At 61.4% G+C, this 57,462-nt stretch carries 56 protein-coding genes and 1 pseudogene (1 of these 57 only partly in view); 27 read left to right on the top strand and 30 right to left on the bottom strand.

All coding sequences use genetic code 11. The annotated features are described in order from the left end of the window. From FO013_RS19315 to FO013_RS19280, 9 genes are all read left to right on the top strand, one after another. On the top strand, positions 1-1,040 hold the 3' portion of the coding sequence (locus FO013_RS19315) for a DUF5047 domain-containing protein (protein ID WP_143924190.1). It extends 115 nt beyond the left edge of the window; only the last 1,040 of its 1,155 coding nucleotides appear in the window; its start codon lies beyond the left edge, outside the window; its stop codon occupies positions 1,038-1,040. Continuing rightward, entirely contained in the window at positions 1,033-1,911 is an 879-nt protein-coding gene (locus FO013_RS19310) for a hypothetical protein (protein WP_143924189.1), read from the top strand. The genes FO013_RS19315 and FO013_RS19310 overlap by 8 nt, the downstream gene beginning before the upstream one ends. Before the next feature lie 11 nt (positions 1,912-1,922). Further along, positions 1,923-2,537 carry a hypothetical protein gene (locus FO013_RS19305; RefSeq protein WP_143924188.1) on the top strand — a complete coding sequence of 205 codons (615 nt, stop codon included), beginning with the start codon at positions 1,923-1,925 and terminating at the stop codon, positions 2,535-2,537. 11 nt (positions 2,538-2,548) lie between these two features. Further along, positions 2,549-4,090 carry a phage baseplate protein gene (locus FO013_RS19300; RefSeq protein WP_143924187.1) on the top strand — a complete coding sequence of 514 codons (1,542 nt, stop codon included), beginning with the start codon at positions 2,549-2,551 and terminating at the stop codon, positions 4,088-4,090. Between the two features lie 26 nt (positions 4,091-4,116). Continuing rightward, positions 4,117-4,404: a BAR domain-containing protein gene (locus FO013_RS19295; RefSeq protein WP_143924186.1), complete on the top strand. Its 288-nt coding sequence runs from the start codon at positions 4,117-4,119 to the stop codon at positions 4,402-4,404. Further along, positions 4,401-5,090 (top strand): collagen-like protein, encoded by a 690-nt coding sequence (locus FO013_RS19290; RefSeq protein ID WP_143924185.1) that lies wholly within the window; start codon positions 4,401-4,403, stop codon positions 5,088-5,090. Before FO013_RS19295 ends, FO013_RS19290 begins: the two co-directional genes overlap by 4 nt. Before the next feature lie 96 nt (positions 5,091-5,186). Beyond that, positions 5,187-6,209 (top strand): peptidoglycan recognition protein family protein, encoded by a 1,023-nt coding sequence (locus FO013_RS19285; protein ID WP_143924184.1) that lies wholly within the window; start codon positions 5,187-5,189, stop codon positions 6,207-6,209. Between the two features lie 3 nt (positions 6,210-6,212). Further along, positions 6,213-6,569 carry a hypothetical protein gene (locus FO013_RS22490; protein ID WP_186293214.1) on the top strand — a complete coding sequence of 119 codons (357 nt, stop codon included), beginning with the start codon at positions 6,213-6,215 and terminating at the stop codon, positions 6,567-6,569. A 170-nt stretch (positions 6,570-6,739) separates the two neighbouring features. After that, a complete protein-coding gene (locus FO013_RS19280; protein WP_222103683.1) occupies positions 6,740-8,620 on the top strand; it encodes a glycosyltransferase in 1,881 nt (626 codons plus the stop codon). Positions 8,621-9,187: 567 nt separating this feature from the next. Here FO013_RS19280 and FO013_RS19275 read toward each other — a convergent pair. Beyond that, entirely contained in the window at positions 9,188-9,505 is a 318-nt protein-coding gene (locus tag FO013_RS19275; RefSeq protein ID WP_186293213.1) for a helix-turn-helix domain-containing protein, read from the bottom strand. 902 nt (positions 9,506-10,407) lie between these two features. Here FO013_RS19275 and FO013_RS22485 point away from each other — a divergent pair. Beyond that, positions 10,408-10,554: a hypothetical protein gene (locus tag FO013_RS22485; RefSeq protein ID WP_186293212.1), complete on the top strand. Its 147-nt coding sequence runs from the start codon at positions 10,408-10,410 to the stop codon at positions 10,552-10,554. A gap of 507 nt (positions 10,555-11,061) precedes the next feature. After that, positions 11,062-11,739 (top strand): hypothetical protein, encoded by a 678-nt coding sequence (locus FO013_RS19270; RefSeq protein WP_143924181.1) that lies wholly within the window; start codon positions 11,062-11,064, stop codon positions 11,737-11,739. A 550-nt stretch (positions 11,740-12,289) separates the two neighbouring features. Here FO013_RS19270 and FO013_RS19265 read toward each other — a convergent pair. From FO013_RS19265 to FO013_RS19250, 4 genes are all read right to left on the bottom strand, one after another. Then, positions 12,290-13,021 (bottom strand): hypothetical protein, encoded by a 732-nt coding sequence (locus FO013_RS19265; RefSeq protein WP_143924180.1) that lies wholly within the window; start codon positions 13,019-13,021, stop codon positions 12,290-12,292. 295 nt (positions 13,022-13,316) lie between these two features. Beyond that, a complete protein-coding gene (locus tag FO013_RS19260; protein ID WP_143924179.1) occupies positions 13,317-13,640 on the bottom strand; it encodes a site-specific integrase in 324 nt (107 codons plus the stop codon). Between the two features lie 162 nt (positions 13,641-13,802). Further along, positions 13,803-14,081 (bottom strand): site-specific integrase, encoded by a 279-nt coding sequence (locus tag FO013_RS19255; RefSeq protein WP_143924178.1) that lies wholly within the window; start codon positions 14,079-14,081, stop codon positions 13,803-13,805. Positions 14,082-14,519: 438 nt separating this feature from the next. After that, positions 14,520-14,837, bottom strand: a complete 318-nt coding sequence (locus FO013_RS19250; protein ID WP_143924177.1) for a hypothetical protein — start codon at positions 14,835-14,837, stop codon at positions 14,520-14,522. A gap of 206 nt (positions 14,838-15,043) precedes the next feature. Here FO013_RS19250 and FO013_RS23345 point away from each other — a divergent pair. After that, positions 15,044-15,124: pseudogene (locus FO013_RS23345) on the top strand (hypothetical protein); the annotation flags it as partial. 16 nt (positions 15,125-15,140) lie between these two features. Then, complete coding sequence (locus FO013_RS23010) at positions 15,141-15,290, top strand: hypothetical protein (protein ID WP_260848280.1); 150 nt, start codon at positions 15,141-15,143, stop codon at positions 15,288-15,290. A gap of 1,521 nt (positions 15,291-16,811) precedes the next feature. Here the strand turns inward: FO013_RS23010 and FO013_RS19240 are convergent. The 4 genes from FO013_RS19240 to FO013_RS19230 all read right to left on the bottom strand — a co-directional run bounded on the left by FO013_RS19240 (position 16,812) and on the right by FO013_RS19230 (position 18,458). Continuing rightward, positions 16,812-17,051, bottom strand: a complete 240-nt coding sequence (locus FO013_RS19240; RefSeq protein WP_143924175.1) for a hypothetical protein — start codon at positions 17,049-17,051, stop codon at positions 16,812-16,814. A gap of 346 nt (positions 17,052-17,397) precedes the next feature. Beyond that, positions 17,398-17,529 carry a hypothetical protein gene (locus FO013_RS23005; RefSeq protein WP_260848279.1) on the bottom strand — a complete coding sequence of 44 codons (132 nt, stop codon included), beginning with the start codon at positions 17,527-17,529 and terminating at the stop codon, positions 17,398-17,400. 94 nt (positions 17,530-17,623) lie between these two features. Next, entirely contained in the window at positions 17,624-17,845 is a 222-nt protein-coding gene (locus tag FO013_RS19235; protein WP_143924174.1) for a hypothetical protein, read from the bottom strand. Between the two features lie 124 nt (positions 17,846-17,969). Further along, positions 17,970-18,458, bottom strand: a complete 489-nt coding sequence (locus tag FO013_RS19230) for an FBP domain-containing protein (RefSeq protein ID WP_143924173.1) — start codon at positions 18,456-18,458, stop codon at positions 17,970-17,972. A gap of 2,073 nt (positions 18,459-20,531) precedes the next feature. Here FO013_RS19230 and FO013_RS19225 point away from each other — a divergent pair. Next, positions 20,532-22,928 carry an FdhF/YdeP family oxidoreductase gene (locus FO013_RS19225; RefSeq protein ID WP_143924172.1) on the top strand — a complete coding sequence of 799 codons (2,397 nt, stop codon included), beginning with the start codon at positions 20,532-20,534 and terminating at the stop codon, positions 22,926-22,928. Here the strand turns inward: FO013_RS19225 and FO013_RS19220 are convergent. From FO013_RS19220 to sdhC, 7 genes are all read right to left on the bottom strand, one after another. Then, the gene (locus FO013_RS19220; protein WP_143924171.1) at positions 22,921-24,036 is read right to left on the bottom strand and encodes an FUSC family protein; all 1,116 of its coding nucleotides are present in this window, start codon (positions 24,034-24,036) and stop codon (positions 22,921-22,923) included. The two genes, FO013_RS19225 and FO013_RS19220, sit on opposite strands and share 8 nt — an antisense overlap. Before the next feature lie 215 nt (positions 24,037-24,251). Beyond that, positions 24,252-24,416 (bottom strand): hypothetical protein, encoded by a 165-nt coding sequence (locus tag FO013_RS22480; protein WP_186293211.1) that lies wholly within the window; start codon positions 24,414-24,416, stop codon positions 24,252-24,254. 364 nt (positions 24,417-24,780) lie between these two features. Then, positions 24,781-26,034 carry a D-alanyl-D-alanine carboxypeptidase family protein gene (locus tag FO013_RS19215; protein ID WP_143924170.1) on the bottom strand — a complete coding sequence of 418 codons (1,254 nt, stop codon included), beginning with the start codon at positions 26,032-26,034 and terminating at the stop codon, positions 24,781-24,783. A gap of 310 nt (positions 26,035-26,344) precedes the next feature. Continuing rightward, the gene (locus FO013_RS19205; RefSeq protein WP_096157341.1) at positions 26,345-27,142 is read right to left on the bottom strand and encodes a succinate dehydrogenase iron-sulfur subunit; all 798 of its coding nucleotides are present in this window, start codon (positions 27,140-27,142) and stop codon (positions 26,345-26,347) included. Further along, a complete protein-coding gene (gene sdhA / locus FO013_RS19200) occupies positions 27,142-28,902 on the bottom strand; it encodes a succinate dehydrogenase flavoprotein subunit (RefSeq protein WP_143924169.1) in 1,761 nt (586 codons plus the stop codon). The genes FO013_RS19205 and sdhA overlap by 1 nt, the downstream gene beginning before the upstream one ends. Positions 28,903-28,912: 10 nt before the next feature. Beyond that, a complete protein-coding gene (locus FO013_RS19195) occupies positions 28,913-29,365 on the bottom strand; it encodes a succinate dehydrogenase hydrophobic membrane anchor subunit (RefSeq protein ID WP_143924168.1) in 453 nt (150 codons plus the stop codon). Between the two features lies 1 nt (position 29,366). Next, positions 29,367-29,744: a succinate dehydrogenase, cytochrome b556 subunit gene (sdhC, locus tag FO013_RS19190; RefSeq protein ID WP_101572978.1), complete on the bottom strand. Its 378-nt coding sequence runs from the start codon at positions 29,742-29,744 to the stop codon at positions 29,367-29,369. Positions 29,745-30,060: 316 nt separating this feature from the next. Here sdhC and FO013_RS19185 point away from each other — a divergent pair, with 316 nt between their 5' ends. The 5 genes from FO013_RS19185 to FO013_RS19165 all read left to right on the top strand — a co-directional run bounded on the left by FO013_RS19185 (position 30,061) and on the right by FO013_RS19165 (position 35,386). Next, the gene (locus FO013_RS19185) at positions 30,061-31,176 is read left to right on the top strand and encodes a mannose-1-phosphate guanylyltransferase (protein WP_143924167.1); all 1,116 of its coding nucleotides are present in this window, start codon (positions 30,061-30,063) and stop codon (positions 31,174-31,176) included. Between the two features lie 161 nt (positions 31,177-31,337). After that, complete coding sequence (locus tag FO013_RS19180) at positions 31,338-32,507, top strand: amidohydrolase (protein WP_143924166.1); 1,170 nt, start codon at positions 31,338-31,340, stop codon at positions 32,505-32,507. A 42-nt stretch (positions 32,508-32,549) separates the two neighbouring features. Next, on the top strand, positions 32,550-33,698 hold the full coding sequence (locus FO013_RS19175; RefSeq protein WP_260848278.1) for a BMP family ABC transporter substrate-binding protein: 1,149 nt from the start codon (positions 32,550-32,552) through the stop codon (positions 33,696-33,698). A gap of 90 nt (positions 33,699-33,788) precedes the next feature. Next, complete coding sequence (locus FO013_RS19170; protein ID WP_143924165.1) at positions 33,789-34,895, top strand: adenosine deaminase; 1,107 nt, start codon at positions 33,789-33,791, stop codon at positions 34,893-34,895. Further along, a complete protein-coding gene (locus tag FO013_RS19165; RefSeq protein WP_260848277.1) occupies positions 34,892-35,386 on the top strand; it encodes a hypothetical protein in 495 nt (164 codons plus the stop codon). Before FO013_RS19170 ends, FO013_RS19165 begins: the two co-directional genes overlap by 4 nt. Here FO013_RS19165 and FO013_RS19160 read toward each other — a convergent pair. The 5 genes from FO013_RS19160 to FO013_RS19140 form a co-directional block, all read right to left on the bottom strand. Then, positions 35,362-35,664, bottom strand: coding sequence for a hypothetical protein (locus tag FO013_RS19160; RefSeq protein WP_143924164.1), 303 nt, complete (start codon positions 35,662-35,664; stop codon positions 35,362-35,364). The genes FO013_RS19165 and FO013_RS19160 overlap by 25 nt on opposite strands. 36 nt (positions 35,665-35,700) lie before the next feature. Then, complete coding sequence (locus FO013_RS19155) at positions 35,701-36,930, bottom strand: FAD-dependent monooxygenase (protein WP_143924163.1); 1,230 nt, start codon at positions 36,928-36,930, stop codon at positions 35,701-35,703. A gap of 39 nt (positions 36,931-36,969) precedes the next feature. After that, positions 36,970-37,683, bottom strand: coding sequence for a hypothetical protein (locus FO013_RS19150; protein WP_143924162.1), 714 nt, complete (start codon positions 37,681-37,683; stop codon positions 36,970-36,972). Between the two features lie 208 nt (positions 37,684-37,891). Beyond that, complete coding sequence (locus tag FO013_RS19145; protein WP_143924161.1) at positions 37,892-38,578, bottom strand: GNAT family N-acetyltransferase; 687 nt, start codon at positions 38,576-38,578, stop codon at positions 37,892-37,894. Between the two features lie 78 nt (positions 38,579-38,656). Continuing rightward, on the bottom strand, positions 38,657-39,151 hold the full coding sequence (locus FO013_RS19140; protein ID WP_143924160.1) for a MarR family winged helix-turn-helix transcriptional regulator: 495 nt from the start codon (positions 39,149-39,151) through the stop codon (positions 38,657-38,659). A 195-nt stretch (positions 39,152-39,346) separates the two neighbouring features. Between FO013_RS19140 and sucC the strand changes: the two genes are divergently transcribed. Next, positions 39,347-40,516 carry an ADP-forming succinate--CoA ligase subunit beta gene (gene sucC, locus FO013_RS19135; protein ID WP_143924159.1) on the top strand — a complete coding sequence of 390 codons (1,170 nt, stop codon included), beginning with the start codon at positions 39,347-39,349 and terminating at the stop codon, positions 40,514-40,516. A gap of 18 nt (positions 40,517-40,534) precedes the next feature. Then, positions 40,535-41,431, top strand: coding sequence for a succinate--CoA ligase subunit alpha (gene sucD, locus FO013_RS19130; protein WP_143924158.1), 897 nt, complete (start codon positions 40,535-40,537; stop codon positions 41,429-41,431). Positions 41,432-41,482: 51 nt separating this feature from the next. Here sucD and FO013_RS19125 read toward each other — a convergent pair whose 3' ends face one another. Next, positions 41,483-42,766 (bottom strand): APC family permease, encoded by a 1,284-nt coding sequence (locus FO013_RS19125; protein WP_186293210.1) that lies wholly within the window; start codon positions 42,764-42,766, stop codon positions 41,483-41,485. 101 nt (positions 42,767-42,867) lie between these two features. Between FO013_RS19125 and FO013_RS19120 the strand changes: the two genes are divergently transcribed. Both FO013_RS19120 and FO013_RS19115 read left to right on the top strand, forming a co-directional pair. Beyond that, positions 42,868-43,839, top strand: a complete 972-nt coding sequence (locus tag FO013_RS19120) for a GlxA family transcriptional regulator (RefSeq protein WP_143924156.1) — start codon at positions 42,868-42,870, stop codon at positions 43,837-43,839. A gap of 134 nt (positions 43,840-43,973) precedes the next feature. Continuing rightward, positions 43,974-45,119 carry a threonine aldolase family protein gene (locus FO013_RS19115; RefSeq protein WP_143924155.1) on the top strand — a complete coding sequence of 382 codons (1,146 nt, stop codon included), beginning with the start codon at positions 43,974-43,976 and terminating at the stop codon, positions 45,117-45,119. Between the two features lie 61 nt (positions 45,120-45,180). On the opposite strand, the gene FO013_RS19110 is transcribed toward FO013_RS19115, so the two are convergent. After that, on the bottom strand, positions 45,181-45,585 hold the full coding sequence (locus FO013_RS19110; RefSeq protein WP_143924154.1) for a universal stress protein: 405 nt from the start codon (positions 45,583-45,585) through the stop codon (positions 45,181-45,183). A 194-nt stretch (positions 45,586-45,779) separates the two neighbouring features. Between FO013_RS19110 and FO013_RS19105 the strand changes: the two genes are divergently transcribed. After that, positions 45,780-47,045, top strand: a complete 1,266-nt coding sequence (locus tag FO013_RS19105) for a class I SAM-dependent methyltransferase (RefSeq protein ID WP_143924153.1) — start codon at positions 45,780-45,782, stop codon at positions 47,043-47,045. A gap of 18 nt (positions 47,046-47,063) precedes the next feature. Here FO013_RS19105 and FO013_RS19100 read toward each other — a convergent pair whose 3' ends face one another. Beyond that, complete coding sequence (locus FO013_RS19100) at positions 47,064-47,750, bottom strand: response regulator transcription factor (protein ID WP_143924152.1); 687 nt, start codon at positions 47,748-47,750, stop codon at positions 47,064-47,066. After that, on the bottom strand, positions 47,747-48,910 hold the full coding sequence (locus FO013_RS19095) for a sensor histidine kinase (protein ID WP_143924151.1): 1,164 nt from the start codon (positions 48,908-48,910) through the stop codon (positions 47,747-47,749). Before FO013_RS19095 ends, FO013_RS19100 begins: the two co-directional genes overlap by 4 nt. A 152-nt stretch (positions 48,911-49,062) precedes the next feature. On the opposite strand from FO013_RS19095, the gene FO013_RS19090 reads away from it, so the two are divergent. Both FO013_RS19090 and FO013_RS19085 read left to right on the top strand, forming a co-directional pair. Continuing rightward, positions 49,063-49,482: a hypothetical protein gene (locus tag FO013_RS19090; protein WP_143924150.1), complete on the top strand. Its 420-nt coding sequence runs from the start codon at positions 49,063-49,065 to the stop codon at positions 49,480-49,482. Beyond that, positions 49,479-49,712 (top strand): hypothetical protein, encoded by a 234-nt coding sequence (locus FO013_RS19085; protein WP_143924149.1) that lies wholly within the window; start codon positions 49,479-49,481, stop codon positions 49,710-49,712. Before FO013_RS19090 ends, FO013_RS19085 begins: the two co-directional genes overlap by 4 nt. 2 nt (positions 49,713-49,714) lie before the next feature. Here the strand turns inward: FO013_RS19085 and FO013_RS19080 are convergent, their stop codons facing one another. From FO013_RS19080 to FO013_RS19070, 3 genes are all read right to left on the bottom strand, one after another. Further along, positions 49,715-52,240 carry an excinuclease ABC subunit UvrA gene (locus FO013_RS19080; protein WP_143924148.1) on the bottom strand — a complete coding sequence of 842 codons (2,526 nt, stop codon included), beginning with the start codon at positions 52,238-52,240 and terminating at the stop codon, positions 49,715-49,717. 63 nt (positions 52,241-52,303) lie between these two features. Next, entirely contained in the window at positions 52,304-53,269 is a 966-nt protein-coding gene (locus FO013_RS19075) for an HAAS signaling domain-containing protein (RefSeq protein ID WP_143924147.1), read from the bottom strand. Continuing rightward, entirely contained in the window at positions 53,266-53,613 is a 348-nt protein-coding gene (locus FO013_RS19070) for a PadR family transcriptional regulator (RefSeq protein WP_096145910.1), read from the bottom strand. Before FO013_RS19070 ends, FO013_RS19075 begins: the two co-directional genes overlap by 4 nt. A gap of 212 nt (positions 53,614-53,825) precedes the next feature. On the opposite strand from FO013_RS19070, the gene FO013_RS19065 reads away from it, so the two are divergent. Next, on the top strand, positions 53,826-54,269 hold the full coding sequence (locus FO013_RS19065) for an acyl-CoA thioesterase (RefSeq protein WP_395950019.1): 444 nt from the start codon (positions 53,826-53,828) through the stop codon (positions 54,267-54,269). On the opposite strand, the gene FO013_RS19060 is transcribed toward FO013_RS19065, so the two are convergent. Next, complete coding sequence (locus tag FO013_RS19060; protein ID WP_135447681.1) at positions 54,266-55,642, bottom strand: APC family permease; 1,377 nt, start codon at positions 55,640-55,642, stop codon at positions 54,266-54,268. The genes FO013_RS19065 and FO013_RS19060 overlap by 4 nt on opposite strands. A gap of 14 nt (positions 55,643-55,656) precedes the next feature. Next, positions 55,657-57,330: an amidohydrolase gene (locus FO013_RS19055; protein ID WP_260848276.1), complete on the bottom strand. Its 1,674-nt coding sequence runs from the start codon at positions 57,328-57,330 to the stop codon at positions 55,657-55,659. Positions 57,331-57,462: the final 132 nt, after the last annotated feature.

The raw sequence follows: 57,462 nt of genomic DNA, 5'->3' as shown, positions 1-57,462 counted from the left end.
GGTCGATCACTGCAGCGTCCACCTCACAAGTCCGGTGGACTGCTCGGGGACTCATTGTCTCCGGTGCCGAGATTGGACGCCGCGCACTATCCCCTTACGGTGCGAGGATTCGTGTGTTCATGCGCATGCACTACAACCGCAACACCCACGAGAATGTGCCTCTCGGTGTGTACCGTGTCGAGGAAGTCTCGCAGGCTGGCCTTCGTCCCGGGCGCGCACAGCTCGACGGGCTCAGTCTTGAGTCGCAGGTGATGGACGAGCGGTTCCATCAACCGCGCACCATCGAGGTCGGCACCGGCGAGTACTGGGCCACCACCCTGATCAAGGAAGTGCTGCCTGAGATGGGGATGTCCTGGCGACTCGGCGACAGTGCCATTCCGCAGCTCGTCGAGGAACGCGACCGGTGGGGACTCGTTGACGGCAGGTCCCGTGACCCGTCCATCGCCAAATCACTCGGCGGAAGAGTGTTCTGCGACTCCCGCGGATCATTCGTCGCCGCACCAGTACCCACACTCGAAGATACCCCAGTCTGGACGCTCACCGCCGGTCCAGGTGGTGCACTCGTCGACCCACAGCAGACACTCTCCCGCGACGGTGTCTACAACCAGATCGTGGCCTCCGGTGCCTCCGAGAACGGACAACCCCCAGTCGGCCCATCTGTCGCCTCCGATGACGACCCAGTCTCGCCCACCTACTATCAGGGGCCGTTTGGGGCTGTGCCGTTGTTCTACACGTCGAAGCTCATCACCACCCTGCAACAGTGCCAAACCACTGCACTTGGGCTCCTGGCGCCGCGCCTGGGGCTGAAACAGAAAGTGTCCGTGTCGTCGCTGGTGAACTATGCGATCGAACCTGACGACGTGATCACTGTGACCATGCCCGACGAGACCCTTGAGAACCACATCGTTGACTCAGTGTCATTCTCACTCACCGGAGGATCCATGACCCTGCAAACCCGATCCACCACGTCGCCGGCTGGCGGGCGGATCACCCTCGAAGGATCCAACGACGACTATGGAGAGGGCACATTCGATGAGTGACGCAGAACTCGACTTGGCGGCTCTCGTCCGCGCCGAGGTCGAACGCCAAGCAAATCCTTATCAAATAATGACGGTGGACTCCACTCGCGAAGACGGGAAAGTCAACCTCCGGTGGGGAGAAGCGATCATCAACGATGTCGCGGCGAACCAGGCGTACAACCCTCGCGCCGAAGGCGACGTCGTCCTCGTCCTCAACCATGCTGCTGGCTGGCGGGTCATGGACAAGATCGGTGGCCCCGTCGAGATTGAGATTCCTGTACCCGTTGACCTGACATTCGGCACACCCGCACCGGCTGGATACACGCAAGCCGCCGCAGTGTGGGTCAAAGACGGTGCGCTCTACGTTCAGACAGGTGAAGGACCGGCACCGGGGCCAGAGGATCCCCCGAAGGCGTCGAAACCGAAACCAGTCGCTCTCAGCACGTCGTCTCAGGCTGGATACCGAAGCGGCCGCAAAGACGGCTCCCGAGTGGCACAGGGTGCCTGGCCTTCCTACCCACACCCTTACACGTCGATCTGGACCTACGGTACGAGCATTGAGGCCGCATGTCAGGGCAAGACCGTGGACAAGATGCAGATCCGGGTGGCACGCACCTCGAATTATCACGGTGTCTCCGGCCGGGTCCGACCCAAGCTGGCACTTCATGACGAAACGTCCCCTCCGGCGAAGACCCCGAAACTCACGAACAGGTGGGACGGTCCAGGTCTTGGCATGGGTGATTCGAAGTGGATCACCATCCCCTCCGATCAGGCGTCCCGCCTCGCATCCGGTGCTTCTCGTGGAGTTGGTATCGGAGCCGGCGCTGGGAAGTCGGACTATCTGATCGCAACCGCCGGCTGCGGCCAAATCCGGATCACCTTCAAGAACTAAGGAGCCTCCTCATGCCCAACTCACCTCTCGCGAAAGTGCCCTACCCATCGGGGTCTGATGCACCGGCCGCGGCCGCAGACATGATGGCCCTCGTCATGGGCATGGATGCCAAGCTCGTCCTTCCCGCCATGGATGAGGCCGATCGTGACGCGAAGTATGCCGATGCACCGGTGTCGACAATGGTCGTGTCGGGGCCGTCGAAGAAGATCTGGGTCAAGACGGGAACGTTGCCCACCGATTGGTGGACTGTATACGAACGACAGGAATATCGGACCGGGTTCACGTTCCTCTCTGGGTGGGAACAAGATACTGTCATCGCGATCCGCAACACCTACACCACCGAGGTGAGAATCAAAGCCCTCTACACGGGCGACATGATCACCGCGAAACCTGACTCGTCCGCTGACGCCGGCAACATCACCCCCGACATTGACGTGTGCGTGGTGCCGGCGCAGATTGCCGCAACGGTCGGTGAGTTCCTGGTAGTCGGAACGTACAAGACGAACGTCACGTCCGGAGCTGCTTCCATTCGCAACGACGGCACAGTCCGCGTCTACGACGCCACGACCAGTGGGCGCATCCGCACCGGAGACTACTTCTGGTTTTCCGCTACCTGGAACAACTGATAGGGGCAATCATGGCATTGAACGTTTTCGGTGGAAGCCCCGGCGACGTCACCGCCGACTCGAGTGGTGGCGTCATTGGCGGTGTCACTCTCAAGGTATATACGTCGGCTCTCGGCGGCCAGCAGGTCACCGAGCTCTACGACATTGCCGGCGCACCTCTCGCCGGTGTCGTGGTGTCGGGAATGTCGGGCGACGACACGGGGCGGATCGCGTTCCAGGCATCAGATCAATACCAGATCCTGTTTCTCGATGCGGGTTATGGGATGCGGTGGGCTGTTCCGGCCCGTGAAGCATTCTCAGCGGCATCGACGGCTCTGTCGAAGTCAACGGCAGCGTTGACTGCAGCGCAGGAAGCGCAGAGCATCGCGGCCGAATCTGGTGTGAAAGCTGATCTCGCGAAGGCCGAAGTGGATGCAAAGCTTGGGTTCGACATCACGAAGCTCTCACCCCAGTTCGTCACCACGCTGCGGATCCCATCGAACAGAGTTCTGCAATCGGCCGCCCGCGACCCGTTGACGGGGAACTACTACGCAGCCCAGGCGGGCCCGGCGAACGGTTCGTCCACTGACCTCCACATCACCCGGTGCGCACCGGATGGGAGAATGCTCGACCAGTGCATCTTCTCCGGTGGTGGCCACGGATCCACTGTCGCGATTGAGAACGACGGGCCACAAGTGTGGCTGTGGTTCCGATGGACCTACGACACCACAAGTGGCGGGTACACCAACCGCATGGTGCGAGCTCAATACCAGGCGGGGAAGACTGTTCTGCGCGATGATGCACTCGTCTCGGAAGTCCCGGACTTCGCCGACAACACACTGGTCGACTTCTCCATCGATCAGGCAGCGGACAGGATTTGTGAGCGGGTGTTCGTCTCGTCCACGAGAGAACAGTTCGTGCTCCGGAAGCTCTCGGACTACAAGGCTGGACGTAACCAACCGGTGGCCTCGCTCATCACCGATGACTCCCAGACTGGCGTCAATCCATATCAGGGGCACGTGTCGATCGACGATCACCTCTACGTTGCTCGCGGCGGTGCCGGTTTCGGTTCACCTAACACGATCACCCGCTACCAATGGGACACAGACGAGAAAACGCTCATCGATGTGGACAGAGTGGCAGCGATGCCGGACGGCGCTTTCCCAGAGGCGTACAACGAAATCGAAGGGGTCTCCATGTGGCGCGGACCCGGCGGCACACCCTCGCTTCTGTTCGGCAAGGCCATTGGGTCCGCCTACTTCCGGCAGGCCCCAATCTACGCATTCACCCCACCAGCCGGCGACGACCTCGTCGGAGAAACTCTGCGCCGCATCGGGCAGAAAGAACGCGGCGTAGTGACGATCAAGCCATCAGCTGCGAACACCCCGACATCAGGCGCAATATCGTTCTCCCGAGAGTTTGATGCGGAACCGCACGTGTCTCTGACCGTGAGAACGAATATCGCCGGGACTAGCGCCACGGTTATGGACGTCACCGCCAAGGGTTGCACAGTCTGGCTCACCCGTCCCACTACAACCGACACGCTCGTGTACTGGCAGGCGGACGCATCATGACCGCCAGGATGAGGAGGTAGACACGTGTGGACATCCCATCCTTCCTCGCCACCTATGGCGGCCCCGGCGGACTCGCGGTCGCTGCAGTGTGGTGGGCGATCTCAGATCGCAAGTTCAGCGCCGAACGCCGTGCCGAACTGCGTGAAGACATTGAACGTGAACAGGCCGATAATACACGGCTGCGCGAAGACCTGGCCCAGGAGTCAGCGAAGCGCATCGCCGCGGAATCTGAACGCGACCAAGAGCGAGCAAAACGCATCACGATCGAAGACCAGCTTCGTCTTCTCCTCATCGAAAGAGGTGACGACCAATGAGGAACCGGCACGATAAACGAAGAGACCGAGAGTTCCCACCGCGGTGGTTCAACACCGTCATGCTGATCATCGCCGCGCTCCTCCTGGCTTGGACGGTCTGGTCGATCAACTCATCCAAGCAGGAAGCGAAAGACGCCGCGTTGAACGCGAACGCGCTCGCCGATCAGGTATCCCAGGCTTGTGCTCAGGGTGAGGTGAAGGTCAACGGCCGCAACATTTGCACGAAGGCCGACCAGGTGAAAAAGAACGTGAAGGAGTCGGCCCAGGCCGGCCCCATTGGGCCTTCCGGACCGACCGGGCCAAAGGGCGAACCAGGACCGAGTTCGACCGTCCCCGGACCTGCAGGCAAGCCTGGGGATGACGGTGAGAACTCAGACGTTCCCGGTCCCGCAGGCCAGCCGGGTGAAGACTCCGAGATCCCAGGCCCACCCGGAGATCCAGGTTCACCAGGGGAAGACGGTAAATCCGTTCCCGGACCGGCAGGAGCCAAAGGAGAGAAGGGGGCCCAGGGGAATCCGTTGTTGGTCCACCAGGGCCACCCGGCCCGAAGGGTGAACCGGGCAGTAAAGGTGAGCCCGGGTCTACAGGAGAGAAGGGCAGCACCGGTCGTGGCATTTCAGATGTCACCTGCACTGCCGATGGGGATTGGCTATTCGAGTTCACAGACGGAACGAATGTCACGGTGACCGGCCCCTGTCGAGCTCAACAGCCGGCACCTACAACAGCACCAACCACGGCCCCGTAACCCGGGGCTTTTCTTATGCCCTCGGAAAGGGGTACTCATGGCCATGATGCCAGGAGCCACGAATCGGCTCCTCTCCAACCAGGCTCGCCAGGGCCGCATGAAGTCCTACCAAGGCGTGTGCCTCCACACTATGGTCGGCAGCCTCGCCGGCACTGACGGCATGTTCCAGAAGGACGGCACCGTCGGCACCGAGTCTCACTTCGGTGTCGGCGAACACGGTGAGATCTACCAGTGGGTCGATACCGCTTATACCGCTGACGCGAATTACCTCGGATCCGCTCACGTCATCAGCATTGAGACTGCCGACTACGGTGGTTCGTTCGGTCGCTGGAATACCAGTGGCGACAACGTCCCGTACTGGAACGCGGCACAGATCGTGTCGATCGTGAAAATCATCGCCTGGGCGTGCAAGACCCACGACATTCCTATTCGCATGATGTCCAACTCCCGCGACGTAGGCATCGGCTATCACGCGATGGGTGTGCCCGGGAACGAACTGCCGAACAAGTACAAGGGCACCCGCTACCAGTGGTCGAAGTACGCGGGGAAAGTCTGCCCCGGAAAGAAACGCATCTCCCAGGTGCCCGAGATCGTAAAGCTCGCCCAGGGCAGCCCCACCACACCAGCCAAACCCAAGGAAGGAATCTTCGGCATGTCCAAATACTCAGGCGGCAGAATCTATCGCGCCGTGCAGCACCTCGTGAAGAACAAATGGCGATCCCTCTATGTCGGCAAGGGCGCCATGTCGATCCTCACCTGCGACGGCAGCCCCTACCTCGCACAGGTATACCTCACCGTGACCGGGCTGAAACCTGACGAAACCATCCAGGTCCGGTTCATCACCGCCTCATACAAGAGCGGCACCACAACCAAGAACAACGGATACTACGCCAAGCAGGAACAGCACGGTTCCGCCGGCGGAACCTACATTTCCCACACCCAGATCGGGAAAACCGGGAAGGGCAAGAACGGTCGATCAAACCGGCTGCGTGTCCAGGTGTGGACGGACTCGAAGACCGCGAAGATCACCAGCATCCAGACGAAGTTCATGAAAGGCTGACCAATGAGTCTCAACGAAATCATTCCCGCCGCCTGGCGCAAACCCACCTACCTCGTCTACGCCCTCATCGGTGTCGCCCTCGGTGCAATCGCGCAGGCCTTCGGTGGTGTCGACAATGTCCCCGAGTGGCACGCGATCGTCACGAACGTCTACCTCTACGTCGGTGGCGCGTTCGGACTCACTGCAGCCGCGAACACTATCGTCTCCCGCAGCGTCGATTCGGATGATGCAGATGAGGTTGAACCCGACGACGCCGAGGACACTCCTCTCGACGAGGACGGCGAATACGACGACGAGGAGCTCGCGGCCGCCGAGGTCGATCTGAGTCCGCCTGCAGACGGCTATCGCCCGAGGCACTGAGTCCGTGCACGACCAGACCCCCATCGCTACGGCGGTGGGGGTCTTTCGTCGTGTCGAATCAGCCACAATGACGCAACTATGGATACAGTGGCTAGATTGTCGCAAAAAAAATATGGGAGTAGTAACCAATGAGGCTGGCCACGCAAGCAATCACCCGCATCAAACGAGCAGTGAACCGCGCAACACCCAGCCCCGAACCCACCCGGCACCCGCGAGACTCCCGGACTGACCGTGTCCACCTCTACGGTACGCTGTGGGGTGTCCTCGATGACTTCGGAGGAATGACAAACTCGGTGCTGCGCCGCACCAACAGCTTCATCCAATACGGACACCCACTCTCGGCGACGGTCCTCACGTTCGCCCATCAACTCGACGTTGACGAGGTCCGTGCCAAGCTCGTCGGTTCCGGGATGCTTGACGAGGCGGTGTTCGTGCGTAACCTCTGGGACGACGTGCGCCCCATGAGTGACCAGCTGCTTCGCACCACGTTCCCTGGCGATGTTCCCATCGACGAGATTCCCGAACCTCACGGCCTTAGAGGAGTTGTCACGAAGAACTACGTCCGGTTCCTCAACGACGACGACAAAGTCATTCGCCAAGAACACTACCGAGACGACGGCACTCGCGTCTTCACTGACATCAACGAAGTGAAGAACCAACGACGAGTTATCCTCCACTCTACGGACGGAACACCCATCATCGAATGGGACCGAGCACGTGGCCTCTACAACCCATGGCTCCGGTACGTCATCAACAAAGAACCATCCGTCCTGATCGTCGACTCTGGGCCAATCGCAACGATCGCTCACGAGCTCACAGACCGCACCTTCAAGCTCGTGCACTTCCTTCACGTCTCTCATCTCAAACACCCAGAGGAAGGAATCTACGGACAGCTGACCTCGAACCGGATTGGTGCGTTCCGAGACCAGGAACAGTTCGACTTCGTCGCCGTCCAAACCCAGCAGCAGATCGACGACATGGCCAAGATTGGTTTGAGCCGTAAGCGCATGCGCCTCATCCCCAGCGAACTCGCACCACAAGCAATCACCGCAGCCAACAATCCCGACCGAGACGAAGCCAAGGGCCTCGTCGTCGCTCGTCTCGTCGACCTCAAACAGATCGACCACGCGATCGAAGCCGTCGCACTCGCCAAGGCAACTCGCCCCAACATCACTCTCGATATTGCCGGCACCGGCGCCGAACAAGAACCACTGCAACACCTCATCAATGAACGCGAACTCTCCGACGATGTGCATCTCCTCGGCCACATCGACAACGTCACCACACGACTCTCCGCCGCATCGTTCTCACTTCTGACAAGCAAATTCGAAGGGCTCGGCCTCGCGATCATCGAATCCATGGCCGCCGGCTGCATCCCCATCGTCTACGACATCAAATACGGCCCCGCAGAGATCATCACCAACGGCGTCAACGGATACGTTGTCCCCGCCGGAAACATCGACGCGCTCGCCACTCAGGTCGAACAGTTCCTCTCAATGCCCGAGGACGAGAAGCTGGCCATGCGTGAGGCAGCTGTAGAACGAGCCAGAAACTTCCTGCCCGAGCGCAGCTACACCAGGTGGAAGACTGCGTTCGAAGAGCCGACGAAGATCCATGAACCTGCACCATTCGCCGATGAGAATCATCTGCGCGTGCGCGACATTGCGATCACGACAACAAAGTGCTCCACGAAGCTCGGCGTTGTCTTCGCTGACAGTGAGAATGTTCAAAACAAGAACCTGCGGCTGATCGTCACCAGTCGGTCGAAGAATAACTTCTACCAAGCGATCAGCTCTGAGGATGGTTGGCAGCGTACAGACGGGCGAACCGTCTACAACTTCACGCTCTCAAACGATCTCTTCACGCAATCGCCCGGCCAGACATTCGACGTGTTCATTCGCAAGGTTGGTGCGTCGTGGGACTCGAAGGTGCGGCTGAAACTTCCTACTGCTTTCGCAAGTGTCGCAGCCCACGACCTGAAGTGGTACAAAACTGAGTACGGGAATTTCAGTGTCAAGGTCTCAACGCAGGTCAGTGAAGATTCTGAGTAAGAACCTGCTTCTCTCCGAGGTGTGTCTCCCACGTGACGCGTAGCTCGCCCGAGCGTCGTTGGGCTGGCGGGGCGAGTTCGAACTGTATGTCTTGGTTCGGTTGAAGTTCCGGAACATTGATGTCCTTAAACACGTCACCCGTGATCGCAACGTGATAAACGACAGTGGTTCCATCATTGCGGAGCGTGCACTCGTCTTGGTTCTTCTGAGTCAGGTCCATGATTCACCCTTACAGTTCGAATGGGCCACTTATTATACCGAGGGCTATTGTGTCGTTCTAAAGATCATTTCGAGACTACGTGGCACTGTCAGAGGGCGAAACGGTGTGGTCCCAAGGGTGATAATCCTTGTGTCCCGTAGTCCTACGAGAGCGTGCCCAGGTGACAATGGTGGTGATGCCAGCCACCATCGCCGTTGCGGCAGCGAGAGCAATAGCGAGCTGGAGTTGATCGCGTGGAATAGCCATGAGCCTTATCCTTCGATGCTGGTCGGCGCCGGGATTGAATTATACCGCCGTCGCCCACGTAGAGACCATCCCTCGCTCGTCCGAGCGGCGCCCTATCGCGCCTACTTGATCCCGTAGGAGTCGCCCGATCGTTGCCGATAGTCGCGGACGAACCCGGCCACGGCAGCGTATGACCGACCGAGCATCGCAGCACGCTCCGCGATCGGCAGATCCGTGCGCGTGTACGCGACCACAGCATCTTCATATGTCCATGGCTTCCACCGGTTCGGCGCCAGAGACTGACCGTGTGTGTCAACTGCTGGCCGCACGCCCCATTCCCTGAACCACTTGCCCAGCGTCGATTCGTTGACACCCACCGAGGCAGCAATGTCGGCAATGGACTCTCCCGCCTCGCGTCGCGCCGCGACCTCGTAACGCACACGTTCCTTGGTCTCTCGCGTCGTGTACCTCCGCGTCTCGTTCGGGCCAAGGCCACGCTTGTACCTCGCATAGCAGCGCTTACACAGGCCACGTGCCACCGGGGTACGGTCACACGACACGACAGCGCACACGCTCATGCTGGACTCTGCGTTGAGGGCATGGCAACAGACTAACGCACGCAGTCACAGCAGGGCCCTGGTTGCATTTCACGGTGGTGTCGGGGCCATTCGTCGTTTGCTCGTTGGCCGACGCACCAGGCGAATTGATCGTCCCAGACGGGAACCGAACTTCATACTTTCATGCGATGTGTGAACCACAACGCGCATGCGACGCTGTGACAACACCCGCGTCAATGATAGGTACCTTCCAGTACGAGCGAAACAAATGCTACTCGACTGCCGCCGCATATAAAATTGCCGTGAATGCCACCACGCGTAAATGGAATGGGAAGTGAAAAGTATGAAGACTCTATTGGGCGTGAAGTGGCCACTGTTGACGTGTCTGCTATTGCTTATCTGGCAGCTCTTGCTCACTCCACTTGTCAGCTCGTATACAGACATATGGGTATCTACGGTCATCGACTTGGTGGTGCAACTTGCTGCCGGTGTGGCTCTCGTCATGCACTATCGCCGCCGCTCTCTGACGAAGGGCCAGCTCGCCGCCGGCCTTGTCAGTGTCGCACTTATGGCAGCTGGTACGGCTCTACTCGCAACGAGTGCCCCGGCAGGATCTGTTGGTGATGCTCTGTTGGTGATGTGCGGAACTGCAATTTGGATTGCTCTCACGCTATGGGTCATCATCCGTGCGCTAATCCAGCCGAGGGCAACACTCGAAACTTCTTAGTATCACTTCTAATCGAGGACCAAGGAGCCTGCACTTCCACTTTCGAAGGTGCCGGGACATGCTCGACTGGGTAGGAAGATGGACACAAGTAATCTACGCCGCAGTCCCTGCACCCGCAGCCGTCCTCGGCGCGTACATCAAACGCGACCCCGACCGGGAGATCGACGCCACCTCTGTCCCCGACGACTACGAACCGAAGCACTGATATAAACAACGTTTAGGCCCCCACCGCAGAACGCGGTGGGGCCTTTTCGTCGTCTCCGTGCATTCGCTAAGCGCCCAAGTCCATGTGTTTGAGTGCAATCGGGCACGTGACGTGTACTTTCAACCAACTCTTCCGAGCTGTAGCGATGGCCCGATTTACGACCTCTCTGCAGTGAATGTCAGCGTCGTCAGATTCGAACGATTCGCAGTGGAAGAAATGGAACTCATTCTCGAACGGATCGAATGTGTAGTGCAGCGAAGCCACGAGTTTTCCAGCCAAATGCAGGTCAAACTTCGAGTCGTCAGTATTGTTGAGGAGCGTATACAACTCGAATCCCTCTCGGGCAGATGCAAACGAATGGTTGAAGTCACTCTAGACCGACCACTGCTCGCCTCGCAGGATCTTCACAGCACCCGAGACTAAACGACCCTCAACAAACCAACCGCCCCGGCCTCACCTCACGGTGGGGTCGGGGCTTTTGTCATGCCCTCGGACTACGATTGCCGCATGAAGCGGAACTGGAAGTTTTGGATATGTATCGGGTCGGCTATTGCGCTGATCGCACTCGTCGTGATCGTGTTCATGGCCGACGACAGCGTGAGTGTCCGGGTTGGGGCTTGGGCGCAGTTTGTTGCCACCCTGGGCACGGTCTTTGCGGCAGCGCTCGCGTTTCGAACTGCCGACGCGAACCGCTTGCAGGCAAAGGACGCGAATCAGGCGATGGCCGTGGCGACACGTCCGCAACTCTCATTGAACGTCACCCCAAAGATCGATGGTCCGCCTTTGGGCGATAAAGAATTTGATCTGAGATTGACCATCATCAACCAATCACAGTTTGACGTGAAGGATGGGCGAGTCGAATGGGAACTGAAGAATGGCGTGAAGGGGGAACATAAGTTCGGCCCGATATTCGCCGCTGCGAACCCCGAAAGCGGATTGGTCAGTGAGCACGTGTCATATGCAGGCGACCGTAAATCGCACGAGTATGTCGGTCTGGGTTCACAGGAGAACTTCACTCCCGGAACAATGCGAGTCACCCTTTACTACACAAGCATTTTCAGCAACGGCGAGTGGATGGAAATCCACTACTGGAAGACGTCGGACATCAACAAGGACTCCGCCACTCCACATTGGAGAATGTCCCACACCTACGAGCCACCACTGTGGATTCCGGCGAGCGCATGACCGAGGACTACGGCACCGCGACCTGGCGGTACTGGCAGGAGATCCGCAACGCAGCCAGCGCCCGCGGCTCGTACCAGGATCGTCCGCCAGTGCCAATCTGAAACGCGTATCTTTGCGAGCAGTGTTAGAGCTGTAGGTCGGGGTCTGTCGAGTAGTCTGAAGCCCATACTCTTCGGCGGACGGGACCGTCGTCGCTTTCACGGATCCCGCCGTTTACATATTTTCCACCGTAGTACCCGTTGCTGTACTCGAAGTCACCGCCATCGGTGAGGTGCATAGTGAGGCCCCGAAGTGGGCCGCCCTCGAATTTGAATGGGTGCTGGACTACGTCTCGCATCACTTCTCGCTTTCCCTGTCTGGCAAAACTCAGATCCGCTAGTTACTCCGTAGTATAGGTCTAGTTTTGACAGGGACAAAGCTGTCGCAGGGCGCCTTGGCTCGATTTCTACACCTGGACGGTCATCAATGAGTGCTCAAGGCATAGACGGTCGGGCGGCGTGGGGTGGGAAGGGAAACCGAACTGCTCGTCCAGTAGGCGTACCTTGGAGCTCTAATTGCCGTCTCGAGTGCGCAATTTAAGCCAGCGGTAGATGGCCTGTCGGGACAGGCCTGCCGCCCGCGCCACCATGGCGACGTGGCCTGTCGCTATTGCCGCCTCGGTTGCGAGCTCTCGCAGTTCTTCGGTGTTGGACCGTATTCGCGTGTTGACGATTTGCAGCCGTCTCAATATGAGCCGGTTAGTCTCTTGATCATGTTCCTGCGGCGTGTAGTCACGTAGCCATTTATCGAGCGTTGGAGCGGTGACCCCGGAGTTGCTATAGACGTGAGGTTTCTTCATGCCTGCTACCACTGCTCTGCACGCCATCTCCTGACGGTCTCCGTTGTCGCGTGCGATCTCGTCCCGCAAATACTCGAGGCGTGACATGTATTCGTCGGGTGCGAGTGCTTCAGTGTCGACTGGTTCATTCTCAGTCGATGAGCGGACTTCCGCACGTGGTTGATCTTGAACTATCTCGGCTTGCTCTTCACTTCGGCGTCGAAATTCGAGGGCGCCGCCGAGACCGACGATGATATTGGGATCGTAGCCGTGCGAATCGGCTGCTGCCCGGAGTCGAAAGTACATTCGATCGTAGAACTGGGGAGTGCAGGTGAAGCGGACAGCGGGGCTGCCGTCAAAAAAGGTGTCGAGCCACTCTTCAATGTGGCGAGGAATCGATGAGAGGCGTGGGACTTCTGAGCTGCCGGGGTGCTCCGAATCCGCGGGCTCCCTCGACGATTTCATGAGAATACACTACATGCGTTTTGCGAGAGCTCGGAGGGGACAAAGCAATGTTGCTAAGTTGTTATCGGTTCAAGTGTGGTGGTCGGGAAAGTGATGCCCATTTTCCGCCCAGATTTTGCCCATACCCAACCAGGGTAGACCACAGCAAGGCCAGGTAGAAATGTCCTAGAATTCAAGGATCGCACGGTTGACCTGGGAGGAAGAATGAACCACGACTTCTTCTCCGGCTCCGGTTCCTCCTACGTCATCGGCAAGGCCGAGAACACGGAAGACGACGACTGGGACTTCTGAAACACTAGGTCAGCGGCCCATCCCGGCAGAAATGCTTGGGTGGGCCGCTTTCCTGTATCCACCCACCTGTCGCCGCAGAATTGTCGTTTAAGCACATTTTGAGCCCACTCCGATTCCGTGCCGCATCAATCCGAGCCGCCACATCATCCACATCGGTACTGAATAGGTCGGCGTATACGTCGAGAGTGACCGTCGCCTGATTGTAGCCCGACATGTTCTGCACGACCTTCACCGAAGTGCCTTCTGGCACCGCGAACGAGGCGGCGGACTGCCGGAGGTCGTCGAATCGAAACACTGCCGACAAGCTGGCCTGTCTCTTCACGCTCATGAACCACGACTCCTCGGTCTTGGGTGACTACATTGAGGGGATCAGCGTACCGTCAAGATCTGCCGCAACAACGAGTTCGCGGAACCGCTCGTGCATGAAAGCCGGATATCCGACGCTGCTCTCCTGGCTGTTCTTCGAGACCTCTGCACGAATGCGGACCCTTCACTCCTCGAGGTCGACGTCGTCCGGGCGTAGGGTGGCAATCTCGCTCCACCGCCGGCCCCTGTATGCGGCAATGTGGATGACGTAACCGTACCTCCCGGCGTGCCCGATCAGGTGATGACGGTCTGCAGCGGCCGCAACTTGCTCACCCTGTTCGTAGGTGAGGTACACGTTCTTCCTGTGCCTGATCGAAGGGAGCGTTTTGATGCCCCGGGCTGGATTCCGAGCAATGAGTTTGTCATCGAGGGCGAGCTCGAGGATCGCCTGCAACGTGAGCACGCTTCACACCCGACACGGACAGTGCTCTGAATTCGGGAAGGACGTGGACTGCGCAACGTCTATCGACCTGCAGTAGGTCGGCGTCGAGCCAGATGGCGTTGTTGCCGTTCGTGGCGGCTATTCGTGCGTCGTTGAACTTGGTGCGATGCTGACATGACGGGCGTGGTTCTAGTGCGCCACCAATAACGCGACCAAATGTTCGCGAGACATGCCTGACGCCTCAACCGAGATAACTCGGTCCAGCTGAGACCTGCTGTGCGGAGCTACTTCTGGCGATATAGAGGCAGAACTCATTCACGCCAATCAAGAAGATCCCTGACGCAAGCAGAACCGCTCCAGGTACCGTCGTCCCGGTGAACAGAAAAAGGGCCCCTGCGATTACGAGCGGATAACTCAGGCCCGTGAGCAGGACTGAACGACGAGCAGGTTCACTCACTCTTACTGATCACCAACCTGAACTGTGTACTTGATGTTCTTGTAGGTCACCACTCCTGTGACTTGCTGCTTCACGTGGACGATCGCTCCTTTGAATGAGATCCCGCTATCGACATTATTGTTGCAGGCCTTCTTGCCTGGCTTCTTCTTCGAGTGCTTCACTGTCACAGTCTTCTTGGTAGCACCGCCGCTGATCGAACTGCCGCTACCAATCGTGCCGGAAATCTTCGCACCAGTCGCCGTGAACTTGTCCGTCAGACTGACAAAACTGGCCTTTGCCGGCAACGAAAGGCAGAGCTGCGACTCTCCGTCGAACTGCACCTTCGTAGGCAACTTCGACTCGAGGTGAATTGCAGTGCTCTCCGTTCGCCACGGCACAGTTCAAGTCGAACCTGAGCGAGCGAAGACCTGCCAACGCGAGCGTGCTTGGCGGACGCAACCTCGCCAAACGTTGGCACCGCAATTGAACCTCATCAACCGCGTCTCAGGGTTGGGAGAGGTCCCGTGGGTGAGGACAAGCTCCGAGCATGAGTGAGAAGAGTATGAAGACGTATCTGACCATCGCACAGGTTGCGGAGGTGACGCAGACCTCGACAACCACTGTCCGCCGGTGGATCGCGCAAGGTGAACTCAGAGCCTACCGATTCGGAGCGCAATATTCGGATCGATCCTGCCGACCTCGACAAGATGCGCAAGCAGGTCAACCCCGCTGGGAATGACTACTTGGCTTACAAAGCTGGCGTGAAGGAACCAGGTGGCGACGATGAGCACTGAACTCGGCACAGCAACGCTGGCCATGACGACATGGTGGGACGAGACGACATGGCTCCCATTCGTGGAGGCCGACAATTGCAACATCACCGGGCCGGGCCACCAGGACAAGGATGTGTTCGCGCAGGCCGTCACTGCATGGGAGCGCACGTGCGATGCGTCGAAACTTGTTTGGCCGGAATGGTCGGCGTGGAAAGCCGACGATATTGCTCACCCGTGGGTGGTCAGCCGAGACAACTGGGAGACCTGGCATGTCGCCCCGTCGGGTGCACCAGGAGCTGTCCCAGCGATCTGTAATCGGGGCAACGATGAGTATCGAACTCTAACCGCCGAGTTATGCCGCCTCGGACAGTCGCGACCATCCGAGGCAGATACTCCGCACTCCACGTCCGCTCACCGTTTCAGGTTTTCCTAAAGGGACGAAACGGAAGCCCCAGAAGGGAACCGTTCAGGAAGTGAGGAGTGTCATCACCATACGCGCCCAACACGTAAACAGCGAGGGCAGAAGCCAAGTTGGCGACGGAGAAGCAGCGAACTGGCCCAACATGAGCACAGATTATTGTGGGCCAGTAACCGGGTGCTCGATCGGGAACTGACGCGAATGGTCATTGTTGGACCTAGCTCGAGGCGTCTCCCACGACACCGTTGCAATCGAATACGACGGGTCGGGAGGACTCAGAGTGATGATCTGCCAAGGAACCACTGTCCCGAGGCCCTGCCAATCTCGTTCGTCCTCAGGCATGCCATCGGAAGACCACACAACGACCGCTGTTTCAGCAGGGTCATACCCAACGTGTTCCATGCGCAGTGTCCCGGGTTCGCTAATCAACTTCCGGAAATTCACTGCCCGCCACTCATCGAGCCGGCGTTCTCTCTTGCGGCACTGAACCTCAGCGATTGTGCTCACGATCGTGGCGAACAGTGCGAGGAGCGCGATGAAGGTGGTGGCTGGCAATGAAATCTGAGGTGTCCATAAGCTCATCCAAGAAAGAAATCGATAGCACTTAGGAGAACGCGTGTTGGTGATACTCCGTTGGTGATGTGCGGAACTGCAATTTGGGTTGTGCTCACGCTTTGGGTCATCATCCGTGCGCTAGTCCAGCCGAGGGCAATACTCGAAGCATCGCAGTATCACTTCTAATCGAGGATCAAGGAGCCTGCACTTCCATTTTCGGAGGTGCAGGCTCTGTCGTTGAGGCGAAAATGCGATATGGCCCTGTGAGTGGTCTCATGAGGCTGTCTCACGAGCAGGTGATGTTTGACTTAGCACAAAGGCCGCTCACTTGGGCCTTACCGTACCGTAGGGCCAACGTGAGACAGAGGCCGGACGAGCTATTGAACTCGGAGCAGCGTACAAGTGGGGTGTCTTGAACGAAGTTCCCATATCAGGTGGAAAAGCTCGTCGCCCGGAGGGAAACTCGCGCTGCGAAACCGAGTACTGTCGGCGAACGCGGTGTAGATTGCCGGTATCGACAAGGACCCAGCCTTACTCTCGCAGCGGGGGTCTGGGTAGTTGGGCGTTGCTTAGTGAAGTGCCTGCGTGAGCACTTGCTTTTCCCCTAGGTGCGTCTCCCATGTGACTCGCAACTCGCCCGAACGCCGTTGGGCAGCCGGGGCCAATTCAAACTGGATGTCTTGATTCGGTTGAAGTTCCGGAACGTTGATGTCCTTGAACACCTCACCCGTCACCGCGACGTGATAGACGGCCGTGGTTTCATCGTTGCGTAGTGTGCACTCGCCTTTGCTGTTCTGAGTCAGGTCCATGATTCACCTTTACAGTTCGAATGGGCCCTTATTATACCGAGGGAATTTGTGCCGCTCGCAAGACTATTTCGAGACTACGCGGCGCTGTCAGATTGCGAGACGGTGTGGTCCCAAGGGTGATATTTCTGGTCGCCCTCTGTCCTGCGAGATCGTGCCAAGGTGACAATAGAGGTGATTCCTGCTGCTACCGTCGCAGCGGTTGCAAGGGCAATGGTCAGTCTGATGAGATCACGTGGAATAGCCATGAGACTTAGCCTTCAATGCTGGTCGGTGTCGGGATCGGATTATATCGCCGATGTCCATGTGCAGACCATCACTTGCTCGTCCGAGTGGTGCCCTTTCGCGCCTACTTGATTCCGTAGGAGTCGTTCGATCGTTGCCGGTTGTCGCGGACGTACCCGGCCACGGCAGTGTATGAGCGGCCGAGCATTGCAGCACGTTCCGCGACCGGCAGGTCCGTGCGGGTGTATGCGACCACAGCATCTTCACATGTCCATGGCTTCCACCGGCTCGTCGCCAACGAGCGGCCGCGTGTACCAACAGCCGGTCGCATACCCCATTCTCTGAACCACTTAACCAACGTCGACTCCCACAGGGGCAGCAATGTCGGCGATGGACTCACCCGCCTCACGATGCGCAGTCACCGCGTAGCGCACACGATCCTTGGTCTCTCGCATCGTGTACTGCCGTGTCTCGCTCCCGCCAAGGCCGGGTTTATACCTCGCATAGCAGCGCATCCATAGGCCACGCGCAACCGCATCCCGGTCGCACCACACTGCTGCACAAGTACTCATGCTGGGCTCGTCGGTGAGTGCATGGCAACAGAATATCGGACACAACATGGCCCCACCGCGGTTACGGCGGGGCCTATGTTGTTCCGGCGCAGGCTCGGTTGGGCCTGGCTACCCTAATTGCGGATTATTTCTCGCCTAAAACTCGTTTGACGAAGTTCGTGGCACGCTCGTTGAGTTTGCTGATGCGCATCGATACGTGAGTCTCGAAGTCATTGTGACCTTCGACTGCGCGAGGAGGGTTCCTGACTATCTCGGAACATTCGAAATTGCCGTGAATAAGCGTCCCGAGCGTATTACCGTTCCGCCCCGATGACCCAGCCTTCTTCGCGGTGAACATCCGGACGCCGATGGTCTCGTGCAGGTCCTCGCACCAACTGCACATCGCTTGGGACTTCGCTATGGGTACTACCCTTAGCATCAGTCCACGTGGCACGTCGTCTACGGGGACGATGATGTACGCGCGTTGTGGAATTTTCGTATCGGCCCAACCAAAGTATTCGAGTTTCGCCCACCCGACCTCAGCGAGATTAGCTGGCGGCGTGATTTTCTCGGCTTCGCGGCGAGAGGTGTTGATGAAGGACTTCTTTATCTGAGTGGCATTGAGCTGCTGCATGACTGGCTTTCTCTGATTTCAGTTGTTGCCTGCAAGCGAATAGTCGCGGAACCGGTTCAGTTGGGCTTCGGCGGAATCTTGCGCGAACCTCTTTGCGCGCGCTGACGCGCTTCAATCGCATCAAGAAGGACCGCTGAATGGTCGAGGCCAACTGAGAATGGCTAACGTGGCAATCGCTGACGGTGACGAGGAATGGATAGACGCTAGGTCGACCATGCTCAGGCATGAGTCACCTATCACCCGTCTCGCTGTGAAAGCGTAGTACGGGTGATTCTAGAGCAGCAGGACTAGAAGCAGGCCACGAAGGCCACCATTCCCTTCTTCTGGCGATCCCAGAAGGCTCGGCGAACGTTTTCGACTTCGACTGTATCCGCGTTGACGACGCCGGTTCAACTCAGACCTGTCGCGCAAGACTGGTGTCGTGCCCTTCCATAGTGGGCAGGTCGCGTGCCACCGTGCCTGGTCCTGCACTCGGCCGGGTGAGATACTCAGGCTGGACTGAACATTGAGGGCATGGCTAGAGGGCAGCGGATACATCATAGAACTTATGACCGAATCCGAGGACTACGGCACAGCGACCTGGCGCTACTGGCAGAAGATCCGCGACGTTGTCCACGCCCCACGCCCGTGCGTCATTCCAAGACCGCCCACCCATGCGGGGGCGTGCCCGCATCGAGTGGGAGCGTGACGGGGTGGAGGGAATCGACGGGGTGGCGACTCGGCAAGGGTTCGATGGTGCGATCTTCGTTGAGTTCAAGGACCGGCGCTGCTCCACGCTGAGCGCGCTGCTCCACGCTGGGCGCGTGGCTGCACGCAGACGACGTGTGGTGGGAGGAGCGGCACGTTTGCTGTCCAGTGCTCAAACAGCGCGCTGTGTGTGGCTAGCCGTTGGTCGATTTGCGGATCCTGAGCCAGCGGTAGATGGCCTGTCGTGATATTCCTGCCGCTCGTGCGACCTTGGATACGTCTTTTATTGCTAGCGCAGCTTCGGACGCGAGTTCCCGCAGCAGAGCCTTACTCGACCGTATGTGTGTGTTCGCAACCTGGAGCCGTCTCAATATCAGGTGTCGGTCTGGCTCGTGATCGTTGCCGTCTGAGGTGTCGTCGCGAAGCCATCGGTTCAGAGTCGGAGGGGTAACGCCAGCATTGATGTAGACGCGAGATTTTTTGATTCCTGCTGCCACTGCCCGGCGCGCAAGTTCTCGACGGTGGGCACTTTCGTGTGAGATATTGTCGCGCAGCAGTTCGAGCCGTGTCATGAGCTCGTCGGGAGAAGCGCATTCTATTATTTGCGGCTCATTCCGGTTGGGTGAATTCCGGTTGGGTGAACTGGAGGCTTCGTGTACCGATTCATCCTGGGCAGGGACGGTCTGCGCTTCTCGTCCTGATGCTCGAAGTCGAAATTCGAGAGTACCGCCGCGACCGACGATGAGGTCAGGATCGTAGCCGTGCTCGGATGCTGCTTCTCGGAGTCGAAAGTACATGTGCTCGTAGAACTGTGGAGTGCAGGTGAAGCGGACAGTGGGGCTGCCGTCAAAGAAGGCGTCGAGCCACTCTTCAATGTGGCGAGGAATCGATGAGAGGCGTGAGACTTGTGAGCTGTCGGGGCGCTCCGAATCCGCGGGCGGCCTCGACGATTTCATGAGAATACACTACATGCGTTTTGCGAACATTCTGAGGGACTAAAGCACTGTTGTGAAGTTGTTATCGGTCCATGTGTGGTGGCCCCGGAGACATGAGCACAAAACGAGCACACGTGACCTCAGAACACCCACAATCAGCCCCCTTCAGGCCCCGGCCAACATCTCCAGGTATTCAGCGAACGGGGCTCTCACCAGCGCGGTCGATAGAACCACGACTTCTTCTCCGGATCTGGATCCTCCTACGTCGTCGGCAAGGCCGAGAACACGGAAGACGGCGACTGGGACTTCTGAGTGTCCACCTCTTCGCAGGCCCGTACCGCCTTAGTTGGCGAACCGGCCCGGCAACTCCCAGATCCAGGAGTGTGCAGTCCACGGACAACAGGATAGGGTGTGATATATCAATTCCATCTCAAGATCAGAGGCGATCTTCATGACACGTGTGCGTGGGCGAAAAGTCGAATTCGACGATATCGACGAATCCGATCTGGTGGTGACCGAACCCAAGACTGCGGCGGCGGGTCTGAAGGCCGTCGAGGTCTCGTTCGAACGGGGTCTCAAGCAGGGTGGAGCCAGCCGGACCGTGCGGTCGATGCTCCGAGTCAACCAGCCCGACGGCGTCGACTGCCCCGGCTGCGCCTGGCCGGAATCGATCACTGGTGATCGGAAGAAGATCGAATTCTGCGAAAACGGCGCGAAGGCACTTGCCGAGGAGAACACGACACGTGTGGCGACGCCCGGATGGTGGGCACAGCACCCGATCTCCGTTCTCGAGAAGAAGACCGAGTATTGGCTGGGGCAGTCGGGTCGAATCACCCACCCGATGATCATCAGGGAGGGGGAGACACACTACTCGCCCCTCGAATGGTCCGAAGCCTTCGAGATCATCGGTGAACACATTCGGGCCACCGAGCCTGACCGGTCCGTCTTCTACACCTCGGGTCGCACACCCAATGAGACGGCGTTCCTCTACCAGCTCCTGGCCAGGAGCATCGGGACGAACAACCTTCCCGACTGCTCGAATATGTGCCACGAGTCCTCCGGCTCGGCGCTGAGTCCCACAATCGGGATCGGCAAGGGCACCGTGTCCCTCGAAGATCTCAACAAGGCTGAGCTCATCTTCGTCGTGGGACAGAACCCTGGAACGAATCACCCCCGCATGCTCGGATCCCTGGCTGAATGCCGACGCAACGGCGGCAAAGTCGTCGCGGTGAACCCGCTGCCGGAGGCCGGGCTCCTGAACTTCAAAGATCCGCAGACCCCGAAAGGACTGCTGGCAGACGGGGAGCGAACCAGTGATGAGTTCCTCCAGATCCGGGTCGGCGGAGACCAGGCCCTGTTCCAGGCCCTGGGGCATCTGCTGCTCAAGATGGAGGCTGAGGCTCCAGGCACTGTCGTCGATCGTGATTTCGTCGACTCATCAACTGAGGGCTTCGCTTCCTACGCGCAGGCACGAGAGGAACTCGATTGGGACGAGACCGAACTCGCCACTGGACTCAAGCGCGCGGAGATTGAACATGTCGCCGGAATGCTGGCGACCTCGAAGGCCACGATCTTCTGCTGGGCATTGGGCATCACACAGCAGCCGCACTCCGTTGACACGATCAAGGAGATCGTGAATCTGCTGCTCCTGCAGGGAAACTTCGGCAAGCCGGGAGCAGGAGCGTGCCCGGTACGGGGACACTCCAATGTTCAAGGTGACCGTACGTTCGGGGTCTGGGAGAAGCCGAAAGAGGAGTTCCTGCACCTGTTGGACACCGAGTTCGGGATCGATGCGCCCCGTGAACATGGCTACGACTCCACCGAGGCGATGCGGGCCATGGCACGCGGCGATGTCGATGTCTTTATGGCGCTGGGTGGAAACCTGGCGATGGCGAATTCAGACACAGCATTGATGGAGTCCGGTCTCAAGCAGACCGGACTCACGGTACACATCTCGACGAAACCCAACCGCTCACATGTCGTCCACGGCAAGACTTCGATCATCCTGCCCACACTGGGACGCACTGACCGCGATGATAAGCACCCCGGGGGAGCTCAGTTCCTGTCTGTCGAGAACTCCATGTCCGTGGTCAGCAAGACACAGGGACGTTTAGAGCCGGTCTCCGACCACCTGCTGGCGGAGCCTGTCCTCCTTGCCAGAATCGCCGAGGCGGTCTTCGGTCCCGACCATGTGGTGGACTGGAAGGCGATGGCGCAGGACTACGATGTCATCCGCGACCATGCCTCCAGAGTCATCCCCGGAACCGAGAATTTCAACACTCGTGTCCGCGACAAATACGGCTTCGTCCTGCCCAATCCTCCACGGGACGAGCGCTCGTTCGCGACAGAAGAAGGTCGGGCACAGTTCACCACGCGCCAGCTCGAATACCTGATTCCGCCTGAAGGCCACCTCATTCTGCAGACTATGCGCTCGCACGATCAATACAACACCACGTTCTACGGGCTCGACGATCGGTACCGGGGCATCTCCGGCGGCCGGCGCGTAATACTCATCAACCCCGCTGATCTCGCACCTGCGGGCGTTGAGGACAGACAGCTCGTCGATGTCGTCTCCGTCTTCAACGGTGAGGAGCGTCGGGCCGAGAAATTCCGAATGGTCTCTTACCCGACTGCTCGGGGCTGCGTGGCAGCGTACTTTCCCGAAGCCAATGCACTCGTCCATCGTGACCTGGTGGCACGAGAGTCGAACACACCAGGCTTCAAGGCGGTCATGGTCCGCTTCGAGCCACGTGCTGACGACAGAGACGAGGTGGTCGAGGCCACCATGGCCGAGGCCAGCACGGTGCAGAACAGTGCCGAGGCGCCCGCAGCCTCCAGCGTCAGCTAGATTCGCGCGCCGATCGTGCCGAGGCGACGTCATCGACGATGGCGGCGATATGCTGCATGCTTGCGATCAGCGAACCGTAGAGAGCCCAGGAACGCTCGGGGAGGCCGTCATCGTTGGCCATTTTCACCGACAACTGTTCGAGCCGCTTGAAGACCGGTTCGACCTCCGCATCGGGGTCGGCAATCGCCCGTCCTGCGTCCCGGACGATGGAGGTCCACTGTTCGCGGAAGTGAGTGTCCCATTCACCCCTTGCATATGAGCCCTCACGTAGGGTCCGGGTCAGGTGACGCAGATGCGAGATGCCTTCTTCCACCCGCTGCAGGATGTTCTCGTAGTTAGTCTCCTCTGCCGATGACACCGAATCGTGGGCTTCACCGGATGGGTTGCGTCTCCGGCGAACACGATAACGCGGGTTTGCCCTCTGGCTCTCACGAGCGAATCTGACCGACTGCCATGCCGAGCTCAACTCGTGGCTCATCGATTCGGTCTCCTCGAACCAATCATCGGCATCGGCTGTGTCCCAGCCGTCATCCAGTTCATCTGCCATGTCGACCAACATGTCGCCCATGCGACGGTTGATGCTGTCGACATAGCGAGCTGCCTGTTGATCGCGCAGAGGCGGAATCACCAGGAGGTTGACGACGATGCCGACGGCGACGCCGACGCAGAGCTCCAAGATCCGCTCCCCGAGAAAGGGCTGCTGACTGTCGAAGCCGCTGCCGAGGACGAAGATTCCGGTTGTTGCAATCGCAATACCTTCATCGCGGATCCACGGCAGCCGCGCAGCAGTGAGGCCGACCAGGAGCGCGAGAGCAAAAGTCCAGATGCTCACCCCCAGGTAGTTGCCGATGACGAAGGACAAGGCAACACCGAGGGTTGAGGCGATCGTCGACTGCGCTCCGCGAGACAGCGAGCGGTGGACGGTGGCATGGACTGTCAGCAGCGCCGCCCACGGAGCCAGGAACGGCATCTGGGAGTTCAGGACGCTATCAGACAGCCACCAGGCGCCGGTGGCCGCGATCACCGTCTTGACGACCTGAAGAATGTCGGTGACGACTTCGGGACGTCTGGCCAGAAACGATAGCTGGTGTCGTGAGTTCTGCTGCAATGGTCGTCCTTTCGGACAGAATGCATGGAGTTATCACCCTACAAGGCATATATGGTAGCTGACCGGCGTGGGCGAGGGGCAATGGGCGGAGAATGAAAATGCCCGACATTCCTGCAGGTGAAACCTGCGAAATGTCGGGCAGAGCTCAGACTGTCGTGGTTCTCGCTCTGCTTAAAACCCAGCAGTGCGAAGGAAAACCCGACAGACGGCGGCGATCAGGCCGCCAGCGGCGTGATCTCACGCAGCGATGAACCGGTGAACAGCACGACGCGGCCGGTGATGTCACTGATCGTGACTTTGCCGTTGCGGGTGCTGATCTTCGGATCAATCAGTCCTGCATGCTCAATGGCACGCTGGACCCACTGTGGGAACTGAGTCATCGTTCCCTCCTTTCTTAGCTACTTCGTCGAACGGCATGCATCAACGCATGTCGTTCTCATTGTTTTCGTGGTGGCGACGGGGCGGTCGCCGAGGTGCTGGCCGAGTATCGGAGCGAATCGGATGCTGGCCCGCTGAAATGTCACCGTGGTGTGGGTTGATCCTTCACGGTGGGGGATCTGCGATTCGAAGTGAGACAGTGTCCGTGGCGAATCATTTGCAATGTCGAACCTGGATCTGAATTCTCACTCATGAGCGACGTGTCATCGTGCTCAGCGGATCAGATGGTTCAATGAAGCCGGACGACTCCGAACGCAAGACATCAGCTTAACCGCATCGGAAACGAGAAGTCAAAACAGTGGTTGATCAGCGGAAGGTCTTGCCGCGACGCAGACTCAGCAAGATGATGAGCGCGGTGATCAGAAGCGCAGCCGCAACGACCAGCATTCCGACGGGAAGCAGAGTTTCATTCGAGACGCCGAGGATCTTCGCCGAGGCCTTGGACTCAGTCGCCTCGCCACCATCGCCTGAGTCCATCTCGGTGCCGACCGAAGCGGCGTCGGCGCCGCTGGCATCACTGCCGCTCTCCGAAGCAGTCGCATCGGCACTGGGCGTCATCGACTGGCCGACAGGGACGGTCTGAAGAGACTTCGGGTCCTTCTGGGCGAAGTCCCATTCGAGCAGGTCGACCGCGGCTTGGCGGGAGTTGTTGTCGATGCCTAGCATCGTCGAAACCACACGATGCCCGTCGCGTTCGGCAACGGCGATATAGGCACCCTTGGCCTGGCGAGTGAATCCGTTCTTCAGGCCCAACCCACCGTCGATCTGGCCGACGATCTTCGTATGGTTCTGAATTTCGTAGCCCTTGAACTTCTCCTTAGTATCCGGGTTCTTGCCACCCGGGAATTTGTACGTCTCGGTGCTGATGACGTCCATCAGGTAATCGTTCTCGCACACCGCCCACGCCAGCTTCATCATGTCTGAGGCCGTCATGTGCTGTTTCGTGTCGTCGAGGCCTGAGGTGTTGGCTGCGTGAGTGTTCGTCATCCCCAGCTCTTCGGCCTTCTTGTTCATGAGTGCCACGGCCTTCTCCTGGCCGCCGGCGGCCCGACCGAGGGCGTTGGCGGCATCATTGGCACTCGACATCAGCATCGCGTGGAAGAGCAGGTCGACGGTGTATTCGTTCTTCTGCATGAGACCGACCTTCGTGCCGTCGATCTCCATGTCCTCGAACTCTGCCTCGACCTTCTGTTTGGGATCGTCGAGCACGTCGACAAGAGCTAGCGCGGTCAGCAGCTTGATCGTCGAGGCGGGTGCGTGCTTCTTGTCGATATCGTGCGCCGCCTGAACTTCACCCGTGTCGAGGTCACCCACCAGCCACGACGTGCCCACCGGCTGCGGCGGCTTCGCTTCATCGCCGAGGTCCGCCGGTGTTTCGTAGACCTTCTCCTGCTTCTCACCCGGTTGGCCCACACCGTGCGAGGTGCCGGGGGAGAGGACCAGCTGCGCCCCGATCAGCAGCAATGCGAGCATGGCGCTGATGATGAGGCGCACTCCCACGCCGAACGAATGCGAGGCAGTTGTCGTCAGCGACGCAGAGGAAGAGCGGGTAGAAAGCATGCGTACAAGTCTACGACGGTGAAGGAGCAGTCGTCCTCAGGGACTCTCGTGCGATTGAGCACAGCATTTCGACAGTCGAAGTCAGACTGAGCTGGTTCAAACCTGTCTAATCTGACTCAGGCTGGCCAAGTCACCCAGGCGCCCACACGCACACACCCCTGGGCGCCCACACCCAGGGCGCACACACCCTGGGCGCCCACACCCAGGGCGCCCACACCCAGGGCGCCCACACCACTCAACCCCCGCGGGGACGCGAAAGGCGGCCGTGCACGAAAAGTGCACGACCGCCTCGGCGATTCAGAAGTTCAGATCAGAATGCGCGCTGCAGGACTGCCTGCTTCACCTCGGCGATGGCCTTGGTGATTTCGATGCCACGAGGGCAGGCCTCGGTGCAGTTGAAGGTGGTGCGGCAACGCCACACACCTTCCTTGTCGTTGAGGATCTCCAGGCGCATGTCTCCGCCTTCGTCACGCGAATCGAAGATGAAGCGGTGCGCGTTGACGATGGCTGCCGGCCCGAAGTACTGGCCATCGGTCCAGAACACGGGGCACGACGAGGTGCACGCGGCGCAGAGAATGCACTTCGTGGTGTCGTCGAATGCCTCACGCTGCTCGGCCGACTGCAGACGCTCACGCGTCGGCTCGTGACCGGACGTGATGAGGAACGGCATGACCTCACGGTACGACTGGAAGAAGGGCTCCATGTCGACGATGAGATCCTTTTCCAGAGGCAGACCCTTGATCGCCTCGACGGTGATCGTCTTGGACGTGTCCAGATCCTTCAACAGGGTCTTGCAGGCCAAACGGTTGCGGCCGTTGATGCGCATGGCATCGGAGCCGCACACGCCGTGGGCACAGGAACGGCGGAAGGACAGCGAACCGTCCTCCTCCCACTTGATCTTGTGCAGGGCGTCCAGGACACGGTCGGTGCCGTACATGGTGACCTTGTACTCCTCCCAGTGCGCCTCTTCGTCCTGTTCGGGATCGAAGCGTGCGATCTGGAAGGTGCAGTCGAACGACGGGATCGAACCGCTGTCGCCGGCCACATGGTCGGGCAGGTCGATCTTCGAGGCCGGCTCCGGGGTTTCGGTTGAGGTATCGGTGCTCATCAGTACTTACGCTCCATCGGCTGGTAACGGGTGACGATGACGGGCTTCGTCTCCAGACGCATGCCCTTGATGCCGTCGGTCTCGGAATCAGGATCGAGGTACGTCATCGTGTGGTGCATGAATCCCTCGTCGTCACGATCCGGAAAGTCTTCTCGGAAGTGCCCACCGCGTGATTCCTTACGGTGGATGGCGGCGACGGAGATGACCTCGGCGAGTTCGAGCAGGAAGTTCAGCTCGACGGCCTCGAGGAGGTCGAGGTTGAAGCGCTTGCCGCGGTCCTGAATGCCGACGTTGTTGTAACGTTCACGCAGTTTCGCGATCTCGTCGAGCGCTTCGCGCAGAGTCTCGTCAGTGCGGAATACCTGGACGTTGGCGTCCATGAGCTCCTGCAGATCCTTGCGGATGGCGCCGATGCGCTCGGTGCCGTCGGAGGTCCGCATCTTCTCGAGGAGTGCGACCGTATCGCCCTCGGCACCTTCCGGCAGCTCAACGAAGTCAGCGGTCTTCGCATATTCCGCGGCGGCGATGCCGGCGCGCTTGCCGAAGACGTTGATGTCGAGCAGCGAGTTCGTACCCAGGCGGTTCGAACCGTGGACGGACACACAGGCAACCTCACCGGCGGCGTAGAGGCCGGGGATGACGTTGTCGTTGTCAGCGAGCACCTCGGCGCCGACATTGGTCGGAATGCCGCCCATGGCGTAGTGCGCGGTCGGGAAGACCGGCACAGGCTCCGTGTAGGGCTCCACGCCGAGGTAGGTGCGGGCGAACTCGGTGATGTCGGGCAGCTTCGCATCGATGTGCGCGGGCTCGAGGTGGGTGAGGTCGAGCAGGACGTAGTCCTTGTTCGGACCGCAGCCGCGGCCTTCGCGCACCTCATTGGCCATGGAACGGGCCACGATGTCACGAGGAGCGAGGTCCTTGATCGTCGGGGCGTAGCGTTCCATGAAGCGCTCACCATCGGAGTTGCGCAGGATCGCGCCCTCGCCGCGGGCCGCCTCGGAGAGCAGGATGCCCAGACCGGCCAGGCCGGTCGGGTGGAACTGGAAGAATTCCATGTCCTCGAGCGGGATGCCCCGGTTGTAGGCCACAGCCATGCCGTCCCCGGTCAGGGTGTGTGCGTTCGAGGTGGTCTTGAATACCTTGCCCACGCCGCCGGTTGCGAAGACGACCGACTTTGCCTGGAACAGGTGGATCTCGCCGGTGGCCAGTTCGTAGGCGACGACGCCCGCCGGACGGCGGACTCCGTCGACCTCGGTCATGGCCAGGTCGAGGACGTAGAACTCGTTGTAGAACTCGACACCGTGCTTGACGCAGTTCTGGTACAGAGTCTGGAGGATCATGTGACCGGTGCGGTCGGCCGCGTAGCAGGAGCGACGGACCGGGGACTTGCCGTGGTCACGGGTGTGACCACCGAAGCGACGCTGATCGATCTTGCCTTCGGGTGTCCTGTTGAAGGGCAGCCCCATCTTCTCGAGATCGAGGACCGCGTCGATGGCTTCCTTGGCCATGACCTCGGCGGCATCCTGGTCGACCAGGTAGTCACCGCCCTTGACGGTGTCGAAGGTGTGCCACTCCCAGTTGTCCTCTTCCACATTCGCCAGTGCGGCGCACATGCCGCCCTGGGCCGCACCGGTGTGCGAACGCGTGGGGTAGAGCTTGGTCAGGACTGCGGTCCGGGCACGCTGGCCCGATTCGATCGCTGCACGCATCCCGGCGCCACCGGCACCGACGATGATGACGTCGTATTGATGTACCTGCATGTTTCTCCTTCTATGCGGCCGAGCAGAACGACGCCAGCAATGCGGGGTCGGCTCCGGCCGGGCAGGGATCGAATGTGAAGATGACGAGCGTGCCGAGCACGATGACGATGATCGAAGCGATGTAGAGGATCATCTGCAGGGCCATGCGGGTGCCGGGCTTCTCGGCATAGTCCATGATGATGGTGCGCAGGCCGTTGGTGCCGTGCAGCATTGCCAGCCACAGCATCAGCAGATCCCAGATCTGCCAGAACGGGCTGGCCCATTTGCCGGCCACGAACCCGAAGTCGATGGCCTGGACGCCTTCTCCGGCCCACAGGTTCACGAAGAGGTGGCCGAAGATGAGGATGACGAGGACGACGCCGGAGATGCGCATGAACAGCCATGCGAACATCTCGAACTTCGAACGTGTTGATTTGTGGCGCGAGTAGCCGGTGCGCGGAGCCGGGATCGATGTTGTGCTCATGTCATCCTCCGAACGTGTGCATCAGCTGGCGGGGGATGAAGGCGATCATAATGATGAGCCATACGATGATGACTCCCCAGAACAGCTTCTTCTGATTCTTCGGTCCGCTCTTCGAGAAGTCGACGAGAATGACGCGAAGGCCGTTGAACGCATGGAATGCGATTGCGGCAACGAGTGCGATCTCGCCGATGGCCATGAACGGGGTCTTGTAGGTTCCGATCACGGCATTGTAGGCCTCGGGTGAGACGCGAACGAGTGCAGTATCGAGCACGTGGACCAACAGAAAGAAGAAGATTCCGACGCCTGTGACGCGATGCGCGACCCAGGACCACATTCCTTCATTTCCTCGGTACAGAGTGCCCGTAGACGCTTTGGCCACGGAGCATCCTCCATCTTGGATTAATCGACTGTGTACATCAAGAAACTACGCCGAACGCCGCCTGGTTGCCAGTCGAGCTTCGCCTGAGCGTGGTGGATCACATTAAGTTCCTGGCAGTTCCCTCACAGCGGTCATTCTCGGATACGACGAAATTCAATTACATCACAATCTTGTGTGCTAACTTTTCTGGCCGCCGGGCTGACCTGGTGAGTCGGGATCCTTTCCGGATTGGAGCCAGTCTGGTTACGGTTCTCCTCACCCCGACACGGCGGAGAACATCGGTCAGAGAGTGCCCGAACTTTGAGACACTGATGGTGTGAACACACACTTCCACGCCATCATCCCCGCCGGCGGATCCGGAACCCGGCTCTGGCCGCTCTCCCGCAAGGCATCGCCGAAGTTCCTCCATGACGTGTTGGGTACGGGCCGGAGCCTGATCCAGTCGACCTGGGATCGTGTCGCACCCCTCGTCGGACCCGAGAAGGTGTGGGTCGTGACGGGGGAGAGCCACCGTGATCAGGTCGCTGAGCAGCTTCCCGAGATCGCGGTGCACAAGATCCTCGCCGAGCCCTCGCCGAAGGATTCGGCAGCCGCGATCGGTCTGGCGACCATGCTCATCGCACAGGAAGACCCGGACGCGATCGTCGGCTCGTTCTCAGCAGACCATTCGATCACCAACGTCGACGAGTTCCGGCTGGTCATCGACCAGGCCTGCGCTGCCGCTGAGACCGGTGACATCGTCACCGTCGGCATCATGCCCCGCAACCCCGCCACCGCCTATGGCTACATCGAGACCGGTGACCTGCTGGGCCTCGACGGCGCACCGACTGCGCGGCGAGCCATGGCCTTCGCTGAGAAGCCGGCTGCGAGCACGGCCCGCGCCTACGTCAATTCCGGCCGCTACCGCTGGAACGCCGGCATGTTCATCGCCAAGGCCTCCGCCCTCCTCGAGGTCCTCGAAACCGAGGATCCGACCCTGTATGCAGGTCTGTCTCGGATTGCGCAAGCGTGGGGTTCCGACGCTCAGGCCGAGGTGCTTGCCGAAGTGTGGCCCGATTTGGAGAAGCGCGCCATCGATTACGTCGTCGCCGAGCCCGCTGCCGCGGCCGGCCGTGTCATCGTCATCCCCGGCGACTTCGGCTGGGACGACGTCGGCGACTTCGACTCCGTGGCACGATTGCGCCAGCCGGTGCCAGGTGAGCCAGCGGGGGTCATCTCGATCGGTCAGAACTGCGACCTCCTCGAGATCGACGCCTCAGGTGTCGTCTTCTCGGAGTCCAAGAAGCCGCGCACGGTTGCGATCGTCGGCCTCGACGATCTCGTCGTCGTCGACACCGAGGACGTCCTGCTCATCACCTCCCGGTCCCATGCCCAGGATGTGAAGAAGGCAGTCTCGGCCGCCGGTGAGCGCGGCCTCGACGACCTGCTGTAGGCAAGTGATGTATCCGGTCTCCGAGGCTGGTGTCGCAGGCGGAGTATGTCGAATTTGGTCGCAGTGCGCCCAAATGTGACGCCGAGTGCTTAGCATTGCAGTCAATGTCTCAGATATCCCAAACGCGCCCAGGCGGCGTCGCGCTCCCAGAAGGACCAGACGTGATCAGCTCGACAATTGCTGAGATCGGTGCAGAGCTCATCGATTTCCGCCGCGACATCCATGCGCACCCGGAACTGTCCTTCCAGGAGTTCGACACCACGGACAAGATCATCCGACGTCTTGAAGCGGCCGGTCTGTCACCTCGGCGGCTCGAGGGCACAGGCGTCGTCTGCGAAGTCGGCGAGGGTCCGATCGCCCTGGGGCTTCGAGCCGACATCGACGCGCTGCCCATCGATGACCTCATCGACGAGGACTTCGCCTCAACGGTGCCCGGTGTGGCACACGCCTGCGGCCACGACGTGCACCTGACCGGACTCGTCGGCGCCGGCATCGCTCTGCAGAGACTTCACGAATCCACACCCGGCGGGCTCGGCGGACGCGTCCGCCTCATCTTCCAACCCGGCGAGGAAGTCACCCCTGGCGGGGCGCTGCGCATCATCTCCCAGGGTGTCCTCGACGATGTGCCCGAGGTCTATGCCGTCCACTGCGACCCCAATGTCGACGTCGGTCGGATAGGCTCCCGCATCGGCGCCATCACCGCGGCCGGCGACACCGTCATCATCCGTCTCTCAGGCCACGGCGGGCACACCTCACGGCCCCACCTGACCGAAGACCTCGTCTACGCGCTGGGCAAACTCGCCACCGACCTGCCCTCGACGCTGGGCCGTCTCATCGATCCGCGCCACGCGATCTCCCTCGTGTGGGGCGAGATCAGCGCCGGTCACGCGGCCAACGTCGTTCCCAGTGAGGGAATTCTGCGCGGGACTTTGCGCTGTCTCGACGTCGACGGCTGGAACCAGGTCGCCGAGGTGCTTCCCGAGTTGGTCGAGAGGATCGCCGGGCCGTACGGGGTCACCGTCGACCTCGACCATCGCCGAGGTGTTCCGCCGGTGGTCAACACCGAAGACCAGGTTGCGCTCATCGAGTCCGCTGTCCGCGGAGAACTCGGTGAGAACTCCGTCCAGCTGACCCCGCAGTCGATGGGCGGGGAGGACTTCGCCTGGTACCTCACGCATTGCCCCGGGGCCCTGGTGCGCATGGGCACCCGCACCCCCGGCGGCACAACGTACGACATCCACCAGGGCGACCTGCTCATCGACGAAGACAGCGTCGAGATCGCCGCCCGCATATTCACCGCCACCGCGCTGAGGGTCCTCGAGCGGAACTGATGCCCCACCGGGGACACAGATAGAACCGATAATCTTGGAGACATGATAACAAAGGTCATGAGCACGGTGCTGGGTGCCGGCTTCAGCGCGTTGAGCCTGGTGGCCCTGAGCGCCTGTTCGATGTCGGCCCCCGAACCTGTCGAGGACGAAACACTCGGATGCATGATCTCAGCCCCAGCCGGCTTCGACGACCATTCGGCCGGGGCACTGACCCTGGCAGAGACGGAGCTGGCGCGGTCTCACGGACTGCTCTCCGCGACATCGAGCCAGCGGGTGACCAACTCAGCGGCCACCTCGGCGGCGCTGACGAGGATGAACGATAAGGACTGCGCACTGACGACGGTGCTCGGACCCGGGGGTGCCGACGAACTGGAAGACCAGGCCAGAACCCACTCGAAGAACCTCTACCTGGGTGTGGCCAGCGGTCACGATGACTTCCCGGACAATGTGCTCAGCATTGACTTCGACCTCGTGCCGCCGGCCTTCATCGCCGGATACATTGCGGCAACGGCCAGCGAGTCGGGCGAGGTCGGCACGGTCGTGTCACGAGGGTTCCCGCAGGCGAAGAAGATACTCGACGCCTTCGACGCCGGGGTCGACCTCTACAACGACGAAGCCGATGAGGACGTCGAGCATGTGAAGTCCTTCCGGGAAACGGCAGTCGATGATCGGACTGTGGCCGATACCAGCGATGCGGGGAAGGACTTCTTCGACGCAGCCCATGATTCCGACGTCGACGTCGTCGTCCCCTTCGGGTCGTCGGCTGCGATGGGAGTGGTCACCGCGGCCACCGAGAAGCAGCAGGCTCTGACCACCGACGAGCCGAAGCCGGACGACAAGGGCAGCGATCCGATTCTGCCGAAGGTCATCTGGTATGGAGCACCAGGGGCCTTCAGCGACACGATCATCGCGACCATCGAACCTAACATCCGCAGGGGGCTGCGGAGCATGTTCCCCGAATGGCCGCAGAGCAAGAATCCCGACGAGGTGGCCGAAGCCTCGAAAGAGGATCCCACCGAGATGGGTGGATTCCTTGTTGCCGACCGCCGCTACAAGGGCACGATCGACAACGGCGGTGTGAGGGTCGCCGCCGAGGACGGTTTCCTCAGCCAGACTTCCGACGCAGGGCGCAGCATCGCCGATCTGCGGGAGCGGATCAAGAGCGGGGACATCGATCCAAGGAAATCCTGAGCACCGGAGTGAGGCATCGACGGCGGTGACATCGACGGCGGGGCACGTTTCGCACATCGTTCTTCCACGCTGATCCGATAAGCTGTGCGGGTGTTGAATAATCCCGCTGGTGTCGCAGCAGACGACCCGATCCTGCAGTTGCCCAAAGTCTCCCTCCATGATCACCTCGACGGTGGCCTTCGCCCCGCCACGCTGATCGAACTGGCCGCCTCTGTCGGCCACGAACTGCCCGCAACCGAACCGGATGCGCTGGCCAAGTGGTACCACGACTCCGCGAGCTCCGGTGATCTGGTCCGCTATCTCGAGACCTTCTCTCACACGGCTGCCGTGATGCAGAGTCGTGAGGGCCTGATGCGGGTGGCCAAGGAATGGGTCCTCGATCAGGTCGCCGACGGGGTGTTCTACGCTGAGGCACGCTGGGCTCCTGAGCAGCACCTGGAAGGCGGACTCGAACTCGATGAGGTCGTCGAAGCCGTTCAGGAAGGACTCGAAGCCGGAGTCATCGAAGCATCCTCCGACGGCAAGTTCATCCGCGTCGGCCAGATCATCACAGCCATGCGCCAGGCGGACAATTCCATGGCCATTGCAGAACTGGCCATCAGACACCGCGAGAAGGGATCCGAATCCGGAGTCGTCGGCTTCGACATCGCCGGCCCGGAGAACGGCTTCCCGCCCTCGGCGCACCTGTCCGCGTTCAACGCACTCCACCAGGCTTATGTGCCCGTGACGATCCACGCCGGTGAGGCTGCCGGCAAGGACTCGATCCACGAAGCACTCACCATCTGCCATGCCCAGCGCATCGGCCACGGTGCCCGCATCGTCGAGGACATGGATATCGTCGAAGGCGAAGGTCAGCTGGGCAGCCTGGCTGCCTGGGTTCTCGATCAGCAGATCCCGCTCGAGCTGTGCCCCAGTTCGAATCTGCAGACCGACATCGGCGGCACCATCGCCTCTCACCCGATCACCGGCCTCAAGGACTTGGGCTTCGCCGTCACCATCAACCCGGACAACCGACTGATGTCAGCGACGTCGGTCACGCGTGAGATGCGTCTGCTCGTCGATGAGGCCGGCTGGACGCAGACCGACCTCGAATGGGCGACCGTCAACGCTGTCACCGCGGCGTTCCTGCCACTCGATGTGCGCGAGCGCATGCTCGACGAGATCCTCATTCCAGGGTTCGCCCGGGTGAATATTTGAGTTCACGGGACAAGCGTTCGAACACACCCGACGGCTCCTCGCCGTCGGGTGGTTCATCGGCGTCGGGACGATCAACAGGCACGGGCGGTTCGTCGGCGTCTGACGGTCACGGTGTTCCCACCCCACGAGCGATGCTGCTGGTCGTTGTGGTTCTCGGGATTCAGGTGCTGGCCCTCCTGGGGTCCGCCCTGTCATTCATCCTCACCGCATTCAGCGCAGGAGCACTTGCAGGTTCACTGCTGGGACTGGCAGTCATGTTCCTCATCTTTGCTGCCGGCGTGGCCGCTGCAGCGCGCGGATCATGGAAACTGCATCGCTGGGCCCGGCCGGCGGCGATCGCATTCGAACTGCTCGTCATCGTCTTCGCCTTCAGCGTCATCGCCGGATCCCTGTGGCTCGGCCTGGCCTGCCTGGTCACGGCGCTTGCTGTGCTTCTGGGGTATTTCCTGCCCTCGGTCGTCGACGCTTACAATCGGGCACTCGAAGGCTGAGGCCTCAGACCTCGGTGCCGCATTCCCTCGAATCGTGTCAGGACGTTCGTCAGCCGCTGAGCCAGCGGCGCGAGCTCGACACCTAGCGCCTCGAACTCATCGAGGACTTGTGCGTCCCAGCCGGCGTCGGAATGATCGTTGGTCGCGAAGGCTTCATCGGCCGTGGGCCTGATCTGCCAGTCGATGGTTGCGTTGAGCATCCGGGCGTCGAGGGCATCTGCCGCCCCCGCTGCAATGGACGGGATTCCCTGACGTGCCTCGCCCGTGATGTGACACATCGGGCGAACAAGCTCTGCCAGCCGCCAGCCACCAGCTCAGGCGCTCGGCGGGTTCCACTTCTGTACGTTGGCGGCTTGGGCCGCCGTGACCTGTGCAGGCACGGCAGAGAAGATCGCATCTCGGATTCCGGACAGGAACGGTGACTGCATCTGGAAGATGGCACCGAGAATTCGAGACTTCGCTGCAATCGACTGACTGCGCCTCTTGCGCAGCCGGTCGTAGCGCCGCAGCTGAACGTCGACTACTCCTGCTGACGTCGACGTACCCGCTGAGCTCACCGAGTCCGCTGGGGACACTGGTCCCGACGAGTCCGCGATGACCGGTGCCAGCAGCGCGGTCAGCGTCGCTGCGTCCTCGAGGGCCTGACCGCCGCCCTGACCCAGATTCGGGGTCATCGCATGGGCCGCATCACCGAGGAGGACGACGTGTCCCCGGTGGTAGGTCGCCAGGGGAGTGGCCAGGTCTGAAATCGCTGTCCGCCGGATTCGGTCACTCGGCGTCGTGGCAATGAGATCAGCGATCGGTGCATGCCAGGAGGAGAACAGGTCCCGCACAGCCGCCTTCTCATCGGCGAAACTCGCGTGCTGGGGCATGTTCGCCACCGCAAACCAGTACACGCGCCCGTCCTTGAGCGGAGCGATGCCGAAGCGCAGGCCCCGCCCCACGGTCTCGCCAGCAGCTCCATCGAGGTCGACCGGGCGTTCGGTGATTCCACGCCAACACGAATATCCCGAATAGCGAGGTCCGATTCCGGACTCGACGGACTCTCTCACCTGGCTGTTGAGACCATCGGCACCGATGACGAGATCGAAGCGTTCCCCGGCGTCCGACTGTGCTTCTTCAGACTCCACGTCCGTCCCGGGCCGGATAGTCATCGTGGCCTCAATGCTCGCCGAGGTGACCAAGGCGTTGATGCGCACGGTTCCCTCAGCGAGGGCATCGAGCAGCATCCGATGCAGGTCGGCTCGGTCGACGATCCGCAGCTCTCCGACGCTGTCGGTGGGAAGGCGTGCGATCCAGCGTCCGTCGGGGCGTCGTTGGCCCGCAGCGAAGGACTCGGCCTGCCTGTCAGTGATCGCTGTGAACTGAGGGCCGAGGCCCAGAGATTCGAGAGCCCTGAGCCCATTGGCGAAGATGGACAGGCCCGAACCACCGGCACGCATGTCGGCGGACCTTTCGAACACGGTGACCTGTGCCCCGGCCCGCTGCAGCCCCACGGCGGCTGAGAGTCCGCCGATGCCTGCTCCGACGATCGCGATCCTCATGGGGTGGGGGCCTCTCATGCGACTTGGGAGATGTCTGCCTTACTGCTGAAGATACTCCCCGCAGGCCTCGGTGAGGAAGTCACCGGCGACTCCACCCTCTTGGTTGAGGCTGCTCGCGGTCTTCTGGATGCCCCACCAGACCTGAGGAGAGGCGCCCCACTGCTGACGGAAGTCCTCACGCTTATCGGGATCATCGGCCAGATCCTGTGCGGCCAGCGAGATTCGGTCCTGAGCGTCCTCGGCGGTGCAGCGAGCCTCATCATCAGGGCCCTTCGGATCGAGCTCCGGAATGTCATCGGAGTTCTTCGCCTTCAGTGTGTACGCGGATCCGCCGATCTCCTCAACGGTGAAGGTTCCCTGGATGAGCAGGAATGGTGACTTCTCGGTGTCGACGCTCTCGGCATCGACGGTGACGCTGACACTGTCCGGGGTGTCGGCGGTGATGGTCGCCTCACCCGAATCGGGAACGTCGGGGTTGCCGGTGTGGACGTAGACCTTGAGGTAGGCCTCGGACTTGTTCGCGGCCGCCTCGGCGAGACCCTGCCACAGGGGATCAGCGTCCTTCGCACCTCCGGGAGAGGAATCGACGATGGAGACCTTCGGGGCGTCATCGGGGGTCTCGACCGGAGTGACCTCCTCCTCGCTGACGGAGGGTCGCGGTTCGGGGCGGGTCTCCTCCGAGGTGGGAACGCAGGCTGTCATCGTGGCCAGCACTGCGGCGGTGGTCAGGAGGGCAAGAGAGCGAATTCGCATGGTTCCTCGTGAGGTGGTCGTCGTGGCGGTGCCGGACCCGGGGCCCGGTCTCGACTTCCAGCCTAATCCGAGAGGTCGCGCTCGCACCGGTGGACGCGCTGGCCTGGGCCCGATTGCTGGGGACGGATTGCTAGGGACGGATTGCTGGGGCCGAATTGCTCGGCTCGCATCGGGCTCGTGTGTTGTCTGCTGTCTACTGTGCTTGTGTCTACTGTGCTCGGTTCGGCATGAGATCGCTCAGGCTGACCTTCTGTTCTCCGGCTTCGTCGAAGTTGGCCTCATCGAGCCACTGCACATAGGCCGCGCGCAGACTGGGCCATTCGGTGTCGATGATGGAGAACCATGCGGTGTCGCGGTTGAGGCCCTTGATGACGAGGTGCTGTCGGAACAGACCTTCGAAGGTGAAGCCGAAACGCGTCGCTGCCTTCTTCGACGGGGCATTGCCGTTGTCGCACTTCCATTCGAAGCGCCTGTACCCACTGGCGAAGGCAAGGTCGGCGAAGGGGAAGAACGCCTCGGTGGCTCCTCGAGTCCGCGACAGGGCCGGTCCCCACAGGATGTTGCCGATCTCGATGACGCCGTTGTTCGTATCGATGCGCATCAGCGCCTGTCGCCCCTCGGCCCGCCCGGTGCTGCGGTCGACCACGGCGAAGAACAGCGGATCGGGCGATTCGGACGCTGTGTGAATCCACTCGTCGAAGTCCTCACGTGCTGTCTGCGGCATCTGCGGCAGGTACCGGAAACGCTCATCCGATCCGTCCGCCGAGGCTGCTGCGAAGAGCGAATCCGAATGCAGCCGGGGGTCGAGGGGCTCGAGATCGACATAGCGCCCGTGGATCGTCTCCCGCCGAGGTGGCTTGACCCCGGTCCAGTTCGTGAGGTTCGCGTCGGTCATGACATCTCCTTCTCGTTCGTCATTGAACTCTTCCTGCGATCGGTCTGCGTCTGCCCGAGTTCGCCCTGTGACAGGGGCTCAGCTCTCGTCGGCGTCGAATCCGGTCGAGAGCTGTCGCAGCAGTGAGGCGAGCTTGCGACGTCCTGCCGGAGTCAGGTCGCTGAGGATCTCACGCTCCTTGACCAGCAGGTCGGCAAGGGCGGAGTCGACCGTGGCGCGGCCATCGGCCGTCAACCGCACGAGCACACCTCGGCGATCTCCGGGGTCTGGCAGTCGTTCGACCCAGCCGGCGGTGACGAGTCGATCGATGCGGTTGGTCATGGTGCCGCTGGTGACCAGTGTCTCCTGCAGCAGAGTTGAGGGGGAGAGCTGATAGGGCTCACCGGAACGGCGCAGAGCGGAGAGCACGTCGAAGGCCCACCCCTCGATGTCGTAGTCGCTGAAGCTGGACTTCCGTGCCAAATCCAGTTGGCGGGCCAGCCGTGAGACGCGGGAGAGTATCTCCATCGGAGACACGTCGAGATCCGGGCGCTCGTGGCGCCACGCCGCGACAATCCGATCAACCTCGTCCATGTTTCGATTTTACGTCCAGATCAAGATTCTTTGTGCCAAAGATACTTTTTACCGAGATATTTCTTACTCATCGGCTGATTTGGCCTGCACGTTTGGATGGACGGGGCCACTTGGGAATAAAGTGGTCATGGTTGTTGCATCCGTCAACGCACCTGCGGGGCCAAAAGACCCGGCAGTAGAAACGAAGGAATACACGTGGATCTTTTCGAGTATCAAGCACGTGACCTGTTTGAGAAGCACGGAGTGCCCGTGCTCAAGGCTCAGGTCGCGACGACACCAGAAGCAGCGAAGAAGGCAGCCGAAGAACTCGGCGGCGGAGTAGTCGTCGTCAAGTCTCAGGTCAAGATGGGCGGCCGCGGCAAGGCCGGCGGCGTCAAGGTTGCAAAGAATCCTGAAGAAGCCGAAGCTCGCGCCAAGGACATCCTGGGTCTCGACATCAAGGGCCACATCACCGAAAAGGTGATGATCGCCGAAGGTGCAGACATCGCTGAAGAGTACTACTTCTCGGTTCTCCTCGACCGGTCCAACCGCACCTACTTGGCCATGTGCTCCAAGGAAGGCGGAGTGGAGATCGAGCAGCTCGCCGAGGAACGTCCGGAAGCGCTCGCCAAGATCCCAGTCTCTGCCATCGACGGAATCGATGCTGCGAAGGCCGAAGAGATCGCCAAGGAAGCAGGCTTCGACGCGGAGACCGCCGCCAAGGTTGCCCCCGTGCTGATGTCCCTGTGGACCGTCTTCGAGAAGGAAGACGCTTCCCTCGTTGAGGTCAACCCGCTGGTCAAGACCGGTGCTGGTGACATCATCGCGCTCGACGGAAAGGTGTCTCTCGATGAGAACGCCGACTTCCGCCAGCCTGAGCACGAGGAGCTGCGCGATGACAGCGCAGAGAACCCACTCGAGCTCAAGGCCAAGAAGCTCGACCTCAACTACGTCAAGCTCGACGGCGAAGTCGGAATCATCGGAAACGGTGCCGGGCTCGTCATGTCGACCCTCGACGTCGTCGCCTACGCCGGTGAGAAGCACAGCAACGTCAAGCCTGCCAACTTCCTCGACATCGGAGGCGGTGCCTCTGCTGAGGTGATGGCCAACGGGCTCGAGGTCATCCTCGGCGATGAGCAGGTCAAGTCAGTCTTCGTCAACGTCTTCGGCGGAATCACCGCCTGTGACGCAGTGGCCGACGGCATCGTCAAGGCTCTCGAGATCCTCGGCGACCAGGCCACCAAGCCGCTCGTCGTCCGCCTCGACGGAAACAACGTCGAAGAGGGACGTGCGATCCTCAAGGAAGCCGCGAACCCACTCGTCACTCTGACCGACACCATGGACGGTGGAGCCGATAAGGCCGCCGAACTGGCTGCTGCCAAGTAAGGAAAGGTCTTTACATAAATGTCTATCTTCCTGAATTCCGATTCGAAGATCATCGTCCAGGGCATCACTGGCGGCGAAGGAACCAAGCACACTGCGCGCATGCTCGCAGCAGGATCCAACGTCGTCGGCGGTGTCAACGCCCGCAAGGCCGGCACCACCGTCAAGCACAACAACAAAGACGGCAACGAAATTGAGCTGCCCGTCTTCGGATCAGTCGCCGAGGCGATGGAAGCCACCGGTGCCGACGTCTCCGTGGCCTTCGTGCCGCCGGCATTCTCCAAGGATGCGGCCATCGAAGCCGTTGACGCCAAGATCGGTCTGCTCGTCATCATCACTGAGGGCATCCCGGTCCAGGACGCCGCCGAAGTCTGGGCACGTGCTCAGGCCGCAGGCAATGCGACCCGCATCATCGGACCCAACTGCCCGGGCATCATCTCGCCAGAGGCATCGCTGGCAGGCATCATCCCTGCCAACATCACCAAGAAGGGCAAGCTCGGACTGGTATCCAAGTCCGGCACGCTGACCTACCAGATGATGTACGAACTGCGTGACCTCGGCTTCTCCACTGCCATCGGAATCGGTGGTGACCCGGTCATCGGCACCACGCACATCGATGCGCTCGAAGCGTTCGAGAATGATCCTGAGACCGAAGCCATCGTCATGATCGGCGAGATCGGCGGAGACGCTGAAGAGCGTGCTGCTGCCTACATCAAGGACAACGTGACGAAGCCGGTCGTCGGCTACGTTGCAGGCTTCACCGCTCCCGAGGGCAAGACCATGGGCCACGCCGGTGCCATCGTCTCCGGCTCCTCAGGTACCGCTACGGCGAAGAAGGAAGCCCTGGAGGCTGCAGGCGTGAAGGTCGGCAAGACCCCGACCGAAACCGCCGACCTCATGCGCGAACTCCTCGCCTGAGTCGTCTGAAGTATAGATTCGGCTGAAGCACAGTTTCGAAGCCCGTCTCCCTCAGGGGAGGCGGGCTTCGTGCATCTCCGGCACACTCGTCCTGCGGACTCCCACACGAACAATGACCCACGCGATGAGGACGGCGGCCAGCGGGAACGCTGCTCTCCACCCGGAAGACGCAAGCGACCAGAGGAGGAAAGGGACGAGTGCCAGGTTGGCGACGGTTGACACCCTGAGACCGAAGGCTCGAACGTAGGCGAGGATGCACAAGGTGTAGATGACGATGAATACTCCGCTGGCTGCGGCCAGCATATCGATGACCAGGGTCGGCTTCTGTTGGAGCAGCACCAGCGATATCGCGAAGCCGCAGCTCATGATCGTGATGGCGCGCCGCGGATTCAGCGCGTCGCGCCCAGCGACGCTGTGGGGGAGGATCCCGTCCCTGGCGGCAGAATCGATGACCAGTCCGACACCGCGGACCCAGGCGACCGAGTTGAGAAGCATCCCCACTACTCCGGATGCGGCGAGGACCAATGCGGCGGCGTCGCCGTAGGGAGTCGTGCGCAGCGCGTCGACGACCCCGGTGACCGGATCCGCTCTGGGTGTGAGGACGAGGACCGCGACGGTCAGTGAGGTGGTGAGGAGAAGCAGGAGACCCAGGCTCGTCAATGCGATGGGCATGAATTCTCGTTTGGGGTCGGGCAGATCCCGAGCCAGAAAGGTGAGGTTCTCGAAGCCGATGAAGGCCCAGAAGGCCACCATGAAACCGACGGGGACCAGCAAGACGTCTCCTCCGTCGGGGAAGATCTCGGGGACTCGCTGAGAATGGAGAGTCGACCACACGACCACTCCGGCCAGGGAGAGGATGAGGGCCACTGTCCCTATCCTCTCCACCTGGTGACCGACGTGTTTGCCCAGCAGGTTCGTCGCCACAGCGACTGCGAGGATCGCGATGGCAGTCACGCTCTCCGGCAGTGCTGATCCCGTGATGGCTGAGAGATTCCTGGCGGCCATCACCGATCCCGCCGGCAGACCGACGAGCACGACGATTCCGAACAGCAGCGGCACCATGTCTCCTGCCGTTCGGCCCAGGCCCGACCGCACCGTGTCTCGCAGCGGATCACGACTCTCGGGTCGACTCACCACAGTGTCCCTGAACAGACACAGCATAGGGACACATGCCAAGGCCGCGACGATCCACGTGAGTATTGCAGCGGAGCCGGTTTCGCTGATCACCGCCGCCGGAACTCCGATGAGGCCAGCGCCGACGACGGACGCCAGACCGGCGGCTACGCCGGTGATGCGCGAGGAGAGACGCGAGCTGAGCTGTTGGTGCATTGTCATATCTTCACTCAATCGCGAACACGGCGGATCGACGAGTGGCTGAAATGACATTCATCAACGGTTTCGAGACATCTGCGTTGTTGAGGGCCATACTGGATGACATGTGGACTGTGGCAGTACTGATCCGAGAGGGTATCTCGCTCTTCGAATTCGGGGTGACGGCGGAGGTTTTCGGAATCGACCGCTCAGAGGCTGGCCTGCCGCTCGTCGACTATCGGGTGTGCTCGGACGGCGGCCCGGGCCGGGTCGAATCGAAGCACCGGCCGTCGGTGTGCGTCGAATCGACACATGGTCTCGAGGGGCTCGCCGATGCCGATGTCGTCATCGTATCTGCGACGCTTCCATCGACCGGAAACTCGGCGGAACATCGAGCCATCAGGGAAGCGCATGCGAATGGTGCGCTCGTGGTGTCTCTGTGCAGCGGGGCCTTCATCCTCGCAGAGACCGGTGTCCTGGACGGATTGTCTGCAAGCACTCATTGGCTGTTCGAAGATGAGCTGGCCCGCAGGTTCCCACTGGTGGACGTCGTCAGTGCCAACCTCTTCACCGACACCGGCCGGGTCGTCACCGGGGCCGGTACAGCGGCGGCCATCGACACCTGCCTGCATGTTGTGAGACGAGAGCTGGGTGCGGCCGCGGCGAGCACGATCGCCAAACGGATGGTCACGGCACCGCTGCGACACGGCGGGCAGCAGCAGTTCGTCGATTGGCCCAGCCGTGTTGATGCGGCCGGCACTGATCGAGGGGACACTGGTCTGGCCGAGACCTTGGACTGGGCGAAGGCCCGTTTGGGCACGAACCTGGATCTTGCCGCATTGGCCGAACGTTCCGCGCTCTCTACGAGACAGCTGACTCGCAGATTCATTGCGCAGGTCGGAACCACGCCGCTCAAATGGGTGACTCATCAGCGGGTTCAGCGAGCGCAGGAGCTCCTCGAGAATACAGACCTGTCAATCGACCAGATCGGCCACGATGTGGGGTACGCCTCGGCAACACAATTGCGTGAACATTTTCGAGCGCTCGTCGGAACCACCCCCTCGGCCTACCGACAATCGTTCAATTTGGGGGCATAGTTCACCCGGCACCCGGGCTCGCTTTCCCTCCAGCCAGTTCAGCAGCCCGTCCTGCCAGCATCAAATCACCCCGTTGCCACGGGTGGTTTTGGAACGGACTGTGCGGGGTCGGCGCGGGAGGCTAATCTGAACGTGTGAATGATCAGACACCGATGTCCCAGAACCCATCGACCGGCCAGACGATGCCTCTCGACCGGGCAACGCCCCTCGACCCGCAGCCCGTCGACACCTCCCCTTCGGCTCATCCGCGCAACTTCGGCTCCGACAACTGGGCCGGCGCACACCCCGAAGTCATCGCCGCCATCACGGACGCCAATGTCGGACACACCCCCGGCTACGGTGGTGATCCCTGGACCGCGCGCTTCGGTGAAGTCATGAAGGGCCACTTCGGCCCCTCCGCCCAGGCGTTCCCGGTCTTCAACGGTACCGGTGCCAACGTCCTCGCGCTGCAGTCGGCGCTGCCCCGCTGGGGCGCCGTCATCACAGCAGCCTCCGCCCACATCAACTATGACGAAACCGGCGCACCGGAAAAGGTCGGCGGACTCAAGATCATCGGCGCAGCCACTCCCGATGGGAAGCTGACTCCTGAGATCATCGAAGGCGCGATCCTCGGCCGCGGCAACGAACACAACGCTCAGCCCTTGGCTGTGAGTATCTCGGAATCGACCGAATGGGGCACGACATACACGCCGGAGGAGATTCGCCAGATCGCCGACACGGCTCACAGGCTCGATATGATCCTGCATGTTGACGGTTCGCGTCTGGGCAATGCCGCGGCCTACCTGAACACTGAGCTCGGATCGCTGACGACGGCGACCGGCGTCGACATCATCAGCCTGGGCGGAACGAAGAACGGACTCCTCGGCGCCGAAGCGATCGTCGTCCTCAACCCCGACATCGGCCAGGGGATGAAGTTCCTGCGGAAGATGAACCTGCAGCTGTCATCGAAGATGCGCTTCCTCTCCGCCCAGCTGGGCGCCCTCTACGAAGGTGACCTGTGGCGCACCTCCGCGAATCATGCCAACGGCATGGCCCAGCGATTGGCAGATGGCCTCGCCGAGGCGATCTCCACCGGCCGTGCACCCGAAATCTCGATCGTGGCGAAGACCGAATCCAACGTCGTCTTCGTGCACATGCCTGAGGAGGTCGCAGCACGAGCTCGGCAGAAGTTCGCCTTTGCCGACTGGCCCATGGCCAAGAACGTCGTGCGCCTCATGTGTGCCTTCGACACCGCTGCCGAAGACGTCGACGATCTCATCGCGGCCATCGTCGGGCCCTGACCCTCAGCTTGCTCACCGGCTGGTAGGTGTTGCGTGGGAGGGAGTGAGGGTGCGGCGGCACCTACGCCTTCTTGTCGGCCTTGACAGAGACGACGGGGACGTCAGCGTCGAGGATGATGCGCTGGGCAGTCGAGCCCATGATGAGTTTGCCGACGGGGGAGCGGCGACGCGATCCGATCACGATCATGCGGGTGTCTTCGGTCGCCTCGGCGAGGGCGAGGAGTTCCTCAACGGGGTCATTGCCGCGCAGGAACTGCAGGATCTCATGGGAGACCTTTGATGAGCGCAGCGCCTCTTTGAGCTCGTCCATGTCCTGATTCGTCGCGACACCGCGTTCGTCGGGGGTCTCTCCGATGCCGGCGTTGAGCACGATCACGGTGTCATCGAAGGCCTTCGCCTGATCGATGCCGAACGTGACGGCAGCCTTGCCTTCGGGTGAGGGGGAATAACCGACGAGGATTGTCATGATCTCTCCTGATGCGACACTGGATGAAGCTCTCTCAATTAGTAGCACATCTGCGTGCTGCGACGCTCCTAAGTCTGCCCCAACCTGCACGTAGCTCCGTCTCAACCTGCACAGCAGATCTGTGTGGAACGGTCGTTCCCGGTGGTGGCGCATCCGCGACTGAAGCAGGGGCTCAGTCCGACTAGACTGTTCGAATGCCTTCTACCCTCCTGTCTCCGGATTCTCCTGCCCGCCACCGCAGTCAGGATCTGCTGGAGCAGTTTCCCGAGCTCGCTGCAGTTCCGGGATTCCCACAGGCAAGGATCCTCACCGAGTATGTCCTGGGGCGACGCAGCGGAGAGCTCGACGTCTCCGGGCGTGCAACGGACGGAACATTCGTGGACGCCGAGGCGGTCGTGAGACTTCCGCACGAGGTCCTCATCGTCGATGACGGCCAGGGACTGCAGTCGCGGCTGCTGAGCGAGATCGTACCTGTGCGCACGTACAACGACCGGGTGGACGAAGCACGCGCCGTCGCCGAGGTGGCAGATCAGGCCAGCCCCATCGACGATCTCGCTGTCTTCGCCCCGGAAGCGGAAGAAGTCTGGGCGATCGTTAACGCACCGAAGGCCACCCAAGCGTTGGCCGAGACGATCGCTGCCGTCCAGGCCCACGTGACCACGATCATCGTCATCGGTCGCAGCGATTCGATGAGCCGAGCCGTGAACAAGGAATTGGCGCGTGGCTTCGCCCGCGTCGACGTCTCTCCAGGTGTCGGCAAGCACCGCATGATCATCGGCAGCCGGACGCTGTCATCACCGAGCCTGCCGAGCTTCCCCAGGCACAGCAGAATCGATCATCCGGCCACAGGTCCGCTGCAGGTCAGGGCCCACGGAGCCTGCTTCTCCGGGGTCAAAAGCGATGAGGGCTCGGCAGCGCTGCTCACGGCGCTAGCGGCCGAATCTGGCCCCGCCGAGGCCCAGTCCTCCGAGACTCAACTCGCCGAGGCAGGTCCTGGTTTCCCGAACTCGGTCGTTGATCTCGGATGTGGGAACGGATGGCTGCTCACAGCTGCGATGCAGGTCACGGCGGCTAAGAAGGGGACCGGCGTGGACGTATCGAAGGCGGCGGTCGCCTCGGCGAGGGAAACCGCTGAGGCGAACGGACTCGAGGTCGAGGCCATCCTCGCCGATGCCACGGATGTACAGGCTCTGACTGGTTCAGACTCTTCGGTGCGCATCGGCGGGCACGATCTCATTCTGCTCAACCCGCCCTTCCACCAGGGTACGACCATCGAGACTGACACCGCTGCCGGACTCATGCGCACAGCGGCCGAGCTGCTGGCACCCGACGGGCGGGTCTTCACGGTCTACAACTCCCACCTGCACTACCGCGAGACCTTGGAACGCGTCATCGGTCCCAGCGAACAGGTCGCTCGCACCAGCAAGTTCACCGTCGTCTGCAGCCTCAGACGCGGCTGAGCTCACGCGATCGATCACTCATGTCTGGTCGGTGCCTTCCGGCACCGCATCTCCGGGTACGACGAGCCCAGACTCGTAGGCGAGGACGACAAGCTGTGACCGGTCACGTGCTCCAAGTTTGCCCAACAGACGGCTGGCGTAGGTGCGCGCAGTCTCCGGGCTGATGAACAGGCTGGCACCGACCTGCTGGTTCGACTCCCCGCGACCGATGCGTGCCAGAACCTCCCTCTCGCGATCGGTGAGCGCCTCGAGCAGCTCGGGTCGTGGCATCGCCTTCTGCCCGGCGTTCAATCGTCGCAGCACCGTATTGGTCACCGACGGGGAGAGGAGAGAATCACCGCCGGCGACCGAGCGGATGGCCGAGCGCAGATCGGCCGGTCTGATGTCCTTGAGGAGGTAGCCGCTGGCGCCGACCTGGATGGCGGACACGATGTCCTCATCGTCGTCGAAGGTCGTGAGCATGACGACCTTCGTGGAATTGAGCCCAGGGTCTCCGGTGATGAGCCTCGTCGCCGTGATCCCATCCATCACGGGCATCCTGATGTCCATGAGCACGACATCGGGACCCAGCTGTCGCACGAGGCCGAGCCCTGCTCGACCATCTGCCGCCTCGGCGACGACCTCGATATCGCCATCGCTGACGGCCAATTGGCGCAGTCCGGTGCGCACGAGTTCCTGATCGTCGACAAGCAGGATGGAGATCATGAGTCGATCCTCCTCGGCAGCGTGGCGTGCAGGGTGAAGCCCCGATTCGGGGCGGATCGAGTGCTGAGTTGTCCGCCGAGGAGGCGCACCCTCTCGCTCATCCCCGTGAGTCCGTGTCCTCCCGTGCTCTCCTCTCCGAGCGTGGCAGCGGAGGCGGCTCCAGTTCCGTCGTCGACGACTGTCACCGTGACGTCGTCATCGCTGAGTCCGATCTCGACGCTGACAGCCGTGGCCGAGGCATGTCGGAGCACGTTCGTGAGTCCCTCCTGAACGACGCGGAAGATCACCGTCTCGACAGGGGAGGGCACCTGGCCGGGTGAGAATCCGACCGTTGATGAGACCGAGATCCCCATGGACCTCGCCTGTTCGAGGAGAGTCTCAATGCCGTCGATGCCGAGGCTGGTGCGGGTCGTTTCGTCCTCGGAGCGCAGGAGACGGACCATGGATCGCAGATCGCTCAGTGACTCTCCGGCTTCGGCGCGAACGCGGTCAAGGGCCTTTGCTGCCTCCGAACTCTCCTGACCACCCTGTTCGATCGCCTCGATGCCGACCGCAGCATGAAGTGAGATGACCGAGAGCTTGTGCCCAAGCGTGTCGTGGAGGTCGCGGGAGAGCTGCAGTCTCTCGTGCTGGAGCTGTCTCTCGGATTCCTTGCGCAGGTGCTCGTCCTGGAGACGGAGCAGCTGGGTGTGTTGGTCGAGAAAGCGTCGGTGGGTGGCCACAGCATGTCCGAGGGCAATCGCCGCGGCGATGAGTGCGATCGTTGAGATCGACTCGGCGCCGAGAAGACGACCGAGCGGAAGCGAATCATCACGAATCCGAAAGGCGGTCGACACAAGGAACACCACGGCTCCCGAAACGACGGCGAATCGGGTCAGCCCCACCTCGGCGACGGAGAAGAGCGCAGCGACCACGGGCAGAGCGACCCCGATCGGGACGAGGTCGAGGCTGTAGTAGGCGAAGGTCCCCAGGACGCTGAGGACGACGACGGTCCTCGGCAGTCCGCGCCGCAGAAGGAGCACAGCGCCGAACCCGAGCGCGAAGACGAATGGCAGCGACCGCAACGGTGTCCCTGCGTCGATCTGTGCCAGTGCAATGATGGCTGCCAGCGACACTGTCACCACAACGGCGAGAATGGCCTCGGTTCTTCGCGGTCCCATGATCCCAGCATAGAGTCGTCTCACCTCAGTGGGCACCGCTGGAAGCGCCCGGCAATGTCGCTTCTCGACGTACGGGACGGTCCTCAGAACTCGACGCCGGTCGCGCGTGTGAGCCGATTCGGCCGGATGTCTAATGACCCTAATCTCGAAGAATGAAGTATCTTCGCGAACTCAAATGGCCTCTGCTCATCATTCTCGGGTTGCTCGGCCTCGTCCGTCCCGTGGCGCGTATCGCCCTCGAGAGCTCCGGGCTTCCCACTCAATCCATTGCTCTCGGACTGACGGCGCTCGTGACACTGGTATGGGTGCTGGCCCTAGGGCTGTCTCGGTCGGCGAACCCGCTCCTCAGCGGGGGCATCGTCGGACTCGTCTACGCCCTCGGTGCCATCATCCTCAGCGGCATTCTGTCCCCGATTCTGCTGGGCCACCTCGAGGGGCCTCTGGCACAGCCGCTGGCCATCATCCCCATGCTGGTGACGAACGCTGTCTGGGGTGTCATCGCCGGGGGAATGGCACTGCTCGTCCGCCGTCTGCGGTGGGGAACCTGGACTCTGAATCGACTCGGACAGTGACCGGGAAAGAAGCCCGCCGAGGTGCTCGGCTCTGGGCGTGTGTCATCGGTCTGATGATGCTCGGGTTCATTGGAGGAGTCCTCGCCATGATCATCGTCAACGACCTCATAGCAGGGATCTGGCAGGAAGCGCTGCTGGTCATTGCCCCGGTGAGCCTCCCTGTCGGTGCGCTCGCCGGAGCCGGTTTGGCAGGTGGCTTCGGGTACAGACGGCTGACCCGCCGGAGCTGAAGTCAGCCGTCTGCAGCGCCTGAGCCCGCTGTGCCGAATCGACGTGTCAACACCGAGGCTGTGGCCCCGACACCTGCCGTGGCGACCTCGTCCGGCCGGCCGGAGGCCACGACGTGACCGCCGTCGGGACCGGGTCCAGGGCCCATGTCGATGAGCCAATCGGAGCCGGCGGCCAGCTCCATATTGTGATCGGCGATGAGGATCGTATCGCCTTCGTCGACAATCTGGCGGAAGAGCTTCCCCAGCACCCGAGCATCACTGGGGTGCAGGCCGTTGGCCGGCTCATCAAGGATGAATAGTGAGCGCTCACGTCGCTTCCTGGCCCGCATCACCGCGGCCAGCCGCAGCCGCTGCGCCTCACCGCCGGACAGCGTCGCCGAGGACTGGCCGAGCAGCAGCCCGCCGAGGCCGACCCTCTGCAGGACCTCGAAATGGGCGACGAGTCCCAGCCGTTCGGCGAATTCCGTCGCCGCCGCATCGATCGACAGATCGAGGACATCCGCGATGGTCAGTTCTTCGACCGTGACCTCGAGGGTCTCCTCGGTGAACCGGCGGCCCTCGCATTCGGGACAGGTGCCGCTGGAGGCCGGCAGGTGGACGAGATCGATGGTGATGATGCCCAGGCCCTCACAGCGCGGGCATCGTCCCCGGGCGGTGTTGAAGGAGAACTGTGAGGCGGTGAAGCCACGACTGCGCGCCGGATCGGTCTTCGCGAACAGGCTGCGGATCTTGTCGAAGATGCCCAGATAGGTGCCGATGACCGATCGCGGGGACCGGCCGATGGTGGACTGATCGAAGCTGACCACCCGGTCGAAGACCTCGAGCCCGGCAGCATCTGCCTCGGCAAGATCTCCTCCCTCACCGCCACCACTAGTGCTGCTGCGCCGGGGTATCGTCTTCGGCTCCTCCTCACCGTCGAATGGGGAGGCTCCAGCGGCTCTGGCCAGTGTTGCCACCGATCGCAGCACCGAGCTCTTACCCGCCCCGGAAACTCCTGTCAGGGTCGTGAGACCGCCGATGGGAAAGGACAGCGCCAGAGCGCGGAGGTTGTTCGCCGACAGACCGGTGCACCGAGCCCAATCACCGAATTCCTGAGGTGCTCGCCAAGGTTCGCTGGGAGCCTCATTGCGCAGGCGGACAGCGGTTGAGCTCTTCCCGTCGAGTGCCTCGGCGACGGGGCCGGAGAACATCAGCTGCCCTCCCCGGGCACCACCACCGGGACCGAGTTCGATGACCCAGTCGCACCGGCGCACCAGCTCCATATCGTGTTCGACGAGGATGACCGTGTTGCCGGCATCGCGCAGAGCCTCAATATGGGTGAAGAGGTGATCGGTGTCCTTGGGGTGCAGTCCGGTGGAGAGTTCGTCGAAGACGTAGACCATGCCGTGCAGACCGCTGTGCAGATGTGCCGCCAAGCGCAGTCGCTGCAGCTCGCCGGGGGAGAGGGTGGCCGCCGAGCGGTGAGGTGGGAGATAGCCGACGCCGAGGTTGTCGATGACCGACGTACGTTTGTCGAGTTCGTCGAGGAGGACCTGGGCCGCCTCATCGGTGGCGTTGGAGAACCGTTTCGCGCCATTGTGGCCACGGTCGAGGTCGAAGGAGATGGCCGCGTGGAGGGAGACGGCCACATCGGTGAGACTGCGTGTGGCCACCTCGGCGATATTGGCGCCGCCGATCATCACCGACAGAGCTGCCGGATTGATGCGGCTGCCATTGCAGTCGGGGCAGAGTTCGTTGCTGAGGTACTCCTCCGTGCGTGCCCTGACCGTCTCACTGCCGGTCGTGATCATCGTGTCGAGCAGATATCTGCGGGCACTGCGGAATTTGCCCGTGTAGCCGCGGGAGATGTATTCGCGCAGATCCTCCGGCCTGACAGTGACAGACGGGGTGTCTTCGGTGGTCAGAAGCCAGTCGCGGGTCTTGGCGGGAAGACTGTTCCAGGGGGCGTCGATGTCGATGCCCATGGTTTCGACGAGGTGTTTGAAGTTTCGTCCCAGCCAGCCTCCCGGCCAGGCGGCGATGGCGCCCTCGCGAATGGTCAGCGACTCGTCGGGTACGGCTGCGTTGAGGTCGAGGTCATGGATGCTGCCCTTCGCCGCGCACGTCGGACAGGCGCCCTCGACGGTGTTGGGCGAGAAAGCAGAAGCAAGCAGTCGACCCTGGTTCGCGGGGTAGTCGCCGAAGCGGGAGAACAGCACCCGCAGCAGATCAGAGACCTGTGACAGGGTGCCCACGCTCGAATTCTCCGGGGGAGTCGACACAAGCTGTTTCACTGCAATTGCGGCGGGAAGGCCCGTGATCCGGTCGACCTGGGGCGCAGAGACTGCGCCGAGGAGGTGACGAGTGAACGGGGAGACCGATTCGAGGTAGCGGCGCTGGGCTTCGGCGTAGATGGTGTCGAAGGCCAACGACGACTTGCCCGAGCCCGATACACCGCAGATGCCGATGAGCTTCCTGTGCGGCAGAGTGACGGAGAAACCGGACAGGTTGTGCTCGCGAGCGCCGACGACGCCGATCTCTTCGGTCATGAAATAGCCACTTCCTCTCGTCCGGGTGCAGCGATGAAGCTGCACCCGGACCAGGCTACGCGGTCAGCGGTTCGCTCGGTGGGCGCGCCACGTGCTGATCTGATCCCAGATGACGATGGCCCAGATTGCGATCACTGTGATGATCTGCTGCACTTCGGCGCCCGAAGGGGACGTGAGATCCGGGTGCAGCACCTGCTGTGTCAGCAGGGCGATCGTGAGGAAGACGGCCATCGCGACGTCGAGGATCGCTCCGGTGAGTACCACGGCTGTTTTCGCTGATGAGCGAACCAGCTTCACCACCTCGACGATGGCCATGAGCGCGAGGAATCCCCAGTATCCGAGGAACCATCCGAATCCCAGTTCCGGATTGATGAATGGCTCGTCATTGTTGAGATGGCCGACGTAGAACAAGGAGGTGGGCACGAGCGGAAGGAGAGCCAGAAGGACGATGAAGACCAGGTTCAGGACCGACTCGGCGCGGATCTGCTTTGCCTTCGCATCCGTCGCCCGCAGCTGATCGACTGACCAGCCCTTCTTCACACCGGCGATCTTATCTGCTGCACCTGCGCTCATATCCCTGTCGCCGAGGGCGAAGAGGATCGTGATTGTGGCGAAGGCCGTGAGCAGCGCGATGACCGTATTGCCGACGAGCTGACCGATGAGCGCCCCGATCTGGACCTCATCGTTGGTGGCGATGAACGCGATTGAGTTCGTCACGGCCGCGGCCACGGCGACGAGCGGAAGCACCCAGCGTATCGCCCAGATGAAGACCGGGTAGGACTTCGGCCCGATGAGATGCTGTGGCGAATTCGTGTATTCCCGGGAGAGCTGGGCCGGATCGCCGAGCTCTTCGAGCACCTCACGTTCGGCAGCAGCGGTCTGCTCGTCGGCAGGATGGTCCAAGCCGCCGAGGCGGTCTTCGATCATGTCGTCGATTGTGGCCTTGATCTCTGCCGCGATGTCACCTCGGGAGTCCTCCGGGAGATGGCCGACCACATTGTCGACGTAGATGGTGGTGAGCGTACTCATGGTGTTCCTTCTTTCCAGAGTTTCGTAATGCTGGTGTTGAGTTCCAGCCATTGTGAGTGGAGTGCTGCGGCGACTTCGGCCCCGCTGGTGGTGACGCTGTAGTACTTGCGTGGACGCGCTTGTTCGGTGTTCCACTCGGCACTGAGCAGCCCTTGTTTCTCAAGTCTTCGCAGCAGGGGGTAGAGAGTGTTGGCTTCTGTGGCGATGCCGGCTTCGGTGAGAGTCGTCAGCAGCGAGTACCCGTACTGCGGCTGACGGCAGGCAACGAGACTGGCGAAGACGACGGTGCCTCGTCTCAACTCTTGTTCGTGTGTCGCCAGTGCCTGTTCTTCATCCTCGTTCATGTTTCACACAATAGTGTGCGTTACACACTATTGCAACAGGCAGTACATAGTGTGAGGCCAAAGTTCGGTGAAGAGGTGAGGTGAAGCGCGAGAATCTGCAGGAGCCTCGTGGTGAAACCAGCTCGAAATGTTTGCGCTCTGCCCGAAATCCAGGCGAAATGTCCCTGGGCTAGCCTGTGCTCAAGAGCGAGACCACTGCGATAGGGATGGCGATGAGCGAATCGGCAATGACCTCGGTGAATACGACTCATCGAGTCGACGGAATGAACTTCTATACACGCAAGTGGGTTCGCCCGGAGGACCTCAATGCGAACGGCTCGCTCTTCGGAGGAAGCCTGCTGAAATGGATCGACGAGGAAGCTGCGATCTACGCGATCATTCAGCTCGGCAGCCACAGCGTGGTCACGAAGCTCATCTCCGAGATCAACTTCGTAGCTTCGGCTCGCCAAGGGGATCTCATCGAGATGGGCCTCGTCGCAACTCGTTTCGGCAGCACGTCACTGACGATGCGAGCTCAGGTGCGCAATATGATCACGCGCAAGTCCATTCTGAGCATCGACAGAATCGTCTTCGTCAGCGTAGGGGAGACGGGGCAGCCAGACCCTCACGGCTATTCATCGATCACCTATGAGCGCGATCGCATGCCCGTCCTCTAGTCGGCCAGATCCAGCGTCGGAGTCGGACGGCGGAAGCCGCGAGTGACGAAGGCGAGGTAGCCGATGCCGAGGGCCAGCCAGATCGCCCCGATGAGCAGCGTTCTCGGTGACAGGCTCGTCCACAGCCACAGGGTGAGGCAGAAGCCGATGCCGGGCAGCACGATGTAGTTGGCGATCGCGCTCGATCCGCGACGCTTCCCATCGATGACGAAGTGTTTGATGACCGAGAGGTTGACAGCCGAGAACGCGATGAGTGCGCCGAAGCTGACCATCTCGGAGATGAATCCGAGGTCGGCCGCCAGCGCGAACAGCGACACGACTCCGACCGCGAGTGTTGCGAAGATCGGGGTGTGGAAGCGTGGTGAGAGACGTCCGAAGAGCCGATTGGGCAGAACACCGTCGCGGCCCATCGCGAAGAGGATGCGCGAGACCGAGGCCTGAGAAGTCAGCGCGGAACCGCAGGCGCCGGCGACGTAGGCGGCAGTGAAGAAGGTCGTGAGGAACTCACCGCCTGCTGCACTCATGACGTCGAGAGCGCCCGACTCGACGTCGGCGAAGTCATTCGACGGGTAGACGAGTTGAGCGAGGAATGAGAGCGCGATATAGATCAGACCGCCTGTGACAGTGGCGATGACAATGGCACGAGGCACGCTGCGCTTGGCGTCCTTGGCCTCCTCTGACAGAGTCGAGACCGCATCGAAGCCGAGGAACGACAGGCACAGGATTGCGGCACCTGCCATGACGTTGCCGAAGCCGGGCGCACTGCCGTCGCCGGTGAAGGGTGCCGAGAGGTCAACCGTGCCCGAGCCCGACATCGACGCGATGCCGAGCGCCGCGAAGGTGACGATGAAGATCGCCTGGGCGGCAATGATGACGATGTTCGCACGGGCGACAGAGACGATGCCGATGACATTGAGAACAGTGACCAGGACTATCGCGGTGAGTACGAAGGCCCAGGCGGGGATCATGGGGAAGGCCGCGGACAGATAGATGCCGATGACGAGGTAGTTGATCATCGGCAGGAAGAGGTAGTCCAGCAGGAGCGCCCAGCCGGCAACGAATCCGATGCCCGCCCCGAAGCTATTCTGCGTGTACGTGTAGGCGGACCCGGAAAATGGGAGCTCGTGAGCCATCTTTGCGTATGACCTGGCGGTGAAGACCATCGCGAGGAGAGTGATCACGTACGCCAGCGGCACCCTGCCGCCGCTGACCTGAGTGACGATGCCATAGGTCGTGAAGACGGTCAGAGGCACCATGTAGACGAGGCCGAAGAGCACCAGAGAGGGAACCCCGAGCGCTCGACGGAGTTGTCCTTCGCCACCGTGAGATTCCTCGCCTCTGTGGGCCGTGTTGGCGTCGTGTGAGCGGGACATGGTGGTCCTTTCTCTCAGATCGATGAATGCACGGCAACGCCGCCGAGGTAGGTGGTGCGAACAGCTGTCACCGCGAGTTCCTGCGGTGACAGATGCCGGGGGTCGTGGTCGAATCTGATGAGATCGGCGCTCGCCCCGGGGCGGATCTCGCCCCAGACCACGGGGCAGGTATCGGCGAAGGCCTGGTACGCGACTGCGGTCGAATAGGTGTCGAGAGCGCGGTCGATGTCGACGATCTCCTCCGGTGTCCAACCCCCGGCAGGTTCGCCCGCATCGTTCTGACGGCTCGTGCCGATCGCCAGCCCCTCGACGGGTGTGCCCGAGGTGCACGGCCAGTCTGAGCCGAAGGAGAGACGCCCGCCGAGCTCGAGGATGCTGCGCATCCGATACTGATTCGAGGCCCGAGACTCGCCGAGGCGGGGCACAGTGAGCACGGTCATGAGGTCATCGAGCTGTGCCCACAACGGCTGCATGTTCGCGATGACCCCGATTTCGGCGAAGCGGGAGAGGTCCGCCGAATCGACGAGCTGGGCATGGGCGATGACCGGCCGGCGGTCGCGTGGTCCGTTGGCCGCGATGGCGGACTCGATGGCATCAAGCGCCTGGCGCACAGCAGCGTCGCCGATGGCATGGATGTGGACCTGGAAGCCGGCGGCGTCGACGGCACGAACCGCCTCGGCCAGTGTCTCGCCTTCCCAGACCCGGAGGCCGTGGTTGTGCAGAGACGAACAATAGGGTTCGAGCAGCGACCCGGTCTCATTCTCGACGACGCCATCGGCGAAGAACTTCACAGTGTGCGCGCTCAGCAGCGGGTCGCCGTGCTCCTCAACGCGCCTCCTGGCCTCGACCATGGCAGGCAGTTGCGCGGAGAAGTGGCGTGGGTCCGCATAGAGAGCGAGGTTGAACCGAAGCGTGAGTCGACCAAGAGTCGAGGCTGCGATGTAGGTCTCGATATCGGCCGGTTCGACCCAGGCATCCTGTACCCATGTGACCCCTCGTTCGAGGTAGTAGTCTGCTGCTCGTTCGAGCGCGCGCAGCCGGACGGCTTCGTCCAGCGGCGGACGCACTGCGTCGACGAGATCGACGGCACCCCATTCCCGCAGTGTTCCCAGGGGCGAGCCGTCTCCTCGGCGGGGGATCTCGCCCAGTTCAGGTTCGGGAGTCTCCGCGGTGATGCCTGCGAGTTCGAGGGCCCGGGAATTGCACCAGACCGTGTGATAGTCCCAGGCACGCAGCACCACGGGTCGGTCCGCGACTGCCTCGTCGAGCCAACGCGAGTCGAAAAGTCCACCGTCGACAAGGCTGCCGGCATAGGAGGCGCCAGTGATCCACTCGATTTCGGGATGGGCCTGGGCAAAGCGGCGCACCTCGGCCACGATCTCATCGACGCTGGAACACGTTCGCACCTGCGGTCCCTCCGCCTCGAGTCCTCCGAAGATGGGATGGGCGTGACCATCGCCGAAGGACGGCATGAGGAAACCGCCGTCGAGGTCGACCTGGTCGAGGGTGTCGTCGGAGTCAGATGCTGTGTCGAGAGCGGCCAAATGCCGGTCCACATCGGCAGAACCCACAGCTGCGACGACTCCGTCGTGGACGAGGAGAGCATCCGCGGTGTCGACTCCTGCGCCTCGCCAGATGGTGCCGTTGTGGAAGTGCGTCGATGCCAATTCGGCCGTCCTCTGTCTCACTGCGTGTCGTCCCTGACCCCGTATTTTCGTACGAACACTGTTCGTTATTGTGACTGAGAACACGATACACTTCGTGTGGAATCAGGGGAAGGGGGGGTGCCCCTATATTTATTGGTAGGCCCCGAACAGGGC

It is taken from the genome of Brevibacterium aurantiacum, assembly GCF_007558825.1.
Lineage (GTDB): Bacteria > Actinomycetota > Actinomycetes > Actinomycetales > Brevibacteriaceae > Brevibacterium > Brevibacterium aurantiacum_A.
The sequence above is the reverse complement of the archived record's forward strand: the minus strand, read 5'-3'. Positions and strand labels throughout refer to the sequence as shown.

Bases quoted from the DNA above. Each gene is read 5' to 3' on its own strand.
- FO013_RS19140 (WP_143924160.1), bottom strand. From the start codon at position 39,151: ATGGACGAGGTTGATCGGATTGTCGCGGCGTGGCGCCACGAGCGCCCG.
- FO013_RS19195 (WP_143924168.1), bottom strand. From the start codon at position 29,365: ATGAGCACAACATCGATCCCGGCTCCGCGCACCGGCTACTCGCGCCAC.
- FO013_RS19105 (WP_143924153.1), top strand. From the start codon at position 45,780: ATGCCTTCTACCCTCCTGTCTCCGGATTCTCCTGCCCGCCACCGCAGT.
- FO013_RS19090 (WP_143924150.1), top strand. From the start codon at position 49,063: ATGAAGTATCTTCGCGAACTCAAATGGCCTCTGCTCATCATTCTCGGG.
- FO013_RS19145 (WP_143924161.1), bottom strand. From the start codon at position 38,578: ATGACCGACGCGAACCTCACGAACTGGACCGGGGTCAAGCCACCTCGG.
- FO013_RS19175 (WP_260848278.1), top strand. From the start codon at position 32,550: ATGATAACAAAGGTCATGAGCACGGTGCTGGGTGCCGGCTTCAGCGCG.
- FO013_RS22490 (WP_186293214.1), top strand. From the start codon at position 6,213: ATGAGTCTCAACGAAATCATTCCCGCCGCCTGGCGCAAACCCACCTAC.
- FO013_RS19225 (WP_143924172.1), top strand. From the start codon at position 20,532: ATGACACGTGTGCGTGGGCGAAAAGTCGAATTCGACGATATCGACGAA.
- FO013_RS19075 (WP_143924147.1), bottom strand. From the start codon at position 53,269: ATGAGTACGCTCACCACCATCTACGTCGACAATGTGGTCGGCCATCTC.
- FO013_RS19160 (WP_143924164.1), bottom strand. From the start codon at position 35,664: ATGTGTCACATCACGGGCGAGGCACGTCAGGGAATCCCGTCCATTGCA.
- FO013_RS19110 (WP_143924154.1), bottom strand. From the start codon at position 45,585: ATGACAATCCTCGTCGGTTATTCCCCCTCACCCGAAGGCAAGGCTGCC.
- FO013_RS19230 (WP_143924173.1), bottom strand. From the start codon at position 18,458: ATGCAGCAGCTCAATGCCACTCAGATAAAGAAGTCCTTCATCAACACC.
- FO013_RS19235 (WP_143924174.1), bottom strand. From the start codon at position 17,845: ATGAGTACTTGTGCAGCAGTGTGGTGCGACCGGGATGCGGTTGCGCGT.
- FO013_RS19290 (WP_143924185.1), top strand. From the start codon at position 4,401: ATGAGGAACCGGCACGATAAACGAAGAGACCGAGAGTTCCCACCGCGG.
- FO013_RS19205 (WP_096157341.1), bottom strand. From the start codon at position 27,142: ATGAGCACCGATACCTCAACCGAAACCCCGGAGCCGGCCTCGAAGATC.
- FO013_RS19155 (WP_143924163.1), bottom strand. From the start codon at position 36,930: ATGAGGATCGCGATCGTCGGAGCAGGCATCGGCGGACTCTCAGCCGCC.
- FO013_RS19080 (WP_143924148.1), bottom strand. From the start codon at position 52,240: ATGACCGAAGAGATCGGCGTCGTCGGCGCTCGCGAGCACAACCTGTCC.
- FO013_RS19060 (WP_135447681.1), bottom strand. From the start codon at position 55,642: ATGTCCCGCTCACACGACGCCAACACGGCCCACAGAGGCGAGGAATCT.
- FO013_RS19300 (WP_143924187.1), top strand. From the start codon at position 2,549: ATGGCATTGAACGTTTTCGGTGGAAGCCCCGGCGACGTCACCGCCGAC.
- FO013_RS19270 (WP_143924181.1), top strand. From the start codon at position 11,062: ATGAAGCGGAACTGGAAGTTTTGGATATGTATCGGGTCGGCTATTGCG.
- FO013_RS19260 (WP_143924179.1), bottom strand. From the start codon at position 13,640: ATGAGCGTGAAGAGACAGGCCAGCTTGTCGGCAGTGTTTCGATTCGAC.
- FO013_RS19125 (WP_186293210.1), bottom strand. From the start codon at position 42,766: ATGACAATGCACCAACAGCTCAGCTCGCGTCTCTCCTCGCGCATCACC.
- sucD (WP_143924158.1), top strand. From the start codon at position 40,535: ATGTCTATCTTCCTGAATTCCGATTCGAAGATCATCGTCCAGGGCATC.
- FO013_RS19150 (WP_143924162.1), bottom strand. From the start codon at position 37,683: ATGCGAATTCGCTCTCTTGCCCTCCTGACCACCGCCGCAGTGCTGGCC.
- FO013_RS19265 (WP_143924180.1), bottom strand. From the start codon at position 13,021: ATGAAATCGTCGAGGGAGCCCGCGGATTCGGAGCACCCCGGCAGCTCA.
- FO013_RS19310 (WP_143924189.1), top strand. From the start codon at position 1,033: ATGAGTGACGCAGAACTCGACTTGGCGGCTCTCGTCCGCGCCGAGGTC.
- FO013_RS22485 (WP_186293212.1), top strand. From the start codon at position 10,408: ATGCTCGACTGGGTAGGAAGATGGACACAAGTAATCTACGCCGCAGTC.
- FO013_RS19120 (WP_143924156.1), top strand. From the start codon at position 42,868: ATGTGGACTGTGGCAGTACTGATCCGAGAGGGTATCTCGCTCTTCGAA.
- FO013_RS19240 (WP_143924175.1), bottom strand. From the start codon at position 17,051: ATGGACCTGACTCAGAACAGCAAAGGCGAGTGCACACTACGCAACGAT.
- FO013_RS22480 (WP_186293211.1), bottom strand. From the start codon at position 24,416: ATGACTCAGTTCCCACAGTGGGTCCAGCGTGCCATTGAGCATGCAGGA.
- FO013_RS19100 (WP_143924152.1), bottom strand. From the start codon at position 47,750: ATGATCTCCATCCTGCTTGTCGACGATCAGGAACTCGTGCGCACCGGA.
- FO013_RS19065 (WP_395950019.1), top strand. From the start codon at position 53,826: ATGAGCGAATCGGCAATGACCTCGGTGAATACGACTCATCGAGTCGAC.
- sdhA (WP_143924169.1), bottom strand. From the start codon at position 28,902: ATGCAGGTACATCAATACGACGTCATCATCGTCGGTGCCGGTGGCGCC.
- FO013_RS19305 (WP_143924188.1), top strand. From the start codon at position 1,923: ATGCCCAACTCACCTCTCGCGAAAGTGCCCTACCCATCGGGGTCTGAT.
- FO013_RS19215 (WP_143924170.1), bottom strand. From the start codon at position 26,034: ATGCTTTCTACCCGCTCTTCCTCTGCGTCGCTGACGACAACTGCCTCG.
- FO013_RS19070 (WP_096145910.1), bottom strand. From the start codon at position 53,613: ATGAACGAGGATGAAGAACAGGCACTGGCGACACACGAACAAGAGTTG.
- FO013_RS19285 (WP_143924184.1), top strand. From the start codon at position 5,187: ATGGCCATGATGCCAGGAGCCACGAATCGGCTCCTCTCCAACCAGGCT.
- FO013_RS19095 (WP_143924151.1), bottom strand. From the start codon at position 48,910: ATGGGACCGCGAAGAACCGAGGCCATTCTCGCCGTTGTGGTGACAGTG.